Raw genomic sequence first — 57,204 nt, forward strand, 5'->3', positions numbered from 1 at the left:
AGGCGGCGCGCATGGCGACTTCGGTCTTGCCAAAGCCCACGTCCCCGCAGACCACTCGATCCATGGGTTGGGGCGATGTCATGTCGTCGATGACGGCTTCAATGGCGGCTTGTTGGTCGGCGGTTTCTTCAAATGGAAAGCTCCCCGCGAAACGCGCGTATTCATCGCTCGGTGCTTCATATACAACGCCCTGCTGCGCTTCTCGACGGGCATAGATATCCAGCAGTTCAGCGGCGGTGTCGCGAATTTTCTCGGCGGCTTTCTTGCGAGCTTTTTCCCACTGATCCGAGCCCAGCTTGTGCAATGGGGCCAGCTCATCGTCAGCACCACTGTAGCGCGAGATCAGATGGAGGCTATCCACCGGCACATAGAGCTTGGCACCGTCGGCATACTCCAATGCCAGGAACTCATTGGCCTGACCGCCTGCCTCAAGCGCTTCCAGGCCGATGTAGCGGCCTACGCCATGGGCCTGGTGGACCACCGGCGCGCCTTTGCGCAGTTCTGAGAGGTGGCGAACGGCAAATTCATTATCGTCGGTGGCCTTTTCACGGCGCCGGCTCTGGCGAACCACATCGCCGAACAGCTCTGTCTCGCTGATGACGGCGAGCGGTGGGTCGGTCAGCCAGAGCCCGCTGTCAATCAGGCCCTCCGTAATGGCGAGGCGCTGGTCACCGGCGAGGAAGTCCTGAAACCCATCGACGTGAGGCAGTTTCAGCGACAGTGGTGCCAGTACGTCTTCAAGGGCTTCGCGTCGTCCGCGTGATTCGGCAACCAGCAGCACACGGGAATCGGTCTCGCGCTCGAGGAAATCGGCAAAGTCGTTCAGCGGCCGTTTGGCCCGGGAGTCGATCGCCACCGTGGGCAGTGACTTGGCTTCGGGCGCCAGGGCGTGGCGCTGTTCAGGATCGTCACTCAGTTCAACCCGCGGGCGCTGCTTGATGGCCGCAAATACATCGCTGACCGGAAAGAACGCGCGGTGTGGCGGCAACAGCGGTCGTGTAGGGTCGACTCCCAGATTGGCGTAGCGGCTTTCGATTGACTGCCAGTGCTGTTCGGCCGCCGCATAGACGCCCGGCAGCATGGCGACCCGGGTATCCTGGGTCAAGTGGTCAAACAGCGACGCCGTCTCCTCAAAAAACAGGGGGAGGTAGTGTTCCAGCCCCGGCGACGGAATGCCTTTGAGCGCATCGTTATACAGCGGGCATTGGCGCGGATCGACATCAAACAGGGTCTCGAAAAATTCGCGGAAGCAGGCGATCGATGAGCGGCTCAGTGAGTATTCATGGGCCGGCAGCAATTCGATCCTGTCGAGCTTGTCGGTGGAGCGTTGGTTGCCCGGGTCAAAATGACGCAGGGTATCGATCTCATCGTCGAACAGGTCAATCCGGATGGGGGCGTCCATCCCCATGGCGAACAGGTCGATCAAGGCCCCGCGCATGGCGTATTCGCCCGGTTCATAAACGGTTTCCACGGCCCGGTAACCCGCTCGTGAGAGTGCTTCGCGAAACGGCTCACGATCGAGTTTGTCGCCGACATTCAGCGTCAGGACGCGCCCGGCGATGTAATCCACCGGCGGTAAGCGCTGCATCAGCGTATTGATCGGTACCAGAACAAGTCCGCGTACCCCGTCCTGAAGCTGGCGCAGCGTGCGCAGGCGCGCGGAGACGATATCCTGATGGGGTGAAAAACTGTCATAGGGTAGCGTTTCCCAGTCAGGGAAGGGCAATACCGGGACATCACTATAAAACGACAGATCCTGCTCGAGGCGTTGGGCGCTGGCGGTATTTGGCGTGATCACCAATAGAGGAGCGTTGGCGGCCAGACGTGCCAGTGCAAGCGCCGACGCGCTCCCGGGGGGCGATGTCCAATAAAGTGTATCGCGCGCGCCCTCGGGTTGGGGCGGAGCAAGTAGAGAAAACGTGGGCATAATAAAGATGTCGTTCTGCGCTGAAACGGAACCTAGATCATACACGATCAAGGCTTTCAGGCAGAAGCAGCCCGCTTGTAGTCAAACCGCTGTTTATGTAATCCCCCTACATCGTCTGCGACTATCCAGGCATTGCGGCCCATTCAACGGCTACGGATAATACCCATGAAAATTATTCATTACTTAATGAGGCCGCACGTGAGTCAGCAAACGCTCGATAACGTTTTTCAGGAATGGCAAAGCAACGAAGCTCTGGCGGAGCAGATGATCCCTTTGGTTGGCCGTCTGTACCGTCAGCACAATGTTGTGGCGACCATGTATGGGCGTTCGTTGATCAATCAGTCGGTCATCCGCATCCTCAAGGACCATCGTTTTGTTCGCAAAATCGAAGGGACTGAGCTGTCGGTCGAAGATACCTTCCCGATTGTCAAAGCGCTGTGCGAGCTGAACCTTGGGCCTGCCCACGTGGATGTCGGCAAGCTGGCCGTGATGCTGAAGCGGCAGGGTGGTGGCGATGTCGAGACCTTCCTGCGCAAGGAGCTGCACCAGATCGTTGACGGCTACCAGCCGGGTGCCAGCAAGGGTGAGCCCAAAGACGTTGTGCTTTACGGGTTTGGTCGTATCGGACGTTTACTGGCGCGTGTCCTGATCGAAAAAGCCGGCGGCGGCAACCTGCTGCAGCTGCGGGCGATCGTCGTGCGCGGGCGTGGTGATGTCGCGAAGGATCTGGAGAAGCGTGCCAGTCTGTTACGCCGTGATTCGGTTCACGGGCCTTTTGAAGGCACCATTGCCGTTGATGCCGAGGCGCGCACCCTGACGGTCAACGGTAACGTGGTGCAAGTCATCTATGCCGATAACCCAAGCGATATCGACTATACGGATTACGGCATCAACAACGCGGTGATCGTCGACAACACAGGGATATGGCGTGACGAGGCAGGCCTGGGTCAACATGTCGCATGCCAAGGCGCTTCCAAGACGCTGCTGACGGCGCCGGGCAAAGGCGATATCAAGAATATTGTCTATGGCATCAACCATGAGTCGATTACCGAGCAGGACCGTATCGTATCGGCGGCCTCGTGTACGACCAATGCCATCGTGCCGGTGCTCAAGGCGCTCAACGACGAATATGGTGTCGTTAATGGCCACGTGGAGACCGTTCATGCCTACACCAACGATCAGAACCTGATTGATAACTATCACAAAGGGGACCGTCGCGGGCGCAGTGCCGCCCTCAATATGGTGTTGACCGAAACCGGCGCGGCCAAGGCGGCGGCAAAAGCATTGCCGGAGCTTGAAGGCAAGCTGACGGGTAATGCGATCCGCGTGCCCATCCCCAATGTGTCCATGGCGATCCTGAACCTGACGCTCGACAAGACAACGGATGTCGATGCGCTTAACGACTATCTGCGCCGTATGTCGATTGACTCGGCCTATCAGAAACAAATCGACTTCGTTGATTCTCCGGAAGTGGTCTCATCCGATTTTGTGGGCAACCGACACGCCGGGATTGTGGATGCCAAAGCCACTATTGCCAACGGTCATCATGCCGTCGTCTATGTATGGTACGACAACGAATTCGGCTATAGCTGCCAGGTGATCCGTATTCTTCAGCAGATGTCGAACGTCAGCTTTCTCAAGCTACCTCAGCAAGCCAGTTAGTCTGTCTGTTTTGATTGATAATCATTAATCGAAAAACGCCACCATCAGGTGGCGTTTTTGTAGGCGAATGGAATAAAAAATCTTGAAATGAGGGCGTCTATAGCACTTTAGGCGACCCCAGTTGATGTAGTCATTAGGCCCGGTTGTCTTTATAATACGATAGATTTTTCGGGGTGGTTCAAGTGCTACTTGAGCCTGACTGGTAACAATCTGAACAGATAACAAAAATTCACTGAGCAGAAAATAAGCATTCGAACCCCTTACCTTCGTATATCCGATCCATCAACTGGGCGAGACTATGATCGAAGTCAAAAAAGGCCTGGATCTCCCCATCACGGGAGCGCCCGAGCAGCGTATTGAAGATGCGCGTCCTGTGCGCCACGTGGCAATCCTGGGTACTGACTACGTTGGCATGAAGCCGACAATGGAAGTTCAGGAAGGGGATAAGGTCAAACTGGGCCAACTGCTCTTCACCGACAAGAAAATTGATGGCGTGCGCTTCACCGCACCCGCCTCCGGTGAAGTGGTCGCAATAAACCGTGGCGAAAAGCGTCGTCTATTATCTGTCGTGATCAAAGTCGACGAGCAGGAAGAGGCGGTGAGCTTTGCTTCTCATGAACGTGCCTCGTTAGGTCAGCTCGATCGTCAGGTCGTGGTTGACCAGCTGGTAGAGTCCGGGCTCTGGACCGCGTTACGCACGCGTCCCTTCTCGCGGACACCGGCGATCGACAGCACGCCTGCCGATATTTTTGTTACTGCAGTGGATACCCATCCACTCAGCGCTGATCCGGCGTTGATCATCAACGAGAACACACAAGCATTTGAAGACGGCCTCAAGGTGCTAACCCGCCTGACCGAGGGCAACGTTTTTCTGTGCAAGGGCGCCAACGCCTCTGTTCCCGGCGATGATGTCGAGGGTGTTACCACCGAAAGCTTTGCAGGGCCACATCCCGCCGGCCTGGTAGGGACGCATATTCATCACCTGTCACCGGTCGCCCTGCATAAAAAGGTATGGCACATTGGTTATCAGGACGTCATTGCGTTTGGCAAATTGTTTGCCGAAGGTAAACTCGATGTAAGCCGCGTGGTCGCGATTGGCGGTCCGCGTGCCGAGAATCCGCGTTTGGTGCGTACCCGTGTGGGAGCCAGCACTGAGGAACTCCTGGACGGGGATGTCATCCAACCGGAAGACACCCGCGTTATTTCAGGATCAGTCTTCTCGGGCTTTGCCGCTGAAGGAAAGCTGACCTATCTGGGACGTTTCGACAATCAAATCAGTTTGCTTGAAGAGGGCAACAAGCGCTCTTTCATGGGCTGGTTGTCGCCAGGCGCTAACCGCCATTCCGTACTGGGTATTTATCTTTCCAAGATTAAGGGCCTGAGCAACTACGCCCCCACAACATCGACTAATGGGTCCGAGCGTGCCATGGTGCCAATCGGCGTCTATGAAACCGTGATGCCGCTGGACATTATGCCGACGCAGCTGTTGCGTTCGCTGATCGTGGGCGACATTGAGGTTGCCATGCAATTGGGGTGTCTGGAGCTGGACGAAGAGGACCTTGCCCTGTGTACCTATGTTTGCCCCGGCAAATACGAGTACGGTCCCATTCTGCGTGACAATCTCACCATGATCGAGAAAGAGGCCTGATGATGGGTATTCGACAAACACTCGATAACATCGAGCCGCACTTCCATAAAGGTGGTAAGTACGAGAAGTTTTACCCGCTTTATGAAGCCGTAGATACGATTTTCTACTCACCCCCCAGCGTGGCCAAAACCACCGCCCACGTGCGCGATGGCATCGACCTCAAGCGCATCATGATCACCGTCTGGATGTGTACCTTCCCGGCGATGTTCTTTGGCATGTGGAATGCGGGCTGGCAGGCCAATACAGCCATCGAGGCAGGCTATGCATCGATGGACGGCTGGCGCGAAGCCATCATGATGACCCTGGCAGGTGGACACGATCCAAGCAGCCTATGGGCCAACTTCGTGTTGGGGGCAACCTACTTCCTGCCCATCTATCTGGTGACCTTCGCCGTCGGTGGTTTCTGGGAAGTGCTCTTTGCCATCAAGCGTGGCCACGAGGTCAATGAAGGCTTCTTCGTGACATCCGTGCTGTTTGCCCTGATCCTGCCGGCGACAATTCCGCTCTGGCAGGTGGCGTTGGGTATCACCTTTGGCGTGGTCATCGGCAAGGAGATTTTCGGGGGTACCGGGAAAAACTTCCTGAATCCCGCGCTGACCGGGCGGGCATTTCTGTATTTTGCTTATCCGGCGCAAATTTCCGGCGATTCTGTCTGGGTAGCAGCCGACGGCTACACAGGTGCTACGGCGCTGTCACTGGCTTTCCAGGAAGGCATGGGCTCGCTGACCGACACCTTCAGCTGGTGGGACGCTTTCCTCGGCTTTGTCCCGGGCTCGGTAGGTGAGGTATCCACCCTGGCGATCTTTATTGGCGCCGCCGTCTTGCTCTGGACCGGGATTGCCAGTTGGCGAATCATGCTGGGCGTCTTGCTGGGCATGGTCATCACCAGCACGCTGTTCAACCTGATGGGGTCTGACACCAATCCAATGTTTGCGATGCCGTGGTACTGGCACCTGGTGATTGGCGGCTTCGCCTTTGGCATGGTGTTCATGGCGACGGACCCGGTGTCTGCCTCCATGACCAACCAGGGCCGCTTGGTGTTCGGCGCCTTGATCGGCGTGATGACGGTGCTGATCCGCGTGGTGAACCCGGCTTTCCCGGAAGGCATCATGCTGGCGATTCTGTTTGCCAATCTGTTTGCCCCGTTGATTGACCATTTCTTTGTCCAGGCCAATATCAAGCGTCGCGTCAAGCGCACGGGCGTACCGGCCGAGGAGACTGCCTAATGGCACAAGGTAATAACTCCATCAAGAAAGTTCTGATAGTGGCGTTTGCACTGTGTATTGTGTGCTCCGTCATTGTCTCGACGGCGGCGGTGGCATTACGCCCCGCCCAGCAGTTGAACCAGGAACTGGACCGTAAGACCAACATCCTTAACGTGGCCAAGCTTTACGAGCCGGGCATGGACGTTGAAGAAACATTCAACGAGCAGATTACGGCCCGTGTCGTTGACATGGAATCCGGTGATTACACCGATGAGTTCGACCCGGAGACCTTCAATAACTTTGAAGCCGCTCGGGATCCGGCCACTGGTCGCACGTTGTCTGGTGAAAAAGACATTGCGGGTCTAAGCCGGGTAGAAAATTACTCTACGGTGTACCTGATTGGTGATGAAAACGATCCGGAGCAGATTGTGCTGCCGATTCGTGGCCAGGGCCTTTGGGGCCTCATGCGTGGCTTCATATCCGTAGAGGGTGACGGCAATACCATTGTCAGTATCACCTACTACGAGCACAGTGAAACGCCTGGCCTGGGTGCTGAGGTCAACAACCCGCGCTGGCAGGCTCAGTGGGAAGGTAAAGAGATTTACGACGAAGAGGGCGACCTCTCGCCGGAAATCCACCTGACCAAAGGCGGTGCAAGTAACGAACACGAAGTTGATGCGCTATCCGGCGCTACGCTGACCAGTAACGGCGTGACCAACATGCTGCAATTCTGGTTGAGCGAAGAAGGCTTCGGTCCGTATTTGGCGAAATTCCGTAGCGGTACTGACCCGGAAGACGCCGAAGACACCGATACCAACTTCGAAGACGTTGAGGGGGCCTAATCATGGCGGACGTAAATGCAAAAGGCGTTTTAACAGCGCCGATTTTCAAGAACAACCCCATCGCACTGCAGATATTGGGTATCTGTTCGGCGCTGGCGGTGACGACCAGCATGAGTGTTTCGCTGGTAATGGCGTTGGCGGTTATTTTTGTAACGGCATTTTCAAACCTGTTTGTATCGTTGATCAGGAATCATATTCCGTCTTCAATACGGATCATTGTCCAGATGACCATCATCGCCTCGCTGGTTATCGTGGTGGATCAGGTTCTGAAAGCCTATGCGTATGAAATGTCCAAACAGCTGTCGGTGTTCGTCGGTCTGATCATTACCAACTGCATCGTCATGGGACGTGCAGAAGGCTTTGCGATGTCCAACACGCCCGGCATGTCCTTCCTTGACGGTATCGGTAACGGTCTGGGTTACGGCTTTGTACTGATGGTCGTTGGCTTCTTCCGTGAACTGCTGGGCTCAGGCAGCGTATTTGGCTTCACCGTACTGCCGACCGTTCAGGACGGTGGCTGGTACGTGGGCAACGGCTTGCTGCTGCTTCCGCCTTCTGCATTCTTCATCATCGGCCTGCTGATCTGGGTGCTGCGTTCACTCAATCCTGAGCAGGTTGAGGAGAACGAGTTCAAGATGAAGGAAAATACTCAACCGAAGGAGGCCGTGTAACATGGAACATTATCTAAGCCTTTTTGTTGCGTCGGTCTTCGTTGAAAACATGGCGTTGGCCTTCTTCCTCGGCATGTGTACCTTTTTGGCCGTCTCGAAAAAGGTATCCTCCGCGATCGGCCTGGGTATTGCCGTTATTGTCGTACTGACCGTCACCGTGCCGGTCAACAACCTGGTATACACCTTCCTGCTTCAGGAGGGTGCACTGACCTGGACCGGCATCAATGGTGCTGAAAACATCGACCTTTCGTTCCTCGGACTGCTCAGCTATATCGGGGTTATTGCAGCACTCGTCCAGATCATGGAAATGTTCCTGGATAAGTACGTGCCTACGCTCTATAACGCGCTGGGGGTTTTCCTGCCGCTTATCACGGTGAACTGCGCCATTCTCGGTGGCGTACTGTTCATGGTCGAGCGTAGCTATAACTTTGGTGAGTCGGTGGTCTATGGCTTTGGTGCCGGTACTGGCTGGGCGCTGGCGATCGCTGCCCTGGCAGGCATCCGTGAAAAGCTCAAGTACAGCGATGTACCGGCGGGCTTGCAGGGCCTGGGTATCACCTTTATCACCGTAGGGCTGATGTCGTTGGGCTTTATGTCCTTCTCAGGTATTCAGCTTTAATCGGAGCCGGTTTTCCCGACGGTGCATACGCATCGTCGGGGCAAAGAAAACCCTTCAGCAATAGGAAACCGACATGGTTGATACAGCTGTCATCTTGCTCGGTGTTGTCATGTTTACGGTCATCGTTATCAGCTTAACGGCGATCATTCTGGCAGCGCGAAGCAAGCTTGTGAGTAGTGGGGACGTGACCATTGAGGTCAACGATGACCCTGAACATACCTTGACGACCCAGGCCGGTGGCAAACTACTGAATACCCTGGCCGCCAACGGCATTTTCCTTTCCTCTGCATGTGGCGGCGGTGGTTCCTGCGCCCAGTGCAAGTGCCGTGTAGAGACAGGCGGCGGCTCTATCCTGCCGACCGAAGAATCGCACTTCACCATGCGCGAGAAGAAGGAAGGCTGGCGTCTTTCTTGTCAGGTGCCTGTCAAGCAGGACATGAAGATTGAAGTGCCTGAGGAAGTGTTTGGCGTCAAGAAGTGGGAATGCGAGGTTATCGATAACCCCAACGTTGCCACCTTTATCAAAGAGCTGAACCTGAAGCTGCCGGAAGGCGAAGAAGTTGCCTTCCGCGCCGGTGGCTACGTGCAGCTGGTGGCGCCGCCGTACGATATCAAGTTCTCTGATTTTGATATCGAAGAGGAATACCGTGGTGACTGGGAAAAGTTCAGCTTGTTCGACGTTTCCCACAAGAACAACGAGGAAGTCATTCGTGCATACTCAATGGCGAACTACCCGGATGAGAAGGGTATCCTCAAGTTCAACATCCGTATCGCGACGCCGCCTCCCGGTACCAGCCATCCCCCGGGCTTGATGTCCACCTATGTCTTCAGCTTGAAGCCGGGTGACAAGGTTACCGTGATGGGGCCGTTTGGTGAGTTCTTCGCCAAGGATACCAACGCCGAAATGATCTTTATCGGCGGTGGTGCCGGTATGGCACCGATGCGCAGCCATATCTTCGACCAGCTCAAGCGGTTGAAAACCGATCGTAAAATTTCATTCTGGTACGGTGCGCGCTCATGGCGTGAAACCTTCTACAATGAAGAGTACGATCAACTGGCTGAAGAATTCTCGAACTTCGAATGGCACCTGGCGTTGTCAGACCCGCTGCCGGAAGATAACTGGGAAGGAGCGACGGGCTTCATTCACAATGTGTTGTATGAAAACTATCTGAAGGACCACCCCGCGCCTGAAGATTGTGAGTACTACATGTGTGGGCCGCCCATGATGAACGCCTCTTGCATCAAGCTACTGCTTGATCTGGGGGTTGAGCCGGAAAACATCATGCTGGATGATTTCGGCGGTTAATAGCATGCCCAAGGGCGATTGCGGGGCTGGCCATTGGCTGGCCCCCTTTATTTTCGCGTTGTGGAATATCAGGCACTAACGGGACTTGTTGTTGTCTACTGGTAAGCCCCATCGTGAGAGGAGGTAATTATGGCCATCTGGCTACTGGTTTTCGGATTCATGGCCCTTGTGATGACGGTCATGGCCGTGGGGGTCATCATGGGACGCAAGCCCATTGCGGGTTCCTGTGGCGGCTTGAATCAAATCGGCATGAAAGACGGCTGCGATATCTGCGGCGGTAAAGACAAGGTGTGCGAGGAAGAGAACCGTAAACGCGGTAGCGCACGTCGTCGTAGCGACGAAAGCCGTGGCGCCGATCTAGGCTATAACGCTTCTCGTCGTTAATTACCGTCAAACAAGATTGATGATTTCTCCAAGACGCCGTGGCTTAGCCACGGCGTTTTCAGTTACCTGCCCAACTGATTTTCCAGCACTTCCTGGGCACGGGCCTGCCAGCTGCCTTCGATGGATGCCGCCTGTCTGAGAGCTTCTCTCGCCGCCTCCGGCTGGTCCCTCTGCAACTGCAGTAGCCCGATATTCAGCCACGCTGCGCCCATCTGCGGATCACGCTGAGTGGCTGCCTGGAAGGCGCTGAGCGCGTTGTCCGGCTGCTGGTTGGCGTAATACGCATTCGCCAGGCCAAACTGGCCAATCGCATTGTTGGGGTAACGCTCTGTCATTGCCTGCCAGCTACCCAGTGTGGCTTTGGGGCCATGTGCTTCCTCGTAGGCGCTGATCGCATTGATCGCGTTGCGTGCGGTAATGCCCTCCGGCAGAGTGCCAGGCTTTGCCACTACAAATCCCCAGCGATCGGTCCGTGCCCAGGTGGCATCAAAGCGGCTGAAAGACAGGGTATGCCGCTCGATTTCGCCACTGCGCAGTATCAGGGTATCGTCATCCAGGTCGTAGCCAATTGCCACGGCGTAATGCCACATGGGAAACGCCGCGAGTGACAGGTTCTGCATGACCAAGACCGGGTCACCGGCGGCCAGGTGCCCCAACAAATCGTCAAAGCTGCCGCGAATGGGATAAGCAAGACGCTCATGGCGACGCACGGTGGCCAGCATTTCCGGCTGGACGCTACCTTCGCGGTCAGGAATAAATACCTGGGGTATCAGCGTCTCGACATCGGTATCGACCCCCTGGTGATTCAGTACCATGGCCAGCGCTGCCGGGCCGCACTGGTACTCGGTCTGGGCGTAAAAGGGAACGTCGCTGATCTCGTTTTGGCGGGGCAGGCGCTGCTCAGTGCTATCGCGTAGCTGCGGGGCGCTTGCGCAAGCCGTGAGTAACAGCATCAAGACGAAAACGCCCGCGAGGCGGGCGTTTTGAAAGCAATACATAGCGTTCATGAAGATAGGCTTCATGGGTTAGCGCGTAAACGGATAAACATCGGTCAGGCCAAGAATGTCAGTGACCAATAGAATAATAAAGACCGCGAACAGCGCGCCAACGACACCGGCGCCAGCTGGCAGCTCTTCCAGTTGGGTGGCCATTTGCTGGGCTTCAGCATCGCTCAAAGCGGCAACACGCATTTCCACCTCGTCCAGGTCAACGCCTTGTTTGACCAGTGCGTCCTGGATGTCGGCGCGGTTAAGTAGCTGATGGATCCGCTCACGGTCCGCCTGGGCACTATCGTTGGCGAGCACGGACTGTGTGCTGACAAGGTCCGTTGAGGAAGAAGCCGGTGCCGCCGCAACGGGCAGGCTGGTAATGACCAGGGCGGCAATAAGCAGCGTCGATAGATAGGCACGTATTTTTTTCATCGTCTTGATCCTTAGACATATTTATAGGGATGGGCCAAGCACAAACGGCTTGAAACATGAGTATAGGAAGAATTCAGCCGTTTTTTAAGCGGGGTACACGCTTTGGTACCGAGAATTCACGGTTATTGCTTATTCGGTCAATAGTGCTTGAATGCAGGAAGCCGGAAAAGCCTAAAAGCTGGGGGCAACGCGGTACGTCCAGGCCGATTCAGCCAGTAACCCGCGTCCACCGGCCATGGTCATCGCCAGGTCGTGCAATCCGGGCCATAACGGCACCGGTGACGCCCCTTTAACGGCGAGATCCAGTCGTTGGGCCATCAACAGCAGCTTATGTAAACGCTTCATGGGTAGCCGCTGAGTGGCTTTTTGATAGCCTGGGCGGCGCTTGTCGAAAATCATCGGCTTTTGAGCCTTGCAGGCGTGCTCAAAGCTCTGTCCCTGGTCCATGTGTTGATGCAGCGACAGCAGCGTACGTAGCTCGCGGGTTAGCGCCCAGAGGACGATAGGCGCTTCCACGCCCTCACTACGCAACCCGGTGATAATCCGCGAGACGCGGCTGGGTTCGCCTTTCAAACAGGCGTCGGCCAGGGTGAAAACATCAAAGCGGGTGCTGTCTTCCACGCCCTGGGCAATGCTTTCCGCACTAAGCCGGGTACCCTGGGGGTGAATGAGGGCCAGTTTCTGCATCGCCTGATCAGCCGCCAGCAGATTGCCTTCGGTACGTTCACCCAGCAGGCGAGCGGCGTCCAGGTCGATCTGCAAGCCGTGAAGTGAGGCACGGTCGCGCAGAAAGTAACCCAGCCGCGAGACATCAACCGGCCATACCGGGACAAACAGACCATGCTTATCGAGCGCCTTGAACCAGGCACTTTTTTGCTGCTTGGCATCAAGCTTGCCCATACTGATCAACAGCAGGTCATCGTTATTGTCCAGGTGCTGGGCGTATTCGGCCAACGCCTTACTACCTTCCTGCCCCAGCTTGTGCTGGCCCAAACGCAGTTCAAGCAGCTTGTTGGTGGCGAACAGCGACAGGTTGCTGGCCACTTCAAGCAGCCGCCCCCAGGCAAAGTTGGGCTCGACATCCAGGACTTCGCGCTCCTCGATACCCGCCTGGCGGGCCGCGGCTCTTACAGCATCGCAGGCATCGCGGTGCTGAAGCGGCTCATCGCCGGCCACAATCACGACCTTGGGCAGCGACTTGGCCAGGGCGGCGGGCAGTTGATCGGCAAAGACTTTCACGAGGCGTTATACAGGGCGCTGAGACGTTCGATAATGCGCTGCGTCAATTCACGATTGAGGCTTTGCTCGGCTTCGCTGAACAGGTCCTCGCGGTTGAGCAGGTCATTATCATTGATGCGAATACGGGTACTGGTCGACAGCGTTTCACCGTTGAGCAGGTAGGCGTTGTCCTCGCGGCGTTGAACAGACAGCGTAATGTTAAGGGTCAGCTCGTGGTCCCGGCTACCGCGAACTTCGCCGCCCAGGCGCCGTTCGTCCAACGTCGGCGATCCCAGCGTCACGCGCCATTGGCCGCTATCCGTGATGGCAGTGCCTTGCTGCTCCAAACGGTCGATGAGCTGGAGAGCCAGGTCGCTATTGGTATCGCCTTCAAGGGCCAGCGGCGGCAGGCTGGGCATGGAACCCGCACCGCGCAGCCGAAAACCGCAGGCGCTGAGGAGCACGGCCGCCGAGGCGGCCATACTGGTGGCTAAAAAAGTCCGTCGATTCATCCGCTCACCACTATGTTGACCAGCTTGCCCGGCACCACGATGACTTTACGCACCGTCTTGTCTTCCAGGTGACGCTGGACGTTGTCGTTTTCCATTGCCAACTGCTCAATGGCAGCTTTGTCGGCGCTGGCCGGGGCTTCCATACGGGCCCGCAATTTGCCGTTAACCTGGACCACAAGCTCAATGGTGTCGCGGGTAAGCGCCGCTTCGTCGATGGCAGGCCAGGGCGTTTCAATCGCCGGGGTCGTATGGCCCAATTGCTGCCACAGGCGATGGCAAAGGTGCGGCGTGATCGGTGCCAGCAGCAATACGCAGGCTTCCAGTGCCTCACGGCTCACCGCAAGCCCCTGGGCTGAGTCGTCATCGAAGCGGGCCAGGGCGTTGGAAAGCTCCATCACCGCGGCAATGGCGGTGTTGAAGGTCGTCCGGCGGCCAATGTCGTCGCTGGCTTTCTTGATGGTTTCATGGGTCTTGCGGCGCAGTGCTTTCTGGTCGTCATCCAGCGCGGCCACGTCCAGTTTGCCCGGCGAACCGGCTTCAAGGTGCTCGTGAACCTGCCGCCACATGCGCTTCAGGAAGCGGTGGGCGCCTTCCACGCCGGAATCCGACCACTCCAGTGACTGTTCGGGGGGCGCGGCAAACATCATGAACAGGCGAACGGTGTCGGCGCCGAACTTGTCGATCATCGACTGCGGGTCAACGCCGTTGTTCTTCGACTTGGACATCTTCTCGATGCCGCCCATTTCCACCGGCTGGCCATCGCTCATCAGTACCGCACTCAGCGGGCGGCCTTTCTCATCGCGCTTGACCTCGACATCGGCGGGGTTGAACCACTCCTTACCGCCGTTCTCGGTGGTGCGGTAGTAGGTTTCCGCAATCACCATGCCCTGGGTCAGCAGCTGCTGGAAGGGCTCATCGGAATCCACCAGGCCAAAGTCACGCATCAGCTTATGGAAGAAGCGGGCGTAGAGCAGGTGCAGGATGGCGTGCTCGATCCCGCCGATGTAAAGGTCGACCGGTAGCCAGTAGTTGGCCCGCTCATCAAGCATGGCCTCATGGTTGTCAGCGCAGCAGAAGCGCGCGAAATACCACGAAGACTCCATGAAGGTGTCGAAGGTGTCGGTCTCCCGGGTCCAGCCGTCGCCCAGGTCGGAAAACTCGGGCATCTTCTTGAGCGGTGACCCCGAGGCGTCGACGGTGACTTCCATCGGCAGTTCGACCGGCAACTGGTCATCGGTAAGCGGCACGGTCTGGCCTTCAGGGCCGTATTTGACCGGAATCGGCGCACCCCAGTAGCGCTGGCGGGCCACCCCCCAGTCGCGCAGGCGGTAGTTGGTCTTGACCTCGCCGCGGCCCATCTCGGCGAGCTTGGCGGCGATTGCATCAAAGCCGTCCTCGAAGCCCAGCCCGTTGAACTCGCCAGAGTTGATCAGCATACCGTGTTCGGCATACGCGCCCTGGGACAGGTCGGGTGTGTTGCCGTTTTCATCGGCAATCACCGGATTGATCTCGATGCCGTACTTGGTGGCGAACTCCCAGTCGCGCTGGTCGTGGGCAGGTACGGCCATGACCGCCCCGGTACCGAACTCCATCAGCACGAAGTTGGCCACAAAGACGGGCACTTCGTTACCGGTAAGCGGATGAATGGCCTTGAAGCCCGTGGGCAGGCCTTTTTTCTCCTTGGTGGCCATTTCGGCTTCCGAGGTGCCGCCCCGGGCGCACTCCTCGCGGAAGGCCTGCAGCTCGGCGTTGCCTTCAGCGGCCTGTTTGGCGAGCGGATGATCGGCGGCAACGGCCATATAGGTAACGCCGAACAGCGTGTCCGGGCGCGTGGTGTACACCGAAAGCGGCTCACCGCTCGAGCCGTCGGGGGCCTTGATGTCGAAAGACAGCTCGACGCCCTGGGATTTGCCGATCCAGTTGCGCTGCATGGTCTTGACCTGCTCGGGCCACTCGACGTTGTCGAGATCCGCCAGCAGCTCATCGGCGTAGTCGGTGATCTTCAAAAACCACAGCGGGATTTCCTTGCGCTCGACCAGCGCGCCGGAACGCCAGCCGCGGCCTTCAATGACCTGCTCGTTGGCCAGAACGGTCTGGTCGACCGGGTCCCAGTTGACCGTGGACATCTTCTTGTACACCAGCCCCTTTTCCACCAGCTTGGTGAAGAACCACTGCTCCCAGCGGTAATAACTGGTATCGCAGGTGGCGAATTCGCGGCTCCAGTCGTAGGCAAAACCGAGGGCTTTCAACTGGTTGCGCATGTAGTCGATGTTCTGGTACGTCCACTTGGCGGGCGGTACCTGGTTTTGAATCGCGGCGTTTTCCGCCGGCATGCCGAACGCATCCCAACCCATGGGCTGCATGACATTCTTGCCCTGCATGCGCTGGAAGCGGGACACCACGTCGCCGATAGTGTAGTTACGCACGTGGCCCATGTGCAGCTTGCCGCTGGGGTAGGGGAACATCGAAAGGCAGTAAAACTTTTCGCGGTTCGCGTCCTCTACCGCTTTAAAGCATTGATGTTGATCCCAATATTGTTGGGCGTCGCGTTCAATTTCACGAGGGCTGTATTGTGCGTCCATCGGTTTATTTAATGCCTTGGCGTATCGCCCAAGTTGGGCGCAAAGTGAATGTTAGATGACGACTGTCAGATTAGTGGCGTCGATTGTATCCTATGCAGGTGTATCCTTGAACGGCTAGGCCATGATAGGTCACACCGCGCGTCGACAAAAGGAGAGGGACCATGAGTGAACAACACAACGACCATCGCCTACGCGAAGGCTACGAGCGTTTGCTGGAACGGATGCGGGACGGCGCTGACGAGCTGACTTGGGAAAATCTGCAAAAGGACCTGGACGACGCCGTTGAGTTTGAAGCGGAGCTGGAAGAGTACACCAAGGATGAACTGGCTTTGCTGCGGGCCTGGGTAGAGCGTGATCTGAAAGACATGCGCCACTACATGTCGGATACCGGCAAGCAGGTGGCCAGCTGGTTGGGCATTGATCTTGACCACCTTACCCGCCGCGTGGCGGAGTCGCTGCTTTCGATTGCCGACCGGAGCATCGTCGAGCGTGAGCGCTTTGACGACGACCTGGAAGCCGCCCGCGCCGATTACTGCGAAGGCGAGATGGCCGCTCCCGGCCTGATGGCCTGCGTGCACTGCGACGCCCAGGTGATGCTTCACAGCGTCTCGCGGCTGGAGCCTTGCCACCAGTGCGGCCATCGCTACTTTTACCGTTTTCCCGGCAAAATCGTCGAGACCTGATACATCGCTAGCCGACGATCAAACTGACGCCTGCGATCGCCCCCAGCGAGAGCAGGCTCAGGACAGCCGCGTACAGGAGGTTGTTGGTCATCATCCGGTAACCGCTCACCCCGTAGCGGCCCTGAAGGGACAGGTTGATGCCCGACAGCGGCCCCACGCTGGTGCCCACCGCCCACGAGCTCAATGCCACAAAGGCAAACAGCGTTTGCTCGCCGCCCTCCAGGTTGAGTATCGAGGCCAAAACCGACACGCCGATAATCGGGTGCAGCCCGGCCAGTGCACTCAGGGAGATAGCGGCGAAGCTGATCATCGCCTGGGGTGTGCCAAAGTCCGTAAACATGGTCCAGTCGTTACCCGCCGCGGCCGATACCAGGGTGGAAAGCCCCAGCGTCAATAACCCCGCCGCCAGGAACAGCGACACCTCGCCGCGCATGGCAGGCAAGCGGCTGAGGGTATGCTGGCGAACTCGCCGCAGGGTAAAACGCGGCCCCTCGCGCAGGTTGCTCAGCACGGCAACGGCTGGCAGCAGGAAGGTAATAATGCTGACAATGGTCAGCGACGGCGTCAGCCAGAAGTGAAACAGCATCACCAGCGCCGCCATGCCCACCGGCATCAGCAGGCTACGCGGTGCCAGCGAATAGCCATCCACCTCGCGCAGGTCAAATCGCCGTCTAAGCTCCAGCGTCGTGAACAACCCCGCCATCATCGCCAGGGGAAAGCCCGCCAGGGCAATGTGCGCGTACTCGACGTCCGGCACCAGCGAGATCACCAGGCCCATTGAGGCAAAAAACGGCGACCACAGCGCGGCGCTGGAAAGCCCACGGTTCAGTGCCAATAATTGCGGCATCTTAAGCGGCCCGCGCCTCGCCAGCTTGTCGCCAACCATCAGCACGGTGGAAAGATTCAGGATCGTGCCCAGGAAATGCACCCCCAACCAGGTGCGAAGCACGCCACCCGCGCCGGTCACGCGACTCCCCGAGGCACCTTTGCTGCCTTGCTTGCCAATCAGCGTAATAAAACTGACGCCCACCAGCATGGCCACCACGAACACATTGCCCTGCAACATGGCAGGCCAATCGACCTCAGCACCATAGACAAACCGCGCCACCAACAGCATGCCCGCGCCCAGGCCAATCAACACCCCCGCCTGGATACGCGAACGCCTGGTAATATCCCGCCACAGCAACAGTACCGCCGCCCACAGCACATAGCTTACCGCCTGCGTGGTCGCCGCCCAGCCGCTAAACCCCACTATTTGCACTACCAAACCAAGCAAAATCAGCACGCCCGCCAAGCGCTGCCGAGAAGTCGTCTCTTGCATCTCAATCCCTTACTGGTTGAGTTAGCAGGCTAATCGGGTTTGCAACGGAAGGCCAGCCCCGAACCGATCTGTAAGGGCCGCAACGCCTGATGCATACGTGTGTTCGGTAAAGGCCCCATCGAAATGCACACAAATCCAACGCGTCACACAACCCCCTAAAAGCACCACACCAATGCAGGATCTCGACTTGTCGGGCGATTGATAAGGCCACAACACCTAACGCATGCATGGATTCAAGAAAGGCACCCACCAAAATGCCCAGAAACTCACTGCGGCACGCACCCCCTACAAGCACCACACCAATGCAGGAGCCAGACTAGCCGAGCGATGATAAGGCCAAAACCCCGCCATGAACCTAGGTGAGGAATGCCATAACAAAAGATTAGTGTCTGCTTTGCAATGCCAAAGGAAACTGAGTAACGTCGACGTTATAACGTCTGTGTAATCCAAAATAGGTGACAAAAAATGGTGAGACGGTCGCAGGCGGAGCGCTTTAACGCATCCCAGACGCACCGGGGCGGTAGCGTGCCTGAGTTTAGCGTATATGTTTTTCCGGTACGTGGACTGTAGCGCTTTACTCGCGTAACAGCTTTCACACGATCCATTAGTTTCGGGGACCTGCTGCATATCCATTTGGTGTCGATCTCTTAATTATGGATATGAATACAGTATTATTGAGCTTGGGAAAACGCACACGAGTACGAATTCTGAAAATGTTGCCTAATTAATGTTAATTTAATTGAAAATCATGTGGTTACACGCGAAAAGGTAGGCTAAATTTGCTAAGTAAACATGTTGGCACGTTCATCCAATCATAGGACGCGCCGTCTAATACCTGTTAAGTGTAGGAATTGATAATGGAAATCTGGTATTTAGAAACGTCTGCCGTCAATTTCTTCATGGAAGGCCACTCTGTTGATGACGCTTTAGCTACGAAGCAGCTTCAGTTAAATAAAGGGCGTGAGTGGAGGTTGTCACCCATAACACTATGGGAAATTTTGATGACCTCAGATGAGGTTCGGCGAGAAGAAATACTATATTTTTGTCAGCATCTTTTTAGCAGGGAGTTACTACCTTCGCCAGCGGAACTAATTATTCCGTATATTCGCCAAGGAATGCCAAAAGTCGAACAAGCACGAGAGATGAAGTCCACGTCAAGGATAGCAGACGTCTGGAGAGATCTCGTTGATGATAGAAATAAAACTTTTATAATCGATCATAAAGAAGTGAGGGAGCGTGTAAAATTAATTCAGTCATTTACAAAAAATGTCCACGAATTGATAAAGCATGGTGATCTAGTTGTAGGTTCAGATAAAGCCTTTTCAGGCTTAGATGGCTCTCTTAGTAATTTAGTAAAAGAGCTTCCTTTCATTCAATCAGGTGAACCAGCAAGCAGCGAGCAATTATTGAGCTATAAAGTAGCTCTATACTACATAATGATAGTTCTATGTGCCGAAGCCGATTTTGACAATGAACCTATAAAAGTCTTTTGGCAGGAATTGGGAATCGATTCAACTGCGGATAGGGTAGCCTATGTGTTGAGGAAGTTGCCTGCGCTTGTTCATAGGGGGCCGTTTTGTGTTATGGCCTATATGACTATATCTCAGGCGTCTGGTAAGTACCCAAGAGGAGTATGGTTCGATAGTTTGCATTCAATTTATATGACATACGTTGATAGAATATTTACTACGGATGGCCACTTCCAAGGCTTACGAGATATTATTCCTGAACCAATATTGCAGCAAAAGATACATCACATGGATGAGGTTGAGTTGATTCATCATAATTCTAATCAGTTTGGCGTGCCCAACACTTAACAATCGCGTCAATTAGGACGCTCGCAAGCTCGCGCCTATTACGCGGGCGCTAAAGGAGTAAAAAGTGAAGATTTTTGACTATGCAATATCTGAAATTACGAGCAAGCAAGGTTATAGTGCTTTGTTTAAGGCGTTTATCGTAATTGCCACCCTTTATTTAGTATCAATTATTCAAGTAACTAAAATTACCCTGCCTATAGTGGCAGATTCGTATAAATTAAAGTATGAAGTGGAGCAGGAATTAAAAAAAAGAAGTCGCTTTTAGTGATCTCACGTGTACATTTGAAATGAAATCATATCAGCAGTGCAAGCTCGCTTTATACAAGAATGATATTGCGGATAAATCTTTAATCGCATTGGTTTCATTTCAAGATCTCTTGAAAATACTGGCATATATTACAGGGGTGTTCGCAGTTATTGGTTTTATATTCCACCCCTATGTGCATAAGAAAAAAACATAACAAGCAAAGGCAGCCGACGCTTACAGCGCGCCTGCTTTGAGCGTTGAGGCTGTAGAAAAAACCGCTGACGCCTAAGTTTTGGTAGGATTGAGGAAACAGACGAGGAGTGGTCAGCATGCCGCGCTTCAAGGCTTATAACTACAGAACGCATGGTGGTGATCAACTACCAAATTAGCTCCAGCCAGGCATCTTTGAACACGCCTTACACTACCTGATTGAGCACAAGCTCGACTTGCCAGTTTACCATCCTAAGTATCACGATGATGCGACCGGTTTGCGTTTGCTGCAATGTCGGCATTACCCAAAAAAATACCGGGGCATGCAGAACCCAAGCTCGGCCGACCATCGCAACGGCGCTGGCCGACAAGTATCTTTTATTATCGAGAACAAGCGCTTACCCAATTACACGGACTGGATGAAGCACCGAGTCGATAGCCCCAAGGGCAAAGAAATTTACAGCCACCGCATGTCGGTAGTAGAACCTGTGTTCGGTAATATTGGCACGACGAAGAGACTGAGCCGCTTCAGCCTGCGGGGTAAGAAGAAGGTGCAAGGTCAGTGGAAGCTCTACTGTATGGTGCACAATATTGAGAAGTTAGCGAATTATGGTCATTTGGCCGCGTCATGAAAGGCGATGAGCGGGGTATGTCGCAAAATAACCCTCTTAACTGGCATTAGGCGCACACCTTAGTGGCTGAATGCCGATATTAGGATGACTCAGCCAGATGACGGGCTGAGCCAAAAAATTAGGAAGACAGGCGATAGAAGTGCTCGAAATCGGGTTTTTCTACAGCCTCGTTAGCTCCACAAAGGACAAGATACTGTGATGGAATTTCTAGAGGCGCACGTGAATCTCGTCATAGCCCTTGGCGGCGCAGTGGGAGGCGCGTTTATCTCGTTGGTGGTCGGTTGGCTGCTGAGGAAGCGAGATTACGACCTCCGTCTCTGGGATAAGCTATTGGAGCGTAGGATTCAGGCCCATGAGAATCTGATCAAAGTAGCTCTTGAGATGAGAGTAATGGTAGCGCTTGGTACTGTTGATGCGGAGGGAGAGGTTATCAGAGCACCACAAGTTCTCGTCTCTCAAGAGGAGTTTGAGCAGTGGTTCGCTTCCGCTATCAACAACTGCTTGGCGGGCTCTACTTGGTTGTCTATCGATGCCAAGCGAGAGGCAAGTTTCCTCCAGGATTATTTAGTGACTCTCCACCTCCACCTGCAGCCCATAGCGAGCGAGGATTACCTGTCCGTTGGGAGTATTATTCGCCAGGATTTTATAGACATTTCAGCAAATCTTGAACGAGTAGCGTTCCGCTTCTTCGAGAAGGATGCGCGACGGTTGAAACTCAGTAATCTTGACGAGTGGCACAAATATCCACGGGAGCAGACGGAGAAACGGCTGAAGGATACGCGGCTGCTTCAGAGCTGGTCGGAATGGAGCCCGCTCATTCAAGAAACTACTACTAATGGCAATTAACAAGTGCGTACAGGATGACGCGGCTAAGCCGCGCATCTGAAGCAAGCTTTAGGAGCATATGGCAATCGACCTCACTCGCCCGCCAAAGCTGTATCGATACTCAGAAAGAAAGTGGCTAGAACGCTCCCTTGAACTGGGCGAGTTTCGTCTTCGGCCCGCGTCTGACTATAGTCAACAAGAGACTGATTTAGCACAACACGATGATGAGTTGGTTCGTGTCAGCAAATCTTCAGCTAGTTCAGTGTCTATTACTATTGAGCGCACAGGACAGACAATCAAACCACTTGGCGATGTGGTCTATAGATCAGAGGTCGGGACAAATTACTTGACCATCTGTTTTTCAAAGTGCTGGGATAAACATCTATTTGACGACTTTCCTGACACCGATGCGTGTCTCGTTATCCATGAAGTAGAAGGTTTCTGCGAAAGGCTTCACTCTGCAGCGGAGCTTGCGCTGCCTCAGTGGGCAGGCATGGATGCCGCCGTTATATATGGTGGTAAAAGCAAACTGGGCGCAGTTTTCTCTAAGCCACGCCAATTCATCTTGCAGAATGAGTGGCGTTTTGCATGGCTTCCGCACGGCCAAGTCGAGGAACTGGCTCCTGTCCTGCTTACAATCGGAAGCATTGCTGATATTGCAGAGATCGTTACAAGGCCTAACCGTGCAGCACCGCGCCCCTAACAACTCGGTCAAAGGGATAGCCCGGATAGAGGAACAATGCTGGCGCGGCGATTTAGTAAGATTCGCGAAGCCAGTGCGGCCATAAAGGGCAATGCATGAACCAAAGCGCTTTTTCAGTCTACACTTTCAGTATTTGCCCCAGTCACCAAGGTTCAGCAACACTAGAGTCTGCCTGATACATGGCAATAGACGGAGAAGCCTATGAGCGACAACCGCATCAGCGTGCAGTGCGTGGTGGGCGATATTGCCCAGCAGCCCGATGTCGATGCCGTGGTTAATGCTGCCAATGCGCAATTGAGAACCGGCGGAGGCGTCGCCGGGGCGCTTCATCGCGCTGCCGGGCCAGGCTTGGCGGAAGAGGGGCGGCCGATGGCGCCTATCTCCCCGGGCCAGGCGGTACTTACTGGTGGTCATGATCTGCCTAACCCTTGGGTGATTCATTGTCTGGGCCCGGTGTATGGCGTGGATAAGCCCGAGGATCAATTGCTGGCAGACTGCTACCGTAATGCGCTGACACTAGCTGACGAGCACGGCATTGAGCGGCTGGCTTTTCCGGCGCTCTCCACGGGCGCCTTTGGCTACCCAGCGAAGCAGGCCGCACAAGTGTGCGCGACGATTCTTGAGGCCATACTGCCCACCTTGCGCAAAGTGCGCCTGATCCGCTTTGTATTATTCGATGAAGCGGCCCGGCAAACACTCCACGACGCATTGGCTCAACGCTTGACCGTTGATCCAGCGGGCTAGCAGCTGTGTTTATTCCCTCACATGAGGCACAGCGTGGGCATCAGAGTCGATGTAAGCACAACGGAAGGAGACCAAGATGGTATCTACCACACAGCGTCAGGGGGCCTGCCTGTGCGGTCTGGTCAGCGTCACTGTTATCACCAACAGTCACCATGTCGGCGTTTGTCACTGCTCGATGTGTCGAAAGTGGGGTGGTGGCCCGATGTTTGCGGTTGAGTTTGCCAGTGATGTGGATTTCCAAGGCACAGAGCATATTTCCATCTTTAGTTCCTCAGAATGGGCCGAGCGTGGTTTCTGCCAGCAGTGTGGCACTCATCTCTTCTATTGCTTAAAGCAAGAGGGTCATTACGCGCTTCCCGTGGGTCTTCTTGATGACTCAGGTGATTGGCAAATAACCGAGCAAATATTCATCGACCAAAAGCCGCGTTACTATTCGTTGGCAGAAAAAACCAAGCAGCTGACCGGCGAAGAAGTGTTCGCCCAGTATGGTGAATAAAGGCCAATCGACGGGTGCGTCTCCGTTTAAGCGATGAGGCGGGTCATTTCTGAAGAGGGAAGCATCAATGTCAGAAAAAGGTCGGCACGATTATGCCGCTACCGTTGTCTGGACGGGGAATTCAGGCGAGGGTACCCAACATTATCGCGCCTTCTCGCGTGACCACGAGATAACGTGCGCCAGCAAACCGACAATATTCGGATCGGCAGATCCCGCCTTCCTGGGCGATTCGTCCCGTTATAATCCGGAAGAGCTATTGCTAAGCTCGCTCTCGGCATGCCATATGCTTTGGTACCTGCATCTGTGCGCCAACGCTGGCATTACGGTAACGGAGTATATAGACAACGCCACGGGTCGAATGATCGAGACGACCAATGGCAGTGGCTATTTCGAGAACGTAACGCTGAAGCCACGCATCCGAATCGGGGCGGCTGACGACAGGGAGCTGGCGACAGCTCTGCACGATAAAGCGCATTCGTTCTGTTTTATTGCCAATTCTGTCAATTTTGACGTTGGATGTGAGCCTGAGATTCTCACCGGGTAATCGACGTGCCTGACAAGTGCAGGCATTAACGGTACATGACGAATAAGGATGTAGCGTGGTAGAGCATTATGAACACCAGTTCATCAGCTTCATTAACGCTGAAATGGAGCAAGACCCGGCGCATGATTTGAATCATGTATTGAGAGTCGTTAAAACCGCCAAATCGTTATGTGCAATAGAAGGGGCGAAACTTGAAGTGGTTTTGCCGGCCGCGTATTTACATGATTGCTTTTCATTCCCCAAGAATCACCCCGACAGGGCGCGGAGTTCTTTTATCGCCTCCGAGAAGGCGATGGATTTCCTGGCGGCCATCGATTATCCGTCTGAGCATCACAGCGACATAGGGCATGCGATCATCGCGCATAGTTTCAGCGCGAATGTATATCCTCAAACGATAGAAGCACAGATTGTGCAAGACGCCGATAGGCTGGATGCGCTTGGGGCTATCGGGATTGCAAGGTGCCTTCAGGTGAGCACAGGTTTAGGGGTGGGGCTGTATGACCCGGAGGACCCGTTCTGTGATGTTCGTGTGCCCAATGACCGTGCTAATACGGTTGATCACTTCTATACAAAGCTACTTAGAATTGCTGAAACCATTAACACGCAATCAGCCAGGGAAGAGGCGGAAAAGAGAACCGCCTTTATGAAGCAGTATTTGGCTCAGTTAAGCGCTGAAATATAAAGGAAAGTACGTATTCGAAGGGCAAGGCATTCACGCCTGCTTTCAGAAGGTTGAGCCGTTCAAGACGGCCTCACCTAGCCATTCGAAGGAATACGTCTTCGATACATTGGAAGAACTTGAAGGCTGGCCGACGCTATTGCCCTTGCCAGGCCATCGAGGATCCGAAATACGTCAGTTTTAGGCATCAGGAGGTTAAATCACGTGCAGATCGAAGACGCTACCTGGCAGACATTGCGTGAAGAGGTGCGCGCTCTGGCAGGGTCAGAGCCGATCCTGGCGAGCTACCTGCATGCGACGGTGATCAACCATTGCGAGCTGGAAGATTCGCTGTCCTACCTGCTTGCGGGCAAACTTTCCTCCCCTGATCTCCCGGCCATGAGCCTCCGGGAGGTGATTTCTCAAGCCTTCGCTGATTCCCCCGACATCAGGAAGGCGATCCGCAATGACCTGGCGGCGGCCGCTGACCGTGACCCGGCGGCGCATGGCCTGGCGAATCCTTTTCTGAATCACAAGGGGTTTCACTCCTTGCAGGCGTATCGGGTGTCCCACTGGTTCTGGATGAAAGGGCGGCGGTCTCTGGCGCTCTATCTGCAGAGCCGGGTCTCCGAAGTGTTTGCTGTGGATATCAACCCTGCTGCCGTCTTGGGTGATGGCATCTTCATCGACCATGGCAATGGCGTCGTCATCGGTGAGACGGCGGTGGTTGGCGACAACGTGTCCATGCTTCAGGGCGTAACGCTAGGTGGCACGGGGAAAGAAGAAGGGGATCGGCATCCCAAGGTTGAGAGTGGCGTCCTGCTGTCGGCAGGTGTCAAAGTGCTTGGCAATATCCGCATAGGCGCTGGCTCCAAGGTGGGAGCAGGCAGCGTGGTGCTTCAGGATGTGCCGCCGCGTACAACCGTCGTCGGTGTCCCGGCACGAGTCGTCGGTAAGCCAGGCAACGAGCACCCCGCTATTTGCATGGATCAACGCTGTGAACAGGCAGGCAATAGTTGACCGCTGCCGACGAGAGGTGGCCACCTGCCAAGGCAGTTAGTCAGAATACCAACAACAAAACTCATGGAGGATTACTAATGCGTACATTAATCACGGGCATCATGCTCTTGTTACTGTTGCCCAACCTTGCCTTTGCAGGGCAGCTTTGGGGGCCGACCAACGCCGGGATGACGGTAGAGGAGGTGTTGCACGCGGTTGATGGGGCCTACCGGGTAGAGGATGGTGGTCGCCTGGCCACCACGGCGATAGAAGAAGTGCGCAAGGATGATGTGGCGCTAGCCGGCGAGATATTTACTCAGCAGTTTTACTTCATGAACGGCCAACTTACCCAGGTCACCTTCAAGCTGGACGACGCGCGAGATTTCGAGACCAATCTGGGGCTGGTGGAGGCGCTGACGAACGACCTGCGCGAGCAATATGGGGAAGAAGCGGATGCCGAAACCACCCAGGCAGGTATCATGCGAAAAGCCAGCGTGACCTGGGTCGAGGGCAACCGCAAGGTGAGGATTTTTTTGATGTCGATGGGGCAGGACAGTTCGTTGCTGAAAGTGAACTACCAGGCCTATTTCGGCGATTAGGCGTGAGCTGAGGGGTTGGCGCGCCAACCCTTTTCCCTGGCACCCAAGCCTGGCATTACCGCGCGGATGCACCTAGACGTCGGTTATTCGCTTCTGCTCTCTTCCAGTGCCTCGATCATCATGTTGGCGGCGTTGGAGAGCGTGCGGTTGTTGTGAACCAGATAACCCAGCGGACGGTGGAGCGGGGCGGTGGCAACCTTGAGCTCCACCAGATCGTGGTCGATCATCTTTTCGGGCAGCAGGCTCCAGCCGAGCCCGACGCTGCACATCATCTTGAGCGTTTCCAGGTAGTTGGTCGCCATGCTTACCGGCAGTTCAAGCCCCGCTTGTTCAAACCGTTGGGCGATCAGCGAGCCGGTAAAGGTTCTGGCCCCTGGCATCACGCAGTTGTGTTGGCACAGGTCGGCGAGTGACAGCACGCGTTGCTGGGCGGCGAGCGGGTGGTCGGTCGCGCAGACAAAGCACAGCCGGTCACGCCAGAGCTCCACGACATGCAACTGCTCCACGGGGTGGGGCGCCAGGGTGACCACGCCCATTTCCAGCGAGCCATCGCGCACGCCCTGATAGGCAAATTCCGAATCAAGAAAGTGCAGGTCCAGCGCCACCGCCGGGTGGCGCTGGGTATACTGCTTTAATACCGGCGGCAAACGGTGCAGGCCAATATGGTGGCTGGTCGCGAGCGTCAGGGGCCCGCCCACCTGGCCGGACAGGTTGGCGAGCGCCCGGCGGCTGTCTTCTACCGTGAACAGAATTTGCCTGGCCTGGGGAAGAAGCACGCTACCCGCCTCGGTTAACGCGATGCGCCGGCCAATGCGGTCGAATAGCCGTGCGTCTACCTGAGATTCCAGGGTGGCAATGCGTTTGCTCACCGCCGGTTGGGTCAGGTGAAGCTGTTCAGCCGCCCGGGAGAAACTTTGTGTGTCGGCTACGGCCAAAAAGGCTTGAAGGCTTTGGGTGTCCATCGCGTCGTTTATCCACTTGGCAAAGTGTCTTGTATTCCAGTTTGGAATCTAAACTATGAATAACATGAATTGCTTTTATCTTCGAGCCGCGTGACACTCCTACCACACGTTAAAAAAGCAGCGCCAAAAAGCTGCCGCTATGAACTAGCAGGGCCTAGCCCGGGAGAAGCACATGTCAGGTCAAACGCTTTACGACAAATTGTGGAATCAGCATCTGGTCAAGCAGCGCGATGACGGCACCGCGTTGATCTATATCGACCGCCATATGCTCCACGAAGTGACCTCGCCCCAGGCCTTTGAAGGACTGCGTTTGGCGAACCGCAAACCATGGCGCCTGGATACCAACCTCGCGACCACTGACCATAACGTGCCGACCACCTTGATCGAGCGTTCCCAGGGCAATAGCGGCATTAAAGACCCGGTGTCGTTGATCCAGGTGCAGACCCTCGACGACAACTGTGTCGAATACGGCATCACCGAGTTCGGCATCAACGACCCGCGCCAGGGCATCGTTCATGTGGTCGGGCCGGAGCAGGGCGCAACCCTGCCAGGCATGACCGTCGTCTGCGGCGATTCTCACACCGCCACCCATGGTGCTTTTGGTGCGCTGGCCCACGGCATCGGCACCTCGGAAGTCGAGCACGTACTGGCGACCCAGTGCCTGCTGACCCAGAAGATGAAGAATATGCAGGTGCGGGTTGAAGGCGAGCTGGGCCTGGGCGTGACCGCGAAAGACGTGGTGCTGGCGATTATCGGCAAGATTGGCACGGCGGGCGGCACCGGCTATGCCATCGAGTTTGCCGGTAGCGCCATCGAGTCGCTGTCCATGGAAGGCCGCATGACCGTGTGCAACATGGCCATTGAGGCGGGTGCGCGGGTCGGCATGATTGCCGTGGACGACACCACGATTGACTACATCGGCAACCGCCCCTACTCGCCGACCGGCGAGCAGTGGGAAGCCGCCGTGGCAGACTGGCGCAACCTGGTTTCCGACCCGGATGCCGTCTTCGACAACGTGGTGACCCTGAAAGCCGAAGACATCGAACCCCAGGTGAGCTGGGGCACCAGCCCTGAAATGGTCACCGGTATTTCCGGCCAGGTGCCCGACCCCAACGCCGCGCCGGATGAAACCGTGCAGCGCAGCCACACCCGTGCGCTTGAGTACATGGGCCTGCAGGCCAACCAGAAAATTACCGATATCAAGCTGGACAAGATTTTCATCGGCTCCTGCACCAATGCGCGCATTGAAGATCTGCGCGAAGCCGCCAAGGTGGCGAAGGGCAATAAAATCGCCGACTCCATCAAGTTGGCCATGGTGGTGCCCGGCTCCGGCTTGGTGAAGCGCCAAGCGGAAGAGGAAGGCCTGGACAAGATATTCATCGAGGCGGGCTTTGAATGGCGCGAACCGGGTTGCTCCATGTGCCTGGCGATGAACGCCGACAAACTGGGGGCGGGCGAGCACTGTGCCTCGACCTCCAACCGCAACTTTGAAGGGCGCCAGGGCTACGGCGGTCGCACTCACCTGGTGAGCCCCGCCATGGCGGCAGCGGCGGCGATTGCCGGCCACTTTGTCGATGTGCGCACCTTGCCCGCGAACGACGCAACCCACGCTCAGGAGGCCTAAGCCATGAAAAAGTTTGAACGTTTTGAAGGCGTCGTCGCGCCTCTTGATCGCGCCAACGTGGACACCGATCTGATCATCCCGAAGCAGTTTCTGAAGTCGATCAAGCGGACCGGTTTCGGGGTCAATCTGTTTGACGAGCTACGCTACCTGGATGAAGGCGAGCCAGAGCAGGATTGCTCGCAGCGGCCGCTGAATCCCGATTTCGTGTTGAACAAGCCACGTTACCAGGGGGCCGAAATACTGCTGACACGGCGTAATTTCGGTTGCGGCAGCTCCCGTGAGCATGCGCCCTGGGCGCTGGAAGACTTTGGCTTCAAGGTGGTGGTGGCGCCCAGCTTCGCCGATATTTTCTATAATAACGCCTTCAAAAACGGCATCCTGCTCATCACGCTCGACGAAGACACGATCGATCGCCTGTTCGATGAAGTGGAAGCGAAAGAAGGCTACCGCATGGACGTGGACCTGGAGAATCAGCGCGTGATTACCCATCGCGGCGAAATTCTTGAGTTCGAGGTCGATGAGTTCCGCAAGCACTGCCTGCTGGAAGGCCTGGATGATATTGGCCTGACCTTGAAAGACGAAGACGCCATTCGACGCTTTGAGGAAAGCCATCGCCAGGAACGGCCTTGGTTGTTCCGCCAACCTGCGTAAGTCACCGCTTCAATAAATGCTAAGGACGTTGCATGACACATAAGGTTCTATTACTGCCGGGTGACGGTATCGGCCCTGAAATTGCTGCCCAGGCATCGCGCTTGCTGAAAGCCTGCCAAGACGCCGGGCTGGATATCGAGGTAGATGAAGCGCTGGTTGGCGGCGCTGCCTACGATGCCCACGGCGATCCATTGCCTGAGCAGACGCTGGATAAAGCCAAGGCCGCAAGTGCCATCCTGCTTGGGGCAGTGGGTGGCCCCAAATGGGACAAGATTGAAGATCTATCCAAGCGGCCCGAAAAAGGCCTGCTGGGCCTGCGTAAAAACCTGGGGCTGTTCGGCAATCTTCGCCCGGCCATGCTCTACCCACAGCTTGCCAGCGCCTCGAGCCTGAAACCTGAACTGGTGGCCGGGCTGGATATCATGATTGTCCGCGAGCTGACCGGCGGCATCTACTTCGGACAGCCCCGCGGCATCGAAGAGCGCAACGGCGAGCGGGTAGGCTTTAATACCTACGTATATTCCGAAAGCGAGATCGAGCGTATCGGTCGCGTGGCCTTTGAAATGGCCCAGAAGCGGGGCAAGAAGCTTTGCTCGGTGGATAAAGCCAACGTGCTGGAAGTGACGATTCTGTGGCGTGAGGTCATGGAGCGGCTGGCACCGGAGTACCCGGACGTTGAGCTGTCGCACATGTACGTGGATAACGCCGCCATGCAGCTGGTGCGTGCGCCCAAGCAGTTTGACGTGGTGGTGACCGGCAACATGTTCGGCGATATTCTCTCCGACGCTGCTGCCATGCTCACGGGGTCCATTGGTATGTTGCCTTCTGCTTCGCTCAATGAAAGCGGGCAGGGCATGTACGAGCCCTGCCACGGCAGTGCACCGGACATTGCCGGTAAAAACATTGCCAACCCGCTGGCGATGATGCTCTCTGTGGCCATGATGCTGCGCTACTCGCTGGGTGAAAACGCCATGGCCGAGCGTATCGAAGCCGCCGTGGGCAGCGTGCTGGATGACGGCCTGCGCACCGCGGATATCGCTTCCGAAGGTATGCAGACCATCGGTACCGACGCCATGGGCGATGCGGTGCTGGCGGCGTTTGCCAAGCAGTGAAACCCTCGGTTTCGCGCTTATAAAACCACCATTAAGAATCGTGTATAATGCAAGTACTCATTCTTTGCAGGAGGACTTCATAATGTTGAAAGTCGGTTTCGTGGGATGGCGCGGCATGGTCGGCTCGGTGCTGATGCAGCGTATGCAGGAAGATGGTGATTTCAACGGCATCGAGCCGGTGTTCTTCACCACTTCCCAGGTTGGCCAGCCCGGCCCCGACATCGGTGTGGACGTCCCTCCGCTGAAAGACGCCTTTGATATCGAGGCGCTCAAGGCGCTGGATGTGGTGGTCACCTGTCAGGGCGGCGACTACACCAAGCCGGTCTACAAGGACCTGCGCAGTGCAGGCTGGAAAGGCTACTGGATCGATGCGGCCAGCACGCTGCGCATGGAAGATGAAGCGACCATCGTGCTGGACCCGGTCAACCGTGGCGTGATCGACGCACAGTTGGCCAAGGGCGCCAAGACCTTCGTCGGCGGCAACTGCACCGTGAGCCTGATGCTGATGGGGCTGGGCGGTCTGTTTGAAGCCGATATGATCGAGTGGATGACGTCCATGACCTATCAGGCAGCGTCTGGCTCAGGTGCCAAGCACATGCGCGAGCTGCTCAACCAGATGGGTACGCTGCACGATAGCGTCGGCGAAGAACTGAAAGACACCTCCAGCGCGATTCTTGATATCGATCGCAAAGTGACGGCGGCCATGCGTAGCGGCAACTTCCCCACCGAGAACTTCGGTGCGCCCTTGGCCGGTAGCCTGTTGCCGTGGATCGACAGCAAACTGGATAACGGCCAAAGCCGCGAAGAGTGGAAGGGTAGCGTTGAGACCAACAAGATTCTGGGTCTCGACAACAACCCGATCCCCATCGATGGCCTTTGCGTACGCATCGGTGCCATGCGCTCGCACAGCCAGGCGTTCACCATCAAGCTGAAGCAGGACGTGCCGCTGGACGAGATCGAAGACCGCATTGCCAAGCACAACGAGTGGGTCAAGCTGATTCCCAACGAGAAAGACGCCACCAACGAAGGCTTAACGCCTGCGGCGGCGACAGGTACGCTGCAAGTGCCGGTTGGCCGTCTGCGCAAGCTACAAATGGGCGGTGAGTACCTCTCGGCCTTCAGCGTTGGTGACCAACTACTGTGGGGCGCGGCTGAACCGCTCAAGCGGATGCTGATGATCCTGCGCGAGCAGTAAGTTTCCGCCGAGGCCAAAGACGCATCCTAAGCGGATGAAAAAGCCGCATCCCAAGCGGACGAAAACGGGGAGCGAATCAAACGCTTCCCGTTTTTTTATGCGCGCGGATTTTGTCCCAAAAAGACGGTACTATGGTAAAAACGCCACTGTGGTAAAAAAGCATGAAACTGCCGCACAATGAAGTGGTGAGTTATATAAAAAAGTTAAATTGGTAACAGGGGCATCCATGAAACAGCTAGGCGCGTTGGCCGTAGGGCTTTGGCTAAGCATGGTGGGGTCAATTGGCTGGGCGCTTGAGTTGGGGCCTGCCCAGGTTCAGTCCCGGTTAGAGGCCCCGTTGCAGGCCATGCTGCCGCTTGTGGATGGCGACGCGTATTCGACGTCAGCGATTGAGGTCAGCGTCGCCGGTCAGGATGCCTTTGCCGACGCGGGGGTTGAGTGGACACCGATGGCGGGGGGCGTCCAGGCCAGCATTCAGGAGCGCCAGGGGCAGCCCGTGGTGATGTTGACCAGTAACCAGCCCATTACGTCGCCTTGGCTGGACCTGCTGCTGACCGTGGCATCCCCCGATGGCCGGCAGTCCCAGGCCATTACGTTGCTGTTTGATCCTCCTGACTACAGCGCTGTCGATCAACCGGCGGCATCAGTAGCCCCTCAACCTGCCGCCGAGAACAATGCCCCCGCCGCGCCGCAAACCCCTGAGACCGCCCAGGGCGACGCGTACGTACGCAGCGGCGATACGCTATGGAGCGTTGCGGCGCGCACCAAGCCCGCACAGGCCAGCGTCCAGCAGATGATGCTGGCGCTGCTTGAAGCCAACCCCAGCGCCTTTCCCTCGGGTAATATCCACGAAATGCGTGCCGCTCAGCGGCTGACGTTACCCGATGAGTCGCGGGTGATGGCGCGTTCGGCGGATCAGGCCGCCGAAACCATCCGGGCAATGAACGCGGCCTGGCAGCGCCGCGATGAAAATGGCCCGGCGCCGGTGGCGATGGCCGAGGTCGATGCAGATAACGCCACGACCGCTGACGCCGGTCCAGCCGCAAGCGAGCCTGCGCAAGAGGTTCAGGCAGTCTCGCAGCAAGCCCCCTCCGTCGAGGCGACTGCCCTCAGTGCGGCGCGAGTGCTAGCCAATGCGGCGACGAATGCGGCGACGAATGCGACATCACCGTCCGCCTCGTCATCACCGGCGCCTTCCGGTGAAGCTGAGCCCAGCCCGCGGTTCCAGCAGGCGCTTGAGGATATGCGCGAGGAAATCTCAGCGCTTCGCGACGAGGTGGATCGGCTGAATCAAACCCTGGCAGCGCAGCAAGCGGTGCCCACGCCGTCGGCGCCGACAGCTGAACCGCCGTCTTTCATGGAACGTGTCAGCGACTATCAGAGGTGGCTGCTGCTGCTCGCGCTGGTTCTGCTGGTGGTATTGTGGGTGGTGATGCGTCGCCGTCGCCAGCAGTGGGAAGCGCCGCCGACCATGTCGACGGCGGGCGCAAAGGCCCCCCAAGAGCCTGCACCATCGACCGCTGGCAAGCCTCGCGTGTCTCCCTCGGTAGCACCGGCAGCATCTTATGACGATGCACCAGCGGTGACGCCAGAAGCGATGGATCCAACCGCGGCAAGCGAGGCGGCGAGCCAGGCGCCAACCAACCCTACCGACGGGGAATATACCAAGGACGAGACGCCCTTTGATCGCTCGACCATGGCCCGTACCCAGGCGGCCGGGCTGGTCGAGATGGGGGGCGAGCGGCGTTTGGCGTTAAAGGTCACCTCTGGCGGGCATAAGCCGTCGCTATGGCTGGCGCCGCCCGCCGATCCTGAGGCTGTGTCGGCCATGCTTTCGTCAATGGGGGCTAGCAAGGTGAACAACGAGCCGATGTCTGAACCCAGCCAGTCGACAACGGTCCCGGGCGATGAGGGGGCGTGTATTATCGATTATGAGCCGCCTACGCTGGCTTCGGAAAGCGCGGCCCGGGAAGAAACGCCCATGCAGCCCACCGTGGATTTTGAAGGCAAGCCAGCGGCGCCATCGACGGCGCCTGCGTCTGCCGCTACTCGGGAGCCAGCGCAAGAGCAAGAGCAAGAGCAGGAGTGGGAGATTGAAGAGGTGGCATTTGCGCCCACTCCTCGCGATAATAGCGCGCCTTCCTCCCCCGGCAATGTTGATAAGAGGCGATGACGCTGTTTTACCATTTTGATGAGACACAACCGTTAACCGGCCGCCTGGCGATGGGCATCGAATACGATGGCACGCGCTTTTGCGGTTTTCAGCGACTCAAGCACGCCGCCTCGGTGCAGGCATCGGTGGAAGACGCGCTGAGCAAAGTGGCCGGTGCGCCGGTGCAGATCCATGCCAGCGGGCGAACCGACTCAGGCGTGCATGCCACCCGTCAGATCATCCACCTGGACCCACCTGCCCAGCGCTCGGAAAAGGCCTGGGTGTTTGGTGCGAATACCTACCTGCCGCGTGATGTGTCGGTTCGCTGGGTCAAGCCGGTATCCGACGATTTTCACTCGCGGCTGGGTGCGCTGGGGCGCCGTTACCGTTACCTGTTGCTGAATCAGATAAGCCGCCCGGTACTGGAACGAAACAACGTCACCTGGTGCCGCGATCCCCTGGATGCCGACGCCATGCACAGAGCCGCGCAGGCGCTGGTGGGGGAACATGATTTCTCGAGTTTCCGCGCGGCGGGCTGTCAGTCGAAAACGCCGTGGCGACAAATGCACTTTATCGACGTCAAACGGTTTGGCCCCCTGGTCATGATCGATATCCAGGGCAATGCCTTCCTGCACCACATGATTCGCAACATTGCCGGTGCCCTGGCAAGCGTGGGTCGCGGCGCCCAGGACGAGGACTATATCGAACGGCTGCTGGCGCTCAAGAACCGAAAGATGGGCGATGTCACCGCGCCGGCCTGTGGGCTGCACTTTGTCGACTCGATCTATGACGAGCGGTTTGCGTTGCCCAAAGAGCCGCTGGGGCCTAACCTGCTGGCCTTTTCCGGCGAATGGACCGGCGAGCGCGAACTCCCCGAGACCCCGCGCGTGGCGGCACGGCGAAAGCTGACCTTTGCCAAGAAGCCCCAGGAGACACCGTGATTAATACTGAGTCCATGCAACGCACACGCATCAAGTTCTGCGGCTTTACCCGCCAGGCCGACATCGATACGGCGGTGGCGCTAGGCGTGGATGCCCTGGGCTTTGTGATGTGGCCGAAGAGTTCGCGCAGCGTCGATATTGAGCAGTTGGCAGGGCTGGCAGCGAAGGTCCCGGCGTTTGTCAGCCGTGTGGGGCTATTTGTCGACCCGTCTGCCGAGTGGGTCGAGGCATGTCTGCCGAACCTGGACCTGCTGCAATTTCATGGTGATGAAACGCCCGAATTCTGTGCCGGCTTTGACCGCCCCTGGATCAAGGCGCTGCGCATGCGCGACACGATCGATCTAGCCTTTGAAGCAGAGCGTTATGCCCAGTCACAAGCCTTGTTGCTTGACGCTTACCGACCTGGTAAGCCCGGCGGCACCGGTGAGTCGTTTGATTGGTCGAGAATCCCCGCAACGCTGGCAAAACCTGTTATCCTCGCAGGGGGATTGACGCCGGAAAATGTCACGCAGGCCGTCCGCCAGGTGAGGCCTTACGCGGTGGATGTTTCCGGCGGCATCGAAGCCTCGCGCGGCTGTAAAGATGCTTCCAGGATGGCGTCTTTTGTCCGTCAAGTGGCGTTGGCTGACGCCCGTTAAGTTCCTGGGTCCGCCCGGCTTTTCCCGGGCTGCGTTTTAAAGTGAATTCATTTATTGTTTGCCTGTTCTGGCGATCTTGTGAGGTATCCCTGTGACAGTCTCAGCAACTGGTGCTTCTGAAAGCGTTTCAAAGACACGTTTCAGTGAGTTGACTCAAATGCCGGATGCCCGTGGCCATTTTGGCCCCTACGGCGGCCGGTTCGTGTCGGAAACCCTGAGCTTTGCCCTGGAAGAGTTGGAGCAGACCTACTTGAGTCTGCGTGACGACCCCGACTTTCAGGCTGAGTTTGACCGTGATCTTGCCCACTTCGTGGGGCGGCCATCGCCGTTGTATCATGCTGAACGATGGTCACAGGCCCTCGGTGGGGCGCAAATCTGGCTCAAGCGCGAAGACCTTAATCACACCGGCGCTCACAAGGTGAATAACACCATTGGTCAGGCGCTGCTCGCCAAAAAGACCGGCAAACCCCGTGTCATTGCCGAAACCGGTGCGGGCCAGCACGGCGTGGCAACCGCCACGGTGGCGGCGCGTCTGGGGCTTGAGTGCGATGTTTACATGGGGGCTGCAGATGTCGAGCGCCAGAAACTGAACGTCTATCGCATGCGTTTGCTGGGTGCTCGGGTGATTCCGGTCGAGTCGGGTACCCGTACCCTGAAAGACGCCATGAACGAAGCGCTGCGCGACTGGGTCACCAACGTCGATAACACTTTTTATATTATCGGTACCGTGGCAGGGCCGCACCCGTATCCCCAACTGGTGCGTGATTTCAACGCCGTGGTGGGGCGTGAGGCACGCCGCCAGTCACTTGAGCAGATTGGCCGCCTGCCTGATGCGCTGGTTGCCTGCGTGGGCGGTGGCTCCAACGCCATTGGCCTGTTCTATCCCTTCGTGGAAGACGACGATGTGGCCATGTATGGCGTTGAAGCCGGTGGTGACGGGGTGGAAACGGGGCGTCACGCGGCGCCGCTGTCTTCCAACGCACCGCGCGGTGTGCTGCACGGTAACCGTACCTACCTGATGTCGGATGAGGCAGGGCAGGTGTCGGATACCCACTCGATCTCTGCCGGGCTGGATTATCCGGGCGTTGGCCCCGAACATGCCCTCTGGAAAGACGTCGGTCGGGTAAATTACGTGGCCGCCAACGACAATGACGTGCTTGAGGCGTTTCGCGAACTCACACACATGGAAGGCATCATGCCTGCCCTCGAAACGGCCCACGCACTGGCCTACGCCAAGGTGCTGGCGCCCACCATGCGTCCTGATCAGCATATCGTGATTAACCTGTCGGGCCGTGGTGACAAAGACATTATGACAGTGGCCAAGATTGACGGCATCGACATTTAGGGCCAGCAGCTTCCAGGGTCATAAGTTCTAAGGTCACAAGTATCTCAGGTCATAAGTTTCTAAGGGCAAGCATGAACCGTATTGATCAGCGTTTCAGTGAACTAAAACAGCAGGGCCGCAAGGCCCTGATTCCCTTCATTACCGCCGGAGACCCCGCACCCCGGTACACCGTTGGCTTTATGCATGCCCTGGTGGAAGCCGGTGCGGATATCATCGAGTTGGGCGTACCCTTCTCAGATCCCATGGCAGACGGCCCGGTCATCCAGAAGGCCTGCGAGCGCGCGCTCAAGCAGGGCACCCGGCTGGTCGACCTGCTCGACATGGTCGCCGAGTTCCGCGAGACCGATACCACTACGCCTGTGGTGTTGATGGGCTATCTCAACCCCATTGAGCGCATCGGTTACGACACCTTTGCCGATAAGGCAGCCGAGGTCGGGGTAGATGGTGTATTGACCGTGGATATGCCCCCGGAAGAAGCGGACGTGTTTGGCCCGCTTCTGAAATCGCGCGACCTGGCGGCGATTTTTCTCGTTGCACCTACCACTTCCCACGCCCGGGCCGCTACAATATGCGCCCACGGCGAAGGGTACCTGTACTATGTGTCACTCAAGGGGGTGACCGGTGCCGCGACACTCAATGCCGACGACGTGGCAGAGCACCTGACGCCGTTACGCGGCATGACCGACCTGCCGCTGTGTGTGGGTTTCGGTATTCGTGACGGTGCAACCGCCGCGGAAGTCGCCAAGGTAGCTGACGGTGTGATTGTGGGGAGCGCCTTGGTCAACCGCATCGCCGAGAGTGTCGATGCGCCGGATACCATTGCCGCCCAGTTAAAGCAGGTGCTTGGCGAGATGCGTTCGGCCATGGATGCCTGATAAGTTATTTCATCGTCTACACTAACTGAACATTAGTTTGACCCCATTCATCAAGCTTGGTCCTGCCAAGCGTTGACGTACAACGGAAGTCTTTTTGATATGAGCTGGTTAGATAAGATTGTGCCCTCCATGGGGCGTATCCAGCGTAAGGACCGTCGCGCTAGCGTTCCCGATGGTCTCTGGCGTAAATGCCCCAAGTGCGAAGCCGTTCTCTATCTTCCTGAGTTAGAGAAGCATCAAAGTGTTTGCCCGAAGTGCAACCACCACCTGCGGTTAACGGCGCGCAAGCGGCTGGATTGGTTCCTGGACAAGACGGGACGCGAAGAGATTGCGGCCGAGATTGAGCCGGTCGATCGCCTCAAGTTCCGCGATTCCAAGAAATACAAGGACCGCTTGACCGCAGCGCAAAAAGAAACCGCCGAAAAAGACGCGCTGGTTGCCATGCGTGGTGAGCTGAATGGCTTGCCCGTGGTGGCCGTGGCGTTCGAGTTTACCTTTATGGGCGGCTCCATGGGCGCGGTGGTTGGCGAGAAGTTCGTGCGCGCCGCTACGCTGGCACTTGAATCTCGCGTACCGTTGATTTGCTTTGCGGCTTCCGGCGGGGCGCGCATGCAGGAAGCGCTATTCTCGCTGATGCAGATGGCGAAAACCTCGGCAGCGCTTGAAAAGCTCAAGCAGGAAGGCATTCCGTATATCTCGGTACTGACCGATCCGGTCTTTGGGGGCGTCTCTGCATCCCTGGCGATGCTTGGTGACCTGAATATTGCCGAACCCAATGCGCTGATCGGTTTTGCCGGTCCGCGCGTCATTGAGCAAACCGTGCGCGAAACCCTCCCGGAAGGCTTCCAGCGCAGCGAGTTCCTGCTTGAGCACGGCACGGTAGACATGATCGTGCATCGCCACGATATGCGCGAGCGCGTTGGTGGCGTCCTTCGCAAGCTGACCCACCAGCCGCTGGCCGGTAGTGATCCTGAGCCCGAAGAAGAGCCCATGGTGTTTGAGCCGGTGGTCGACGAGCCTCAGGTGGCCGAGCAGGCGGAAGACCCCGAGTGGATCGAGGCGATTAACGGTAATAGCCAATCGGACACTGCCAAGCGCGACGATTCCTCACGCAATGCCTAAAACGCTGGCGCAGTGGCTTGACCATCTGGAAACCCTCCACCCGGTGGGGATCGAACTGGGGCTGGATCGGGTCAGTCAGGTGGCTGACCGAATGGGCCTGTTGCAACGCCCCATTGCCAAGCGGGTCATCAGCGTGGCGGGCACTAACGGCAAGGGCTCGACCCTGGCAATCATCGATAGCGTGGCGCGCGCTCATGGTCTGCGAGTGGGGACCTATACGTCTCCCCACCTGCTGCGCTACAACGAGCGCGTTCAGCTTGATGGCGGCATGGCGAGCGACGAACAGCTGGTCGCGGGCTTTGAAGCCGTCGAGCAGGCAAGGCTAGTCGCACCGGCGGTTAGTCTGACTTACTTCGAAGCCGGGACGCTGTGTGCCCTCTGGTGCCTTTGCCAGCAGCCGCTTGATCTGGCCGTACTTGAAGTAGGGCTTGGTGGGCGCCTGGATGCCGTCAATATTGTCGATGCCGATGTGGCGATCGTCACGACCATTGCCCAGGACCACGCCGGATTTCTAGGCACCGATATTGCCCAGATAGGGCGCGAGAAAGCCGGTATCTTCCGTTCGCAACGACCTGCCGTCTTAGGCAGTCGCGATCTCCCAGAGAGTGTGGCGGACATCGCCGACGCCCTGTCAGCCCCCGTTTATCAACTCGGACGTCACTTCGAGCATACAACTGACCCAGCGTCGGCCTGCTGGCGCTGGCAAGGCCACACTGCCGCAGGCGATGTGCTGACGCTGGAAGCCTTGCCCGACCCAGGCCTACCCATGGATAACGCCGCGACGGCACTGCAAGCGTTGGTGCTGTCTGGCACTGTGCTAAAGGCATATCCTACCCAGACGGCCCTGGCCCATCTGGTGGTGCCCGGGCGAATGCAGTGGCGCGGTCAATGGTGCCTTGATGTGGGCCATAATCCCCACGCAGCGGATTATCTGGCGCGCCACCTGCCCCCTGTTGCGCCAGGCGCAACACAATGGGGGCTCATCGGGATGTTAAGTGATAAAGATGCCGATGGCGTGATCGCCGCGCTATCATCACGTATCGATGACTGGGTGTGCGTGAGCCTTGACGGTGAGCGTGGCCGTGAAGCCACGGAACTCGCCGAGCGGATTGCAGCCCGGGGCGGACGCGTGCATCATTGCGCGGCATCCCCGATGGCGGGAGTGGAATGGCTGGCGACGCGGCTTGGCCCGGCTGATCGCGTGCTGGCGACTGGCTCTTTTTTCACGGTGGCGGCGCTATCGGCGCAGCCATTGCCACAGGCGTAGCATCGCTTGATGGAGAGGGATATGAAATACGGTAAAACGGAACGGATCAGCGGTATCGTCATCCTGCTTGCGCTGTTGGCTATCATCGTGCCGTGGCTGATGAGTGATCCAGCGCCGCGTGAAGAGCGTCCCCAACCGAATTTTGTCATCGAGCAACCGGTGGAAGTCGAGCGCCGTGATGTGGCCCCCCCACAGCGTCCCGAGTCGATAGGCGACCCCGCCGAGCAGGTAGACCCGGATGTGGCCGCTCAGGCAACGGACGAGCCGCTTGACGTGGATCCCGCCAGCCCGAATACGGATCAACTGACCAGCAATGATGATAGTGCCGAAGATAGTGCCGGAGATAGTGCCGGAGATGAAACGCAGGCAGCCAGTGGCGCTGACGAGTCACCAGCGAGTGAGCAGAGCGATCCGATAGCCGACCTGATTGCGTCAAATAGCCAGTCAGTGAGTGACACGTCTGAAGAGCGGCCCGCCGACGACCAGTCAGGGTCGGCTCCGCAGTCCGATCCAGCCGGCGAATGGGCGGTACAGGTTGGCAGCTTCGGCAACCCTGATAATGCGCGACGCTTGAGTGAACAGCTGAGCGGCGAAGGTTTTGCTGTCTACCAGCGCGACCGCGACAATGACATGACAACCGTCTATGTCGGCCCCTTTACTACGTCGGAAGAGGGTGAAGCGGCAATGAGCGATGTCAAACAGCGAGCCAATGTGCAAGGCCTGCTGGTTCGAGTGCGGGATTAACCATGGCACTTACCTGGATAGACGCCGCCTTTTTAGCAGTGCTGGCGCTGTCGATGCTGGCGGGGTTCGTGCGCGGTTTTGTCCGCGAAGCGCTGGGGCTGGCGGCCTGGGTCATTGCCCTGATGGTCGCCAGGGTGCTGGCCGAGCCAGTCGCTGAATTGATGAGTGGTTTCATCGACAGCTTTGACGCGCGCTTGGTGCTGGCCTTTGCGTTAGTGATTTTTGCGGTCATCCTGCTATGTGGCATTGTTATCCGGTTGGTGCATGCGGCGGTCGAGTGGGTCGGCATGGGGTTGCTTAACCGCTTTGCCGGGGCGGCGTTTGGTATCGCGCGGGGCGGGGTCATTCTGCTGGTAGTGACCGTGCTGATTATGCTGACGCCACTTTCAGAGCTTCAGGCGTGGCAGCAGGCATCGTTACGCCCCACGTTTATTGAATTGCGCAACTACGCGATTAACCGACTGGATCAATGGGGCGGCGAACTTCCCGAAGCGCCGTCCACGCTCAACGACATCACGCTGCCGGATTTACGCAAGGGGCGTGAACTTTGATAGTTTTATCTGACATGTACCGGCTTACGTAGGTTAAGCCAGCATCAAGCGAGGTAACGGGAATGTGCGGTATCGTCGGCCTTCTGGCCAAGCAAGCGGTAAATCAGGGTATTTACGATGCCCTGACCGTTCTTCAGCATCGCGGCCAGGACGCTGCCGGGATGATGACTTGGAGCGAGGGACGCTTTTTACTGCGCAAGAGCAACGGCTTGGTGCGCGATGTGTTTCATACGCGGCACATGGCGCGTTTGAAAGGCAACCTGGGTATCGGACACGTCCGTTATCCGACCGCCGGTTCCTCCAGCGAAGCCGAATCGCAGCCTTTTTATGTCAATTCCCCTTATGGTATCGCCCTTGCCCATAACGGCAACCTGACCAATTCCGAACAGCTCAAGCAGGAACTGTTTTCGACGGACCTTCGCCATATCAATACCAGCTCGGATTCCGAGGTGCTGCTCAATGTATTTGCCCATGAGCTGGGCAAGCAGGGCCTGCATCTGGAAGCCGAGGATATCTTTGATGCCGTGCGTCGGGTGCATCGTCGTTGCCAGGGGGGCTATGCAGCCGTCGCGATTATCAACGGTTTTGGCATGGTGGCGTTTCGTGACCCTCACGGCATTCGGCCGGTGGTGTTTGGTACACGCCAGGCAGAAAACGGCCAGGATGTCATGATCGCCTCCGAGTCGGTTGCCCTGGATGTGGGTGGCTTCGAGCTGGAGCGGGATCTGTCGCCGGGTGAAGCGGTCTTTGTCGATATGCAGGGCAACGTGCATACCCAGGTGTGTGCCGACCGTCCCCAGCTGCGCTCGTGTATTTTCGAACACGTTTACCTGGCACGGCCCGATTCGATTCTCGACGGCGCCTATGTCTATGGTACCCGCATGCAGATGGGGCGTAAGCTCGGTGACCGTGTGCTTAATGAATGGCCCGATCATGATATCGACGTGGTGATTCCGATTCCCGATACGTCGCGTACCTCGGCGCTGGAAATGGCGCAGCACCTTGGCGTTACCTACCGCGAAGGGTTCATGAAGAACCGCTATATCGGTCGAACCTTCATCATGCCGGGGCAGACCCAGCGCAAGAAATCAGTCCGCCAGAAGCTGAATGCCATCGACATCGAGTTTAAAGATAAGAATGTGCTGCTGGTGGATGACTCGATTGTGCGCGGCACCACCTGCAAGCAGATCATCCAGATGGCCCGCGACGCCGGAGCGCGGAAAGTCTACTTTGCCTCTGCGGCACCGCCGGTGCGTTATCCCAACGTTTACGGCATCGACATGCCTGCGGCTTCTGAGTTGATAGCCCATGGGCGTACGGAAGAAGAAGTCGGCGAGTTGATAGGTGCCGACCGGATTTTCTATCAGGATATCGAGGACCTGAAAGATGCCTGCCGTGAAGTGAATCCCGAACTGGAAGCCTTTGACTGTTCGGTTTTCGACGGCAACTACGTCACGGGGGATATTGACGATGCCTACCTGGCGGTGCTGGAGGCCAGCCGAAACGACCTGGCCAAGGACCAGAGCGCCGGTGACCATGCCCTGGTCGACATGCATAATCAGGATGACGACGACCTGGACGATTAAATGGTGTGTTTGAACAAGAGACTAGCCCATGCAAGATGACAGCCAGCAAGACGCGTGGTCGCTGGAAACGCTAGCGATTCGGGCGGGACACGAGCGTACCTTTGAGCAGGAACACGCGGAGCCGATTTTTCCCACGTCCAGCTTCGTGTATGACAGCGCCGCTGAAGCAGCGCGCAAGTTTGGTGGTCACGAGGCCGGCAACGTTTATTCCCGCTTCACCAACCCGACCGTTCATACCTTTGAGCGCCGGTTAGCGGCGCTGGAAGGCGGCGAACGCTGCGTGGCCACCAGTTCGGGGATGTCCGCTATCCTGTCAACGGTGCTGGCGCTGCTATCGGCAGGCGATGAAATCGTCGCTTCGCGTTCATTGTTTGGCTCCACGGTGAGCCTGTTCGATAAATATTTCGGCAAGTTCGGTATTACCACCCGCTACGTGGAGCTCTCCGATTTGGCGGCGTGGGAAGCGGCGATCACCCCCAATACGCGCTTGCTGTTTGCTGAAACGCCGTCGAACCCGCTGTCTGAAGTAGCCGATATCGCCGCGCTGTCAGCGTTGGCTAAACGCAATGATGTCTGGCTCGCGATTGATAACTGCTTCTTAACGCCGGCACTTCAGCAGCCCATCGCACTGGGGGCTGACCTGGTGATTCACTCTGCAACCAAGTACCTCGATGGGCAGGGGCGTGCGGTAGGCGGTGCCGTGGTGGGTAAGCACGACGTGCTGGAAGAGGTGTTCGGGGTCGTACGCACCTGTGGCCCATGCATGAGTCCGTTCAACGCCTGGATATTTACCAAAGGATTGGAAACGCTCTCGCTGCGTATGAAGGCTCACTGTGAACAGGCACAAGCCCTTGCCGAGTGGCTTGATGCCCATCCAGCGGTCAATAAGGTCTTCTATAGCGGCTTGGTCGACCATCCGCAGCATGAGCTCGCCAAACAGCAGCAGGACGGCTTTGGCGCGGTGCTTGGGTTCGAGGTCCTCTACGGCGGCCAGGAGGGCGCTTGGCAGGTGATCGATGCGACCCGCATGCTGTCGATTACCGGCAACCTGGGAGATGTCAAAACGACCATCACGCATCCTGCCACGACCACGCATGGTCGCTTGAGCGATGAGCAAAGAGCGGCCGCCGGTATTTCACCGGGGCTGGTGCGCGTTGCCGTCGGGCTGGAAAACCAGCGAGATATTCAAAATGACCTCGCCAGAGGGTTAGACGCCTTGCTGGCGGGGTAGTCGTCTGCCAGAAAGTGATCTGAAACCGGCCCATGGCCGGTTTTTTTAGCCCGTCTTGATTGTGTAAAGGCGCTGTCCAACGTTTTTTACGAATGGTGTGTTCTGCTTTTTTCAGCGGTTTACAATCCATTTTGCCGCTATCATCACTTTCACATCACGCCCAAAGAGGGCGTCCAAGAAAGGATTATTCGATGTGGGGAAATACGAAGGCTGGCTGGGGCGTCATCAGTATTATGCTGCACTGGCTAAGCGCTATCACGATTGTCGGGCTCTTTGCCCTGGGCTGGTGGATGACCGGATTGGGGTATTATGATCCTTGGTATAATCTGGGCCCCTGGGTACACCGCTCGATTGGCATTTTGCTTTTCGCCGCTACCCTGGCGCGTATCGTCTGGCGGTGGTCGCGCAGCCTACGCCCCGCGGCCATGGAAGCCGACTTGCCATTCTGCTGGCGCACCTGGGCCACGTCATGCTGTATGTAACGCTGCTTGTGGTCATGACCACGGGGTATTTGATCTCCACCGCCGATGGGAGTGGTATTAGTGTATTTGGCTGGTTTGTCGTGCCTGCGTTGGTGCAGGGGCTGCCACAGCAGTCGCTGATCGCCGGAGATCTGCATTGGTACAGTGCCTGGGGGTTGATGTTGCTGGCCGCGGGGCATTCACTGGCGGCCTTCAAGCACCACTTTCATGACCGATATGACACCTTACGGCGTATGTTGAAACCCGCATCGCGTTGACGCATCAGGCTTTCCCTGTCGGGATAGCTTCAAGGAGCACCTTTCAAAACGGTGCTTTTCATCGAGAAAGGAGTTGCAGCATGTTGAAGAAGACCTTACTGACCACGGCAGTCGCCGCCGCAGGACTTGTCACGCTTGGCCAGGCCCAGGCTGCTGACTACACCATCGACACTGAAGGGCAGCATGCCTTTGTACAGTTCAAAATCAGCCACCTGGGCTATTCCTACATCCTGGGTAGCTTTGAAGACTTTTCGGGTGAGTTCAGCTACGACGCCGATGATCTCGATGCATCATCCGTCGACATGGAAGTCCAGGTAAGCAGCCTGAACACTAACCATGGGGAACGTGACCGTCACATTTTGAGCAGCGATTTCCTCAACGCAGACGAGTATCCCACGGCCACCTTCACCTCGACAGGCTTCGAGTCGACCGGTGACAATGAGGGTGTGGTGACCGGCGATCTGACCCTTCACGGTCAAACCCAGGAAATTGAAATGCCCGTCACGCTGATGGGTGAAGGCGAGGACCCCTGGGGTGGCTATCGTGCTGGCTTTGAAGGCAGCACCATGATCACGTTGGGCGATTTTGGTATTGATATGAGCGATTTCCCCGAAGCGATGCATGAGCTAGAGCTTTATGTGACCTTCGAAGGTATTCGCCAGTAATTCAGCGCTTCTAAAAGCGCCACCACGCCTTCGGGGGTGGTGGCGTTTTTTGCGTTTATTCAACAGGAGTATAGGTGTTGGCGGCTAGCACTCAGCAAACGGCAGGATTGGGCAAAACCCTGTGGCGGCAAACCTGGCCGATGGCGATTGGGGTACTGTCGCTACTTGGGTTCCAACTGGTTGATAGTGCCTTTATTGCCCGCTTGGGCACGGTCCCGCTGGCGGCCCAATCGTTCACCTTTCCGCTTTCGTTTCTGATCATCGGGATTCAGGTGGGCATGGGGATCGCCATCGCGGCGTTGATTTCTCGTGCGCTGGGGGCTGGCGAGAAGGACCGTGCCAAGCGGTTGAGCAGTCTGGTGTTGATGGCGGGCGGCGCCGTGATTGCTTGTCTGGGCATGTTGCTGTGGGCCTTTCAGATACCTATATTCAGTTTGTTAGGTGCTGAAAGCAACACCTTTGGGTATTTGCGCAGCTATTGGCCACCGCAGCTTCTGGCAGCCTGGCTGGGGGCGCTGCTTTATTTTGTTTACAGCGTTTTTCGTGCCCATGGCGATACCCGGTTGCCAGGAAAAATGATGGTGATCACCAGTCTGATCAACCTGGCTCTGGATCCCGTGCTGATCTTTGGCGTGGGGCCGTGGCCAGGTTGGGGGCTGCCCGGTGCCGCCTGGGCGACGGCGATTGCCTTTGGCATTGGTTTACTGGTCACCGGGGGGCGTTTGTGGAAACGCGGCTGGGCCGCGCGAGAAGGTCTATGGCAAGAAGGACGGCAGTCTTGGCGACCTTTCATGGGTATCGCCGCACCGGCCATGGTGAGCCAGCTCATGCCCCCCCTGGCTGCCATGTTGGCCATTTCGGTGGTGGCGGGCCTGGGCGAGAGTCAAGTCGCTGCCTGGGGGTTGGCAAGTCGGCTGGAAACGCTGTCGTTAATGGTGATTTTAGCCATGACGATGTCGTTGCCGCCCTGGCTGGGGCGTTGCTATGGGGCCGGTGATTGGGACCAGATCCATCGTCTCCTGCGCCTGGCACTGGGTGTTGCGGTGGTCTGGCAGTTAACCCTGGGTATATTGCTGGCGCTGGGTGCCCCCTGGCTTGGCATGGCGCTGGCAGGCAACCCTGACGTACAGGATGAACTGGTACTGTTGATTCGTTTCCTGCTGCCCAGCTACGCGGCACTCGGTGTCTGCATGTTGGTGGTCTCGGCGGGCAATGCGCTAGGGTGGCCATTACGTGCGATGCTACTGTCTGCCGCGCGCCTTTTTGTGTGCTACTTACCCTGCCTGTGGTTGGGTGAACAGCTGGCCGGATGGTGGGGATTGGCCGCCGGAGCGGCCTTGGGTAATGTGTTCGCCGGATTAGTCGCCTGGCTGCTGCTGAGACGTATTCTGTCACGTCCTCATCGGCAGGCGGGGGTTAACGCGGGTTAGAGGTTGTTGGCTTTTCTTGAAATGCAAAGTAGCCGAACAATAGCGCCATCGCCAGATAGCCCATGCTGAAACTGGGCGCGGCATTGATGCCCAACTCTGCTGCGTGCATCAAACCAACAAACGAGAACGCTGCCGCGATCATGGCAAAGATCGCTGCCCGCCGAAACTGATGATCGATCACGGAAACCGTCATGGCTCCCAGGAAAATGGCCATGAACATGGCGCCCTGACCGGTGGCCACAATGGCGGTGGAAATATCGCTGACGATGTCTTCAGCACCGCGGTTAAAGCGTGTCATCACGTAGTTGGCAAAGTAGGGCAGCATGGCTAGCGCGACCGCGGGATAGTAACGGCTGTCGTTGGACTGAAACGCCGTGGCGATCATGGAAATGCCCACAAAGACCAGAATAGGGGCGACCACCGAGACAGGGATGATCGCCGAAATCATGGCGATTAATCCAAACATGGTGGCGATGGCGTAAACAGCTCCGTTTAACAGGCTATAGCCACGTCCGGCCCCCATCCACTTCGCCCCAACGGTGGCAATATACACCGTGGTGGGGAAGACGCCGCCAAACAGTGCGCCCAGCATGGTGCCCACGCCATCGACCGCCTGGCATTCACGTACGTCGTACTTGTCACCGGCGGCTTCCATGGCCTCGACGTTGTTCATGGTCTCAATGGCGTTATACAGCGTAATCGGCAACACCACGGTCAGAATGGCGAGCATTCCGGTTGCCAGCAGCCCCAGGCCCTCCCACCAGGCCAGGTTGGGCAGCAGTGGGTAAAAGCCAAGGTGGGTAAAGGCGTCGCTGAAGCGTTCACCACCCGCATCGCCAATCAAGTAGGCCATCGCTGTGCCCAGGATGATCGCGAATAGCGAAGTGGGAATTTTCAGGGGCATGCTGACCCGGGCAAGCAAGCCGACAATAATGATGGCCAGCACCAGCAAGCCAATCACCGGCATTTCCAGCGTTTTGAACAACATTTCACCGGCAATAAAGGTCAGCGCCACACCGGCAACGGCACCGAGCATGGCAGCTCGTGGGAGATGATATTGCACCCAGCGGCCGATCAGGCTGATGGCGGCTTCAATGGCTCCGCTGATAAAGCACGCGGCCACAGCCACTTGCCAGGCGAGGGTGACATCTCCCGTCAGTTCCTTGGCGGGCAGTAGAACGCCGAACAGAAACACAAACATGACCGGCGTGGAGATGCCGTAGGACAAGGCGGTAACATCCGAACGCTGCTCTTTGCGGGCTAACCGTGAGGCACTCCAGGCGTAATAGAAATTGCCGACCATCACGGCAACCGCCGCGCCGGGCAGCACTTGTCCATAGACGATGGAGGCAGGAAAACCCATGCCAAGCATGGTGATGGCAATGATGACAAAGTTCGCAATGTTGTTCTGGAACAAAGCGAAGAATGCGTCGGTGTCTTCTTTTTTGTACCACGGGTAGTGATGTTGCGTTGCCATGAATGCCTCTGGTTTTATTGGATGGTAGAGCTAAACAAAAATGCCCAGGCAGGCCTGGGCATTGGAACGCGCTTTGCCAGCGTGTCTAGTCGTTAACCGCGGCGATCGCCTTCGCCAGGTAGGGCAGGTTTTCCTGGGAGAAGCCGGCCACGTTGGCGCGACCCGAGCGCACCATATAGATACCAAACTCGTCGCGCAGTCGGTCGACCTGTTCCGGCGTGAGGCCGGTGTAGGAGAACATGCCGCGCTGCTCGGCAACACATGCATACTTCTCATCCAGCCCGTAGGGTTTCAGGGCTTCGACGAAATCGCGACGCAGGGTGTTGATGCGGTCGCGCATTTCGGTCAGTTCCTCGCGCCACATGGCGGAAAGTTCAGCGTCATGAAGAATCTCGCTGACAATGGCGCCGCCGTGTGCAGGCGGGTTGGAGTAGTTTTCCCGCGCGACAATGGCGACCTGCGAGCGGATGTTTTCCATCTGCTCGGCATCTTTAGCCACCATGATCAAGCAGCCGGTCCGCTCACAGTAAATGCCGAAGTTTTTCGAGCAGGAGCTGGTGATGATGACCTCGTCCAGCTGCTCGGCAAATAGCCGAACGCCGTAGGCATCTTCGTCCAGGCCTTCCCCGAACCCTTGATAGGCAAAGTCGATGAGCGGCAGTAACTGGCGCTCTTTAACCACCTCGAGCACTTGTTGCCACTGGGACTTTGAAAGGTCGAACCCGGTTGGGTTATGGCAGCAGGCGTGAAGTACGACCACATCGCCTTCAGGGATCTTCTTCAGCGCTCCCAGCATGCCGTCAAAGTCGAGACGGTTATCAGGGTCGACATAGGGATACTTGTGCAACTCAATGCCCGCGGCGGTAAAAATACCGTGGTGGTTGGGCCAGGTGGGGTCGCTCACCCAAATGCCCCTGTCGGGCAATTGAGTGGCAATGAAGTCGGCCGCTAAACGCAGTGCCCCAGTACCCCCAGGCGACTGGGTGGCACTGGCACGATTGGCTTCCAGCACCGGCGAGCTGGCACCCAGTACCATTGGTAGCACAACACCGCCGTAAGCGGGTGCGCCGTGGGAACCAATATAGGTCTTGGTGGTTTCATTGCTGAGCAGGCGAGCCTCGGCCTCTTTAACCGCACGCATTACCGGCGTATTGCCGTGCGCATCGCGGTAAACGCCAACGCCTAAGTCGACTTTCTGAGGATTGGTGTCTTTTTTGAAAGCTTCGATTAGCCCAAGAATGGCGTCTCCAGGGACTCGCTCAATATGCTCAAACATTTATTCGGCTACCTCGTCGGTTCTAGCGGCAAGAATGAAATCATTTTGGTGCAGACCATCAATCGCGTGGCTCCACCAGGTGACCGTGGTTTTCCCGTACTCAGTGGTGATCACAGGATGGTGGCCTGCCTGTTCGGCCAGTTCGCCCACGCGCTGTGTGAACGCCAGCGCATTGACAAAATCACGAAACGTGAAGCTGCGTGACAGCTTCATAATGCCATCGTGATCGACAATTCGCCACTCGGGGAGAGTCTTTAGCTGGCTTTCGCACTCGCTGCGCGTCATGGGCCGTGCGTCGCCGCTGCAGGGTTCACAATGTTGTTGGGCCAGTGACGTCATTTGGCTACCTCCTAAATAAGGATGATGAATGGCTTGCTCTTTCAGGATAGAAGGCAGACGCAGTCACGACCAACATCTTTGGCACTATAAAGTGCCTGATCCGCGCGCTCGATCAGGCTCGCTATGGGTTCACCACAGCGATACTCAGCAACGCCGATGCTGAGCGTGACCTTCCCGACGCCCATGCCGAAATCATGTTCAGCAATTTGATGGCGTAACCGGTCAGCCAACTGATGGCATTGTTTGACCGGGGTTAGCGGCAAGAGGGCCATGAACTCTTCACCCCCCAGTCGGGCTATCATGTCTTCGCTGCGCAGCAGTGATTGAGCCAGGGTGGCCAGTCGTTTGAGGACTTCATCGCCGTGGAGATGCCCCCAACGGTCATTGATATATTTAAAGTGGTCGATGTCGAGCATCATGATGGATAGCGGGGTGCCGTGCCGCGAGCTTAGCGATGCCAGGTTAGTCAAGTGGACCATTAGTTTGCGTCGGTTAGGCAGGCTGGTCAGTGGGTCGGTGTCGCACAGCTTGCGTAGCCGCTGTTCTTCGCTGACCTGGTCACTGATGTCCATCATGATGCCATGCCAACGAACACCATTTGGCATGGGTTCAGGGGTGGCGCTGACGCCAATCCACTTAGCTTTATGTCCGGGTGGCGCAAGGCGGAACCGAGTGGCTAATGGCAGCATTCCCCGGGCTGAGCGTTCAATGGCTGACATCAGTTTCGGATAATCCGCGCCGGTCAACGTCTCGAGCGCCGTATTGGCATCCTCTGCCAGTTGGTCGCGATCAATCGGCGCTGACGTCACTCCGGCACCTTCCATGAACGGCATGGACATATGGCCGTCGTGGTGGCGGAAGAACTGGAAGACGACGCCTGGAATCTGACTGATAAGTTGCTCGGCGTTGAGCGATAAGGGGATATCATTCACGGACATGCGTGAATCTCCGAAGCTGTACCATTGGAAAGCGGTGCCATCAAAAACAATCGGCTAGGATAGCCTTAAAAACGTAATTAGAATGTAAGCCATTTCCTACAATTCGATACATTTACATATTTTTTTGCTATATCTAAAAAAATATTAAGACTAAAAAGGTATATAATACGTTGGTTTAACGTTGCTGATGGCATATGTGAGCAAAAAGCATTACGTTTGTGCATATAAAATATTCTTTTTATTCCGATGAGGTGTGTTTTGTCGCACAGCACGTCTATACAGGATGGCGCTTGCATGAAGGGGCGCGTCAGTTTGGTGGGGGCCGGGCCAGGGGATCCTGAGTTACTGACGCTCAAGGCGTTTAAGCGCTTGCAGAATGCCGATGTGGTGTTGCACGACCGCCTGGTTAGCGATGAGATCCTGGCGCTACTGCCGTCAACGGTTAGGCAGTTTTATGTGGGCAAGGCTCGCTCGTCGCACAGTGTCCCCCAGGAGGGTATCAACCAGGCGCTGGTGGACTGGGCCCGGGCAGGGAATCGCGTGGTTCGACTCAAGGGAGGTGACCCGTTTATTTTTGGCCGTGGAGGGGAAGAGCTTGAAACCTTGATAGCTGCTGGCGTCCCTGTTGAGGTGATACCGGGTATCACGGCGGCGTCGGGTTGTGCGGCCTATGCCGGTATTCCGCTGACCCACCGCGACCATGCGCAATCGGTGCGCTTTGTCACCGGCCATCTCAAAAACGGTGAGTGTGATCTGGATTGGCAGACATTGGCACGCCCGGGCCAGACACTGGTGTTTTATATGGGGCTGGGCAGTGTGGATGTCATCTGCGAAGCGCTGGTCACCCACGGCATGGCGGGAGATACGCCGCTGGCGCTGATTGAGCAAGGTACGACTCAACAGCAACAAACCCATATTGGCACCTTGCAGGCGCTGCCTGATGCTTTCTATTCAGGCTATATAAAGCCTCCGACCTTGTTGATTGTCGGTCATGTAGTGTCATTGAATGCACAGCTGGCATGGTTCGACGTGGATCAGACCGATGCCAAGGGGTTTCGTCACGGTAAGCATCCAACGCCACCCACCGGTTCAGACGGCTAGCGTTAAACAATCAACGCTAGTGTCTTATCGTCAGAGTGGCTAGATACTCTAAGCTGTGTATGCTGGTAGCTAGCAGGCTGATAATTATCACTGTCTGCTGCCTAATGCGCAGCCAACACCGGTACGCGCAACGCGCAGCGAATACCAAAGGGAGAGGCGACATGTCAGACGAGCAGCAAACCGATCAAAAGCCGACCAATAGCAAGCCAGATATGAAGACACTGTTCCGCGATAATCGCGTGAAGGGAATTGCGGGTATCGCCGCGATCGCAGTGATCTGGGCCATCATGGCGCAGTCAAATGTCGGCACCAGCCGGGACCGCGTTGCGGCGCTGGAAGAGCAGGTGGCAAACGTTGAGGAAGAAAATACATCGCTGACTCAGCAGCTCAACGAAGTTGACGATGCCGAAGCAGATCTGTCGGCGCTGCAGGAGGAAATGAATGCGCTTGAAAACCAGCAGTCCGAAGAGCAACAGGCCCTGGAAAACCTCCAACAGCAAGTGAGTGACACGCGTTCTGAACTTGAGTCACTGCAGGAAGAGCGCGACGCCCTGCAAACCAACGTTGACGAACTGAACCAACAGGTAAGCGACGCTGAAAGCGAGCTGGCAACGCTGCGCGAAGAGCGTGATCAGGTACAGCAGGCCAGTGAGGAAGCTGACCAGGCACGTCAACAAGCCGAAGAGGCTCGTCAGAGTGCTGAAAATGCGCGCCAAGAGGCAGAAGAAGCCCGGCAGGAAGCGGCCAATGAACGTCAGCAGGCGGTTGAAGAGCGTGACGCCGCAAGAGAAACGCTGGATGACGTCAACACCCAGATCGAGCAGGCGAATGAGCGCTTGTCCAGCCTTCAAGACGACATCGCCAACGCCGAAGCGGAGCGAGCTGAGGTTCAGCAGGCGCGTGACAGCGCTGCCAGCGAGCGCGATGCACTGCAAGAAGAGGTCGATTCGCTGAAAGCGCTGCGTGAAGAAGAAGAGAATAGCCTGAACGATGTTCGCAGTGAAATGGAAGATGTCATGGTCGCCATCGAAATGGGCCGCGAGGAACTGGCCAAGATTGAAGACCAGGTGTCCACCCGTGAAGAGCAGCTGGAACGCTTGGAAACACAGTTGAATGAGTGGCGTGACGAGCTCTCCACGCTGGATTCGCGTACCGGTAATGCGGCCAACGATGCCGGTGAAAGCACCAGTCAGGGGGGTAGCGAAGAAGGCGACAGCCAGAGCAGCGAAGAGGCACCCTCTGGCAGCGAAAGTGGTAATCAGGAAGATGAAGCTGGCTAAGCACTCTTTCGAAATGTCTTAGTCTGGATGAGCGGGTGCTGATACGTCAGCACCCGTTCTTTTGGGTGCTGGTTTATGATTTGGTCCGCGAGGAGTATGATTCCAGCACTTGTTGATTCAACGCCAGACGAGGAGTCTGTCTAAATGGAAGGCGTAAAACATATCATCGCTGTGGCCTCGGGTAAGGGTGGCGTCGGCAAATCTACGGTTACCGTTAATCTGGCGCTGGCGTTATCCGCCCAGGGCTATCGTGTGGGCGTTCTGGATGCAGATATCTATGGCCCCAGTCAGGCGCAAATGCTTGGGGTTGCCGAGGGTGTTCGGCCGCAGGCAGCGGGTGAAGATAAATTCCTGCCGCTTGAGGCCCATGGGCTGCAAGCCATGTCGATGGCGTTCATGGTCAACACACGTGAAGCCATGGTCTGGCGCGGGCCGATGGTGGTGGGGGCTTTCCAGCAGATGCTTAATCAAACCCAGTGGGATAACCTGGATTTTCTGCTTATCGACATGCCGCCCGGTACTGGTGACATTCAGTTGACCCTGGCCCAGAAAGTCGCCGTTTCCGGGGCTGTGATTGTGACCACACCGCAAGATATCGCCCTGCTGGACGCGCGGAAAGGCATCGAGATGTTCCGCAAGGTGAATGTGCCTGTATTGGGCGTGGTTGAAAACATGAGTCTTTACCATTGCGAAAAGTGCGGCCATGAAGCGCCGATATTCGGTGCTGGCGGTGGTGACCGTATTGCCGAAGAGTACGAAACCGAGGTATTGGGTCGTTTGCCGTTAACCCTGTCGATTCGTGAGCTTACCGATTCAGGTCGCCCAAGCGTTGTTTCGGAGCCGGAGGGATCGGTCAGCCAAACGTTTGCCGCGATTGCCACACGAGTGGCGCAGAGCGTGGATGGCCAGAATAAAGAAAGTCCCACTATTTCCTTCAGCGAGTGACGACGTAACCAATGAGCATCAAGTCCGATAAATGGATCCGGCGCATGGCAGAAAGCGATGCCATGATTGAGCCTTTTGAAGCGGGGCAGGTCCGTTATATTAACGATCAGCGGGTTATTTCCTACGGCACATCCAGCTATGGCTATGATGTCCGGTGCTCGGATGAATTCAAGGTCTTTACCAATATTCATTCGGCGATCGTGGACCCCAAAGCGTTTGATGATAAAAGCTTTGTTGATGTAAAGGGCGATGTCTGCATTATTCCGCCCAACTCCTTTGCGCTGGCGCGGACGGTGGAGTATTTCCGTATCCCGCGCAATGTGTTGACGATATGCCTGGGTAAATCGACCTATGCCCGCTGCGGAATCATCGTCAACGTCACGCCTCTTGAGCCGGAATGGGAAGGTCACGTCACGCTGGAATTTTCGAACACAACCAATCTGCCGGCTAAAATTTACGCTCACGAAGGCGTTGCGCAGATGCTGTTCCTGGAATCTGACGAAGTGTGCGAAACCTCCTACAAGGATCGTGGCGGCAAGTACATGGGCCAGCGTGGTGTGACGTTACCGCGTACCTGAATAATGCCTGTCTGCTAAGTAAAAAGCCGAGCGGTATTGGCCGCTCGGCTTTTTTTGTGTGCCGGCTTGGCCTAGACGGACTCGTCGAGCTCTTCGGCCGCATCGTCGTGGGACAGTCGCATGCCATGGAGGGGCAGGGGGTGGCCGTCCATGGTAGCCCCTTCACCGCTGTATTGAAGGCGTCCCTGTAAAAACCATTGTACGGCGATGGGCAGGATCAGATGCTCACGGGCCTGGACTTTCTGCTTCAGCGATTCAACGTTATCGTCGGTGGCGACATTGAGTTCGGCCTGTAACACTACCGGCCCGCCATCCAGTTCCTCGGTAACGAAATGAACGCTGCAACCGTGCTGCTTCACCCCGTCGGCCAGCGCGCGAGCGTGGGTGTTGAGCCCCTGGTAAGCGGGTAACAGCGAGGGATGGATATTCAGCATCCGGCCCAGAAAGCGCTGCACAAAGCGCGGTGTCAAAATACGCATGAAACCGGCCAGCACGATGGCGTCGGGCTCATGGCGTTCAATCACCTTGATCAGTGCTCCGTCGTAGGCCTCACGACTATCGTACTCCCGGTGCGGTAGCGCAACAGCATCGATACCGGCGTCACGGGCGCGTTTTAGGCCATAGGCATCGGCCTCGTTGGATATAACGGCCACAATCTCGCCACCCAGGCGGTCGTGTGACTGCGCCTCGATAAGCGCTTGCAGGTTGCTGCCACTACCAGAAATCAACACGACCACGCGGGGTGGCGTAGTGGGCTCTGGGGTCATGTCCGTCAAGGTGTCGCTGTTATAGTCGGTGCTGCTCATGCCGGCAAATTCTCCAACACCACGGCATCCTGCTTGCGTGGTTCAATCTGTCCCAGTCGGTACACGGTTTCGCCTTGGGCTTCGAGGTGGCGCATGGTCTGGCTGGCTTCGGCTTCAGGGACGACGACGACCATACCGATACCGCAGTTCAGAACCCGGTACATTTCGGTGTCGGTGACATTCCCCTGGGTTTGAAGCCAGTCAAATACGGCTGGCCGCGTCCACGCCTGGGTATCGATGCGTGCTGCAAGCGAATCGGGGAGTACGCGGGGGATATTCTCGAGCAGCCCGCCACCGGTGATGTGTGAAAGCGCATGAACCGATAGGTCTGTCTCCCGTAGCAGGGAAAGCAGTGCCTTTACATAAATGCGCGTCGGTGCCATCAGGGCATCGCCCAGAGCAACACCGTCGATCTGGGTGTCCAGCGGCGCGTTACCGTGCTCGATAATCTTGCGAATCAGCGAGTAGCCGTTTGAGTGAGGTCCGGATGAGGCCAGGCCGAGCAAAACGTCGCCTTCCGCCACGCGGCTGCCATCGAGAATCTCGCTTTTTTCGACGACACCAACGCAGAATCCGGCCAGGTCGTAGTCATCACCTTCGTACATGCCCGGCATCTCGGCGGTTTCACCACCAACAAGGGCGCAGCCTGCCTGCTCGCAGCCAGCACCGATACCGGTGACCACGTCCGCCGCGATATCGACATTTAATTTACCCGTGGCATAGTAGTCGAGGAATAACAAGGGCTCGGCACCGGCAACGATAAGATCGTTGACGCACATGGCCACCAGGTCAATACCGATGGTGTCGTGTTTGCCGAGTGTCATGGCGAGACGCAGCTTGGTACCCACGCCGTCGGTGCCTGAGACCAGTACCGGCTGCTGATACCCTTGAGGTAACTCGCAAAGGGCGCCGAATCCGCCGAGCCCGCCCATGACTTCAGGGCGCGTCGTGCGCTTGGCAACGTGCTTGATGCGATCGACCAGCGCATTGCCAGCATCGATATCAACGCCTGCGTCTTTATAACTGAGTGACGGTCCCGATGAGGCGTGCGAAGAAGAGGTGTCGGTCATGACAGGTCCTATGGAGCAAAGTACGGTGCGATAGTGGCTGGCGTACGTCGCCAGAGCCGGGCAATAATTGAACGGGATTGTAACACCCG

Annotated in this window: 54 protein-coding genes and 2 pseudogenes (1 of these 56 running past the window's edge); 42 read left to right on the top strand and 14 right to left on the bottom strand. The window is 57.0% G+C overall.

What is annotated here, in order from left to right; genetic code table 11:
- Positions 1–1,927: the 5' portion of a transcription-repair coupling factor gene (gene mfd, locus B7L15_RS12440; protein ID WP_176243686.1), read on the bottom strand. Its footprint begins 1,523 nt before the window's first position; only the first 1,927 of its 3,450 coding nucleotides appear in the window; the start codon lies at positions 1,925–1,927; its stop codon lies beyond the left edge, outside the window.
- Positions 1,928–2,125: 198 nt separating this feature from the next.
- Here mfd and B7L15_RS12445 point away from each other — a divergent pair, with 198 nt between their 5' ends.
- The 8 genes from B7L15_RS12445 to nqrM all read left to right on the top strand — a co-directional run bounded on the left by B7L15_RS12445 (position 2,126) and on the right by nqrM (position 10,264).
- On the top strand, positions 2,126–3,589 hold the full coding sequence (locus B7L15_RS12445; protein ID WP_085919287.1) for a glyceraldehyde-3-phosphate dehydrogenase: 1,464 nt from the start codon (positions 2,126–2,128) through the stop codon (positions 3,587–3,589).
- A 298-nt stretch (positions 3,590–3,887) separates the two neighbouring features.
- Entirely contained in the window at positions 3,888–5,237 is a 1,350-nt protein-coding gene (locus tag B7L15_RS12450) for a Na(+)-translocating NADH-quinone reductase subunit A (protein WP_085919288.1), read from the top strand.
- A complete protein-coding gene (locus B7L15_RS12455) occupies positions 5,237–6,463 on the top strand; it encodes an NADH:ubiquinone reductase (Na(+)-transporting) subunit B (RefSeq protein WP_085919289.1) in 1,227 nt (408 codons plus the stop codon). Before B7L15_RS12450 ends, B7L15_RS12455 begins: the two co-directional genes overlap by 1 nt.
- Entirely contained in the window at positions 6,463–7,284 is an 822-nt protein-coding gene (locus B7L15_RS12460) for a Na(+)-translocating NADH-quinone reductase subunit C (protein WP_085919290.1), read from the top strand. Before B7L15_RS12455 ends, B7L15_RS12460 begins: the two co-directional genes overlap by 1 nt.
- 2 nt (positions 7,285–7,286) lie before the next feature.
- Positions 7,287–7,955, top strand: coding sequence for an NADH:ubiquinone reductase (Na(+)-transporting) subunit D (locus B7L15_RS12465; protein ID WP_085919291.1), 669 nt, complete (start codon positions 7,287–7,289; stop codon positions 7,953–7,955).
- A gap of 1 nt (position 7,956) precedes the next feature.
- The gene (gene nqrE / locus B7L15_RS12470; RefSeq protein ID WP_085919292.1) at positions 7,957–8,574 is read left to right on the top strand and encodes an NADH:ubiquinone reductase (Na(+)-transporting) subunit E; all 618 of its coding nucleotides are present in this window, start codon (positions 7,957–7,959) and stop codon (positions 8,572–8,574) included.
- Positions 8,575–8,647: 73 nt separating this feature from the next.
- On the top strand, positions 8,648–9,880 hold the full coding sequence (gene nqrF / locus B7L15_RS12475) for an NADH:ubiquinone reductase (Na(+)-transporting) subunit F (protein ID WP_085919293.1): 1,233 nt from the start codon (positions 8,648–8,650) through the stop codon (positions 9,878–9,880).
- 129 nt (positions 9,881–10,009) lie between these two features.
- Complete coding sequence (nqrM, locus tag B7L15_RS12480; protein WP_066315197.1) at positions 10,010–10,264, top strand: (Na+)-NQR maturation NqrM; 255 nt, start codon at positions 10,010–10,012, stop codon at positions 10,262–10,264.
- Positions 10,265–10,326: 62 nt separating this feature from the next.
- On the opposite strand, the gene B7L15_RS12485 is transcribed toward nqrM, so the two are convergent.
- The 5 genes from B7L15_RS12485 to leuS form a co-directional block, all read right to left on the bottom strand.
- A complete protein-coding gene (locus B7L15_RS12485; protein WP_254902934.1) occupies positions 10,327–11,271 on the bottom strand; it encodes a PA2778 family cysteine peptidase in 945 nt (314 codons plus the stop codon).
- An 18-nt stretch (positions 11,272–11,289) separates the two neighbouring features.
- Positions 11,290–11,685, bottom strand: a complete 396-nt coding sequence (locus B7L15_RS12490) for a PA2779 family protein (protein ID WP_085919295.1) — start codon at positions 11,683–11,685, stop codon at positions 11,290–11,292.
- A 171-nt stretch (positions 11,686–11,856) separates the two neighbouring features.
- The gene (gene holA, locus B7L15_RS12495; protein ID WP_085919296.1) at positions 11,857–12,924 is read right to left on the bottom strand and encodes a DNA polymerase III subunit delta; all 1,068 of its coding nucleotides are present in this window, start codon (positions 12,922–12,924) and stop codon (positions 11,857–11,859) included.
- Entirely contained in the window at positions 12,921–13,415 is a 495-nt protein-coding gene (locus B7L15_RS12500) for a twin-arginine translocation signal domain-containing protein (RefSeq protein ID WP_085919297.1), read from the bottom strand. Before B7L15_RS12500 ends, holA begins: the two co-directional genes overlap by 4 nt.
- Positions 13,412–15,997 carry a leucine--tRNA ligase gene (gene leuS, locus B7L15_RS12505; RefSeq protein WP_085919298.1) on the bottom strand — a complete coding sequence of 862 codons (2,586 nt, stop codon included), beginning with the start codon at positions 15,995–15,997 and terminating at the stop codon, positions 13,412–13,414. Before leuS ends, B7L15_RS12500 begins: the two co-directional genes overlap by 4 nt.
- 161 nt (positions 15,998–16,158) lie before the next feature.
- Here leuS and B7L15_RS12510 point away from each other — a divergent pair, with 161 nt between their 5' ends.
- The gene (locus B7L15_RS12510) at positions 16,159–16,680 is read left to right on the top strand and encodes a zinc ribbon-containing protein (RefSeq protein WP_085919299.1); all 522 of its coding nucleotides are present in this window, start codon (positions 16,159–16,161) and stop codon (positions 16,678–16,680) included.
- 7 nt (positions 16,681–16,687) lie between these two features.
- Here B7L15_RS12510 and B7L15_RS12515 read toward each other — a convergent pair whose 3' ends face one another.
- Positions 16,688–18,001: a hypothetical protein gene (locus tag B7L15_RS12515; protein WP_085919300.1), complete on the bottom strand. Its 1,314-nt coding sequence runs from the start codon at positions 17,999–18,001 to the stop codon at positions 16,688–16,690.
- Between the two features lie 857 nt (positions 18,002–18,858).
- Between B7L15_RS12515 and B7L15_RS12520 the strand changes: the two genes are divergently transcribed.
- From B7L15_RS12520 to B7L15_RS12570, 11 genes and pseudogenes are all read left to right on the top strand, one after another.
- Positions 18,859–19,818, top strand: a complete 960-nt coding sequence (locus B7L15_RS12520; RefSeq protein ID WP_085919301.1) for a hypothetical protein — start codon at positions 18,859–18,861, stop codon at positions 19,816–19,818.
- 64 nt (positions 19,819–19,882) lie between these two features.
- Entirely contained in the window at positions 19,883–20,083 is a 201-nt protein-coding gene (locus tag B7L15_RS12525) for a hypothetical protein (protein ID WP_085919302.1), read from the top strand.
- Between the two features lie 473 nt (positions 20,084–20,556).
- A pseudogene (locus B7L15_RS12530) lies at positions 20,557–20,907 on the top strand (transposase); the annotation flags it as partial.
- 195 nt (positions 20,908–21,102) lie between these two features.
- Positions 21,103–21,753: a hypothetical protein gene (locus B7L15_RS12535; protein ID WP_139839374.1), complete on the top strand. Its 651-nt coding sequence runs from the start codon at positions 21,103–21,105 to the stop codon at positions 21,751–21,753.
- A 58-nt stretch (positions 21,754–21,811) separates the two neighbouring features.
- The gene (locus tag B7L15_RS12540; protein ID WP_085919304.1) at positions 21,812–22,435 is read left to right on the top strand and encodes a hypothetical protein; all 624 of its coding nucleotides are present in this window, start codon (positions 21,812–21,814) and stop codon (positions 22,433–22,435) included.
- A gap of 201 nt (positions 22,436–22,636) precedes the next feature.
- Positions 22,637–23,179 carry a macro domain-containing protein gene (locus B7L15_RS12545; protein WP_085919305.1) on the top strand — a complete coding sequence of 181 codons (543 nt, stop codon included), beginning with the start codon at positions 22,637–22,639 and terminating at the stop codon, positions 23,177–23,179.
- 76 nt (positions 23,180–23,255) lie between these two features.
- On the top strand, positions 23,256–23,675 hold the full coding sequence (locus tag B7L15_RS12550) for a GFA family protein (protein WP_085919306.1): 420 nt from the start codon (positions 23,256–23,258) through the stop codon (positions 23,673–23,675).
- A gap of 67 nt (positions 23,676–23,742) precedes the next feature.
- The gene (locus B7L15_RS12555) at positions 23,743–24,219 is read left to right on the top strand and encodes an OsmC family protein (RefSeq protein WP_085919307.1); all 477 of its coding nucleotides are present in this window, start codon (positions 23,743–23,745) and stop codon (positions 24,217–24,219) included.
- A 55-nt stretch (positions 24,220–24,274) separates the two neighbouring features.
- Positions 24,275–24,901 carry an HD domain-containing protein gene (locus tag B7L15_RS12560; RefSeq protein WP_254902936.1) on the top strand — a complete coding sequence of 209 codons (627 nt, stop codon included), beginning with the start codon at positions 24,275–24,277 and terminating at the stop codon, positions 24,899–24,901.
- Between the two features lie 201 nt (positions 24,902–25,102).
- Positions 25,103–25,897: a serine O-acetyltransferase gene (gene cysE / locus B7L15_RS12565; RefSeq protein ID WP_085919308.1), complete on the top strand. Its 795-nt coding sequence runs from the start codon at positions 25,103–25,105 to the stop codon at positions 25,895–25,897.
- Between the two features lie 77 nt (positions 25,898–25,974).
- Positions 25,975–26,475, top strand: coding sequence for a hypothetical protein (locus B7L15_RS12570; RefSeq protein WP_085919309.1), 501 nt, complete (start codon positions 25,975–25,977; stop codon positions 26,473–26,475).
- A gap of 83 nt (positions 26,476–26,558) precedes the next feature.
- Here the strand turns inward: B7L15_RS12570 and B7L15_RS12575 are convergent, their stop codons facing one another.
- Positions 26,559–27,437, bottom strand: coding sequence for a LysR family transcriptional regulator (locus B7L15_RS12575; protein WP_085919310.1), 879 nt, complete (start codon positions 27,435–27,437; stop codon positions 26,559–26,561).
- A gap of 172 nt (positions 27,438–27,609) precedes the next feature.
- Between B7L15_RS12575 and leuC the strand changes: the two genes are divergently transcribed.
- From leuC to B7L15_RS12665, 18 genes and pseudogenes are all read left to right on the top strand, one after another.
- Positions 27,610–29,061 carry a 3-isopropylmalate dehydratase large subunit gene (gene leuC / locus B7L15_RS12580; protein ID WP_085919311.1) on the top strand — a complete coding sequence of 484 codons (1,452 nt, stop codon included), beginning with the start codon at positions 27,610–27,612 and terminating at the stop codon, positions 29,059–29,061.
- Between the two features lie 3 nt (positions 29,062–29,064).
- Positions 29,065–29,712: a 3-isopropylmalate dehydratase small subunit gene (gene leuD, locus B7L15_RS12585; protein WP_085919312.1), complete on the top strand. Its 648-nt coding sequence runs from the start codon at positions 29,065–29,067 to the stop codon at positions 29,710–29,712.
- A 32-nt stretch (positions 29,713–29,744) separates the two neighbouring features.
- The gene (gene leuB, locus B7L15_RS12590; protein ID WP_085919313.1) at positions 29,745–30,824 is read left to right on the top strand and encodes a 3-isopropylmalate dehydrogenase; all 1,080 of its coding nucleotides are present in this window, start codon (positions 29,745–29,747) and stop codon (positions 30,822–30,824) included.
- A gap of 82 nt (positions 30,825–30,906) precedes the next feature.
- Entirely contained in the window at positions 30,907–32,019 is a 1,113-nt protein-coding gene (gene asd / locus B7L15_RS12595; protein WP_085919314.1) for an aspartate-semialdehyde dehydrogenase, read from the top strand.
- Positions 32,020–32,245: 226 nt separating this feature from the next.
- Positions 32,246–34,192: a type IV pilus assembly protein FimV gene (locus B7L15_RS12600; RefSeq protein WP_085919315.1), complete on the top strand. Its 1,947-nt coding sequence runs from the start codon at positions 32,246–32,248 to the stop codon at positions 34,190–34,192.
- Positions 34,189–35,112, top strand: coding sequence for a tRNA pseudouridine(38-40) synthase TruA (gene truA, locus B7L15_RS12605; protein WP_085919316.1), 924 nt, complete (start codon positions 34,189–34,191; stop codon positions 35,110–35,112). The genes B7L15_RS12600 and truA overlap by 4 nt, the downstream gene beginning before the upstream one ends.
- A gap of 14 nt (positions 35,113–35,126) precedes the next feature.
- On the top strand, positions 35,127–35,750 hold the full coding sequence (locus tag B7L15_RS12610; RefSeq protein ID WP_085919385.1) for a phosphoribosylanthranilate isomerase: 624 nt from the start codon (positions 35,127–35,129) through the stop codon (positions 35,748–35,750).
- A gap of 157 nt (positions 35,751–35,907) precedes the next feature.
- Positions 35,908–37,095, top strand: coding sequence for a tryptophan synthase subunit beta (gene trpB, locus B7L15_RS12615; protein ID WP_199285239.1), 1,188 nt, complete (start codon positions 35,908–35,910; stop codon positions 37,093–37,095).
- A gap of 71 nt (positions 37,096–37,166) precedes the next feature.
- Entirely contained in the window at positions 37,167–37,970 is an 804-nt protein-coding gene (gene trpA, locus B7L15_RS12620) for a tryptophan synthase subunit alpha (RefSeq protein WP_085919317.1), read from the top strand.
- 99 nt (positions 37,971–38,069) lie between these two features.
- Positions 38,070–39,092: an acetyl-CoA carboxylase, carboxyltransferase subunit beta gene (gene accD, locus B7L15_RS12625; protein ID WP_066315276.1), complete on the top strand. Its 1,023-nt coding sequence runs from the start codon at positions 38,070–38,072 to the stop codon at positions 39,090–39,092.
- On the top strand, positions 39,085–40,359 hold the full coding sequence (gene folC / locus B7L15_RS12630; protein ID WP_085919318.1) for a bifunctional tetrahydrofolate synthase/dihydrofolate synthase: 1,275 nt from the start codon (positions 39,085–39,087) through the stop codon (positions 40,357–40,359). The genes accD and folC overlap by 8 nt, the downstream gene beginning before the upstream one ends.
- A 21-nt stretch (positions 40,360–40,380) precedes the next feature.
- On the top strand, positions 40,381–41,103 hold the full coding sequence (locus B7L15_RS12635; RefSeq protein ID WP_085919319.1) for an SPOR domain-containing protein: 723 nt from the start codon (positions 40,381–40,383) through the stop codon (positions 41,101–41,103).
- Positions 41,104–41,105: 2 nt separating this feature from the next.
- Positions 41,106–41,654 carry a CvpA family protein gene (locus B7L15_RS12640; protein ID WP_085919320.1) on the top strand — a complete coding sequence of 183 codons (549 nt, stop codon included), beginning with the start codon at positions 41,106–41,108 and terminating at the stop codon, positions 41,652–41,654.
- Between the two features lie 62 nt (positions 41,655–41,716).
- A complete protein-coding gene (gene purF / locus B7L15_RS12645; protein ID WP_066315288.1) occupies positions 41,717–43,240 on the top strand; it encodes an amidophosphoribosyltransferase in 1,524 nt (507 codons plus the stop codon).
- A gap of 28 nt (positions 43,241–43,268) precedes the next feature.
- Complete coding sequence (locus tag B7L15_RS12650; protein ID WP_085919321.1) at positions 43,269–44,471, top strand: O-succinylhomoserine sulfhydrylase; 1,203 nt, start codon at positions 43,269–43,271, stop codon at positions 44,469–44,471.
- Positions 44,472–44,704: 233 nt separating this feature from the next.
- Positions 44,705–45,210, top strand: a pseudogene (locus B7L15_RS12655) (cytochrome b).
- An 80-nt stretch (positions 45,211–45,290) separates the two neighbouring features.
- Entirely contained in the window at positions 45,291–45,875 is a 585-nt protein-coding gene (locus B7L15_RS12660; RefSeq protein WP_085919322.1) for a YceI family protein, read from the top strand.
- 140 nt (positions 45,876–46,015) lie between these two features.
- Entirely contained in the window at positions 46,016–47,305 is a 1,290-nt protein-coding gene (locus B7L15_RS12665) for an MATE family efflux transporter (protein ID WP_085919386.1), read from the top strand.
- Here B7L15_RS12665 and B7L15_RS12670 read toward each other — a convergent pair.
- The 4 genes from B7L15_RS12670 to B7L15_RS12685 form a co-directional block, all read right to left on the bottom strand.
- The gene (locus B7L15_RS12670) at positions 47,292–48,782 is read right to left on the bottom strand and encodes a uracil permease (RefSeq protein WP_085919323.1); all 1,491 of its coding nucleotides are present in this window, start codon (positions 48,780–48,782) and stop codon (positions 47,292–47,294) included. The two genes, B7L15_RS12665 and B7L15_RS12670, sit on opposite strands and share 14 nt — an antisense overlap.
- Positions 48,783–48,867: 85 nt before the next feature.
- Positions 48,868–50,058, bottom strand: a complete 1,191-nt coding sequence (locus B7L15_RS12675) for an amino acid aminotransferase (RefSeq protein ID WP_085919324.1) — start codon at positions 50,056–50,058, stop codon at positions 48,868–48,870.
- Positions 50,059–50,397 carry a 4a-hydroxytetrahydrobiopterin dehydratase gene (locus B7L15_RS12680; protein WP_085919325.1) on the bottom strand — a complete coding sequence of 113 codons (339 nt, stop codon included), beginning with the start codon at positions 50,395–50,397 and terminating at the stop codon, positions 50,059–50,061. It abuts the gene before it with no gap.
- Positions 50,398–50,438: 41 nt separating this feature from the next.
- Positions 50,439–51,335 carry a GGDEF domain-containing protein gene (locus tag B7L15_RS12685; protein WP_085919326.1) on the bottom strand — a complete coding sequence of 299 codons (897 nt, stop codon included), beginning with the start codon at positions 51,333–51,335 and terminating at the stop codon, positions 50,439–50,441.
- 294 nt (positions 51,336–51,629) lie between these two features.
- On the opposite strand from B7L15_RS12685, the gene cobA reads away from it, so the two are divergent.
- The 4 genes from cobA (at position 51,630) to dcd (ending at position 55,239) form a co-directional block, all read left to right on the top strand.
- Positions 51,630–52,436: a uroporphyrinogen-III C-methyltransferase gene (gene cobA, locus B7L15_RS12690; protein ID WP_085919327.1), complete on the top strand. Its 807-nt coding sequence runs from the start codon at positions 51,630–51,632 to the stop codon at positions 52,434–52,436.
- Positions 52,437–52,597: 161 nt separating this feature from the next.
- On the top strand, positions 52,598–53,716 hold the full coding sequence (locus B7L15_RS12695) for a kinesin (RefSeq protein ID WP_085919328.1): 1,119 nt from the start codon (positions 52,598–52,600) through the stop codon (positions 53,714–53,716).
- A 144-nt stretch (positions 53,717–53,860) separates the two neighbouring features.
- Entirely contained in the window at positions 53,861–54,661 is an 801-nt protein-coding gene (gene apbC, locus B7L15_RS12700; protein ID WP_085919329.1) for an iron-sulfur cluster carrier protein ApbC, read from the top strand.
- An 11-nt stretch (positions 54,662–54,672) separates the two neighbouring features.
- The gene (gene dcd / locus B7L15_RS12705) at positions 54,673–55,239 is read left to right on the top strand and encodes a dCTP deaminase (protein WP_066315332.1); all 567 of its coding nucleotides are present in this window, start codon (positions 54,673–54,675) and stop codon (positions 55,237–55,239) included.
- Between the two features lie 71 nt (positions 55,240–55,310).
- Here dcd and purN read toward each other — a convergent pair whose 3' ends face one another.
- Together purN and purM are read right to left on the bottom strand one after the other, a co-directional pair.
- Entirely contained in the window at positions 55,311–56,045 is a 735-nt protein-coding gene (gene purN, locus B7L15_RS12710; RefSeq protein WP_085919330.1) for a phosphoribosylglycinamide formyltransferase, read from the bottom strand.
- Positions 56,042–57,115, bottom strand: a complete 1,074-nt coding sequence (gene purM / locus B7L15_RS12715; RefSeq protein WP_085919331.1) for a phosphoribosylformylglycinamidine cyclo-ligase — start codon at positions 57,113–57,115, stop codon at positions 56,042–56,044. Before purM ends, purN begins: the two co-directional genes overlap by 4 nt.
- Positions 57,116–57,204 lie beyond the last annotated feature (89 nt).

Origin of the sequence: Halomonas sp. CSM-2, from assembly GCF_002119345.1 — a bacterium.
Lineage (GTDB): Bacteria > Pseudomonadota > Gammaproteobacteria > Pseudomonadales > Halomonadaceae > Vreelandella > Vreelandella janggokensis.

Bases quoted from the DNA above. Each gene is read 5' to 3' on its own strand.
- B7L15_RS12450 (WP_085919288.1), top strand. From the start codon at position 3,888: ATGATCGAAGTCAAAAAAGGCCTGGATCTCCCCATCACGGGAGCGCCC.
- B7L15_RS12455 (WP_085919289.1), top strand. From the start codon at position 5,237: ATGATGGGTATTCGACAAACACTCGATAACATCGAGCCGCACTTCCAT.
- B7L15_RS12460 (WP_085919290.1), top strand. From the start codon at position 6,463: ATGGCACAAGGTAATAACTCCATCAAGAAAGTTCTGATAGTGGCGTTT.
- B7L15_RS12465 (WP_085919291.1), top strand. From the start codon at position 7,287: ATGGCGGACGTAAATGCAAAAGGCGTTTTAACAGCGCCGATTTTCAAG.
- nqrE (WP_085919292.1), top strand. From the start codon at position 7,957: ATGGAACATTATCTAAGCCTTTTTGTTGCGTCGGTCTTCGTTGAAAAC.
- nqrF (WP_085919293.1), top strand. From the start codon at position 8,648: ATGGTTGATACAGCTGTCATCTTGCTCGGTGTTGTCATGTTTACGGTC.
- nqrM (WP_066315197.1), top strand. From the start codon at position 10,010: ATGGCCATCTGGCTACTGGTTTTCGGATTCATGGCCCTTGTGATGACG.
- B7L15_RS12485 (WP_254902934.1), bottom strand. From the start codon at position 11,271: ATGAACGCTATGTATTGCTTTCAAAACGCCCGCCTCGCGGGCGTTTTC.
- B7L15_RS12490 (WP_085919295.1), bottom strand. From the start codon at position 11,685: ATGAAAAAAATACGTGCCTATCTATCGACGCTGCTTATTGCCGCCCTG.
- B7L15_RS12500 (WP_085919297.1), bottom strand. From the start codon at position 13,415: ATGAATCGACGGACTTTTTTAGCCACCAGTATGGCCGCCTCGGCGGCC.
- leuS (WP_085919298.1), bottom strand. From the start codon at position 15,997: ATGGACGCACAATACAGCCCTCGTGAAATTGAACGCGACGCCCAACAA.
- B7L15_RS12510 (WP_085919299.1), top strand. From the start codon at position 16,159: ATGAGTGAACAACACAACGACCATCGCCTACGCGAAGGCTACGAGCGT.
- B7L15_RS12515 (WP_085919300.1), bottom strand. From the start codon at position 18,001: ATGCAAGAGACGACTTCTCGGCAGCGCTTGGCGGGCGTGCTGATTTTG.
- B7L15_RS12520 (WP_085919301.1), top strand. From the start codon at position 18,859: ATGGAAATCTGGTATTTAGAAACGTCTGCCGTCAATTTCTTCATGGAA.
- B7L15_RS12540 (WP_085919304.1), top strand. From the start codon at position 21,812: ATGGCAATCGACCTCACTCGCCCGCCAAAGCTGTATCGATACTCAGAA.
- B7L15_RS12545 (WP_085919305.1), top strand. From the start codon at position 22,637: ATGAGCGACAACCGCATCAGCGTGCAGTGCGTGGTGGGCGATATTGCC.
- B7L15_RS12550 (WP_085919306.1), top strand. From the start codon at position 23,256: ATGGTATCTACCACACAGCGTCAGGGGGCCTGCCTGTGCGGTCTGGTC.
- B7L15_RS12555 (WP_085919307.1), top strand. From the start codon at position 23,743: ATGTCAGAAAAAGGTCGGCACGATTATGCCGCTACCGTTGTCTGGACG.
- B7L15_RS12570 (WP_085919309.1), top strand. From the start codon at position 25,975: ATGCGTACATTAATCACGGGCATCATGCTCTTGTTACTGTTGCCCAAC.
- B7L15_RS12575 (WP_085919310.1), bottom strand. From the start codon at position 27,437: ATGGACACCCAAAGCCTTCAAGCCTTTTTGGCCGTAGCCGACACACAA.
- leuC (WP_085919311.1), top strand. From the start codon at position 27,610: ATGTCAGGTCAAACGCTTTACGACAAATTGTGGAATCAGCATCTGGTC.
- leuD (WP_085919312.1), top strand. From the start codon at position 29,065: ATGAAAAAGTTTGAACGTTTTGAAGGCGTCGTCGCGCCTCTTGATCGC.
- leuB (WP_085919313.1), top strand. From the start codon at position 29,745: ATGACACATAAGGTTCTATTACTGCCGGGTGACGGTATCGGCCCTGAA.
- asd (WP_085919314.1), top strand. From the start codon at position 30,907: ATGTTGAAAGTCGGTTTCGTGGGATGGCGCGGCATGGTCGGCTCGGTG.
- B7L15_RS12600 (WP_085919315.1), top strand. From the start codon at position 32,246: ATGAAACAGCTAGGCGCGTTGGCCGTAGGGCTTTGGCTAAGCATGGTG.
- truA (WP_085919316.1), top strand. From the start codon at position 34,189: ATGACGCTGTTTTACCATTTTGATGAGACACAACCGTTAACCGGCCGC.
- B7L15_RS12610 (WP_085919385.1), top strand. From the start codon at position 35,127: ATGCAACGCACACGCATCAAGTTCTGCGGCTTTACCCGCCAGGCCGAC.
- trpB (WP_199285239.1), top strand. From the start codon at position 35,908: ATGCCGGATGCCCGTGGCCATTTTGGCCCCTACGGCGGCCGGTTCGTG.
- trpA (WP_085919317.1), top strand. From the start codon at position 37,167: ATGAACCGTATTGATCAGCGTTTCAGTGAACTAAAACAGCAGGGCCGC.
- accD (WP_066315276.1), top strand. From the start codon at position 38,070: ATGAGCTGGTTAGATAAGATTGTGCCCTCCATGGGGCGTATCCAGCGT.
- folC (WP_085919318.1), top strand. From the start codon at position 39,085: ATGCCTAAAACGCTGGCGCAGTGGCTTGACCATCTGGAAACCCTCCAC.
- B7L15_RS12635 (WP_085919319.1), top strand. From the start codon at position 40,381: ATGAAATACGGTAAAACGGAACGGATCAGCGGTATCGTCATCCTGCTT.
- B7L15_RS12640 (WP_085919320.1), top strand. From the start codon at position 41,106: ATGGCACTTACCTGGATAGACGCCGCCTTTTTAGCAGTGCTGGCGCTG.
- purF (WP_066315288.1), top strand. From the start codon at position 41,717: ATGTGCGGTATCGTCGGCCTTCTGGCCAAGCAAGCGGTAAATCAGGGT.
- B7L15_RS12650 (WP_085919321.1), top strand. From the start codon at position 43,269: ATGCAAGATGACAGCCAGCAAGACGCGTGGTCGCTGGAAACGCTAGCG.
- B7L15_RS12660 (WP_085919322.1), top strand. From the start codon at position 45,291: ATGTTGAAGAAGACCTTACTGACCACGGCAGTCGCCGCCGCAGGACTT.
- B7L15_RS12665 (WP_085919386.1), top strand. From the start codon at position 46,016: ATGGCGATTGGGGTACTGTCGCTACTTGGGTTCCAACTGGTTGATAGT.
- B7L15_RS12670 (WP_085919323.1), bottom strand. From the start codon at position 48,782: ATGGCAACGCAACATCACTACCCGTGGTACAAAAAAGAAGACACCGAC.
- B7L15_RS12675 (WP_085919324.1), bottom strand. From the start codon at position 50,058: ATGTTTGAGCATATTGAGCGAGTCCCTGGAGACGCCATTCTTGGGCTA.
- B7L15_RS12680 (WP_085919325.1), bottom strand. From the start codon at position 50,397: ATGACGTCACTGGCCCAACAACATTGTGAACCCTGCAGCGGCGACGCA.
- B7L15_RS12685 (WP_085919326.1), bottom strand. From the start codon at position 51,335: ATGTCCGTGAATGATATCCCCTTATCGCTCAACGCCGAGCAACTTATC.
- cobA (WP_085919327.1), top strand. From the start codon at position 51,630: ATGAAGGGGCGCGTCAGTTTGGTGGGGGCCGGGCCAGGGGATCCTGAG.
- B7L15_RS12695 (WP_085919328.1), top strand. From the start codon at position 52,598: ATGTCAGACGAGCAGCAAACCGATCAAAAGCCGACCAATAGCAAGCCA.
- apbC (WP_085919329.1), top strand. From the start codon at position 53,861: ATGGAAGGCGTAAAACATATCATCGCTGTGGCCTCGGGTAAGGGTGGC.
- dcd (WP_066315332.1), top strand. From the start codon at position 54,673: ATGAGCATCAAGTCCGATAAATGGATCCGGCGCATGGCAGAAAGCGAT.
- purN (WP_085919330.1), bottom strand. From the start codon at position 56,045: ATGAGCAGCACCGACTATAACAGCGACACCTTGACGGACATGACCCCA.
- purM (WP_085919331.1), bottom strand. From the start codon at position 57,115: ATGACCGACACCTCTTCTTCGCACGCCTCATCGGGACCGTCACTCAGT.